56 protein-coding genes and 1 tRNA gene (2 of these 57 running past the window's edge) are annotated in these 56,410 nt (G+C 68.1%); 22 read left to right on the top strand and 35 right to left on the bottom strand.

The window, feature by feature from the left end; all coding sequences use genetic code 11:
- A protein-coding gene (locus ACH438_RS02120) for an NADP-dependent oxidoreductase (protein ID WP_397000170.1) crosses the window boundary here: on the bottom strand, positions 1-823 show its 5' portion. Its footprint begins 110 nt before the window's first position; the window shows 823 of its 933 coding nt (coding positions 1-823); its start codon is at positions 821-823; its stop codon lies beyond the left edge, outside the window.
- Positions 824-1,026: 203 nt separating this feature from the next.
- Between ACH438_RS02120 and ACH438_RS02115 the strand changes: the two genes are divergently transcribed.
- The 5 genes from ACH438_RS02115 to ACH438_RS02095 all read left to right on the top strand — a co-directional run bounded on the left by ACH438_RS02115 (position 1,027) and on the right by ACH438_RS02095 (position 9,116).
- Positions 1,027-2,634 carry an amidohydrolase gene (locus ACH438_RS02115; RefSeq protein WP_397000168.1) on the top strand — a complete coding sequence of 536 codons (1,608 nt, stop codon included), beginning with the start codon at positions 1,027-1,029 and terminating at the stop codon, positions 2,632-2,634.
- Between the two features lie 301 nt (positions 2,635-2,935).
- Positions 2,936-4,399: an MDR family MFS transporter gene (locus tag ACH438_RS02110; protein ID WP_397000166.1), complete on the top strand. Its 1,464-nt coding sequence runs from the start codon at positions 2,936-2,938 to the stop codon at positions 4,397-4,399.
- Positions 4,400-4,486: 87 nt separating this feature from the next.
- Positions 4,487-5,095, top strand: coding sequence for a TenA family protein (locus tag ACH438_RS02105; RefSeq protein WP_397000164.1), 609 nt, complete (start codon positions 4,487-4,489; stop codon positions 5,093-5,095).
- Between the two features lie 22 nt (positions 5,096-5,117).
- Positions 5,118-5,909, top strand: a complete 792-nt coding sequence (locus ACH438_RS02100) for an SDR family oxidoreductase (protein ID WP_397000162.1) — start codon at positions 5,118-5,120, stop codon at positions 5,907-5,909.
- Between the two features lie 78 nt (positions 5,910-5,987).
- Positions 5,988-9,116, top strand: a complete 3,129-nt coding sequence (locus ACH438_RS02095; protein ID WP_397000160.1) for a BTAD domain-containing putative transcriptional regulator — start codon at positions 5,988-5,990, stop codon at positions 9,114-9,116.
- On the opposite strand, the gene ACH438_RS02090 is transcribed toward ACH438_RS02095, so the two are convergent.
- From ACH438_RS02090 to ACH438_RS02060, 7 genes are all read right to left on the bottom strand, one after another.
- Positions 9,100-9,879 carry an ABC transporter permease gene (locus ACH438_RS02090; RefSeq protein ID WP_397000158.1) on the bottom strand — a complete coding sequence of 260 codons (780 nt, stop codon included), beginning with the start codon at positions 9,877-9,879 and terminating at the stop codon, positions 9,100-9,102. The two genes, ACH438_RS02095 and ACH438_RS02090, sit on opposite strands and share 17 nt — an antisense overlap.
- On the bottom strand, positions 9,876-10,823 hold the full coding sequence (locus tag ACH438_RS02085; RefSeq protein WP_397000156.1) for an ATP-binding cassette domain-containing protein: 948 nt from the start codon (positions 10,821-10,823) through the stop codon (positions 9,876-9,878). Before ACH438_RS02085 ends, ACH438_RS02090 begins: the two co-directional genes overlap by 4 nt.
- 117 nt (positions 10,824-10,940) lie before the next feature.
- Positions 10,941-11,276: a ferredoxin gene (gene fdxA, locus ACH438_RS02080; RefSeq protein WP_397000154.1), complete on the bottom strand. Its 336-nt coding sequence runs from the start codon at positions 11,274-11,276 to the stop codon at positions 10,941-10,943.
- A gap of 230 nt (positions 11,277-11,506) precedes the next feature.
- Positions 11,507-12,577: an alpha/beta hydrolase gene (locus ACH438_RS02075; protein WP_397000152.1), complete on the bottom strand. Its 1,071-nt coding sequence runs from the start codon at positions 12,575-12,577 to the stop codon at positions 11,507-11,509.
- 118 nt (positions 12,578-12,695) lie between these two features.
- On the bottom strand, positions 12,696-13,700 hold the full coding sequence (locus ACH438_RS02070; RefSeq protein ID WP_397000733.1) for an alpha/beta hydrolase: 1,005 nt from the start codon (positions 13,698-13,700) through the stop codon (positions 12,696-12,698).
- Between the two features lie 164 nt (positions 13,701-13,864).
- Positions 13,865-14,212 carry a VOC family protein gene (locus tag ACH438_RS02065; RefSeq protein WP_397000150.1) on the bottom strand — a complete coding sequence of 116 codons (348 nt, stop codon included), beginning with the start codon at positions 14,210-14,212 and terminating at the stop codon, positions 13,865-13,867.
- Positions 14,213-14,271: 59 nt separating this feature from the next.
- A complete protein-coding gene (locus tag ACH438_RS02060; RefSeq protein WP_397000148.1) occupies positions 14,272-14,952 on the bottom strand; it encodes a VC0807 family protein in 681 nt (226 codons plus the stop codon).
- Between the two features lie 182 nt (positions 14,953-15,134).
- On the opposite strand from ACH438_RS02060, the gene ACH438_RS02055 reads away from it, so the two are divergent.
- From ACH438_RS02055 to ACH438_RS02045, 3 genes are read left to right on the top strand one after another with little or no spacing between them, the layout of a single operon-like run.
- Positions 15,135-17,024 carry a sensor domain-containing protein gene (locus ACH438_RS02055; RefSeq protein ID WP_397000146.1) on the top strand — a complete coding sequence of 630 codons (1,890 nt, stop codon included), beginning with the start codon at positions 15,135-15,137 and terminating at the stop codon, positions 17,022-17,024.
- Between the two features lie 47 nt (positions 17,025-17,071).
- Positions 17,072-17,752, top strand: coding sequence for a LuxR C-terminal-related transcriptional regulator (locus tag ACH438_RS02050; RefSeq protein ID WP_397000144.1), 681 nt, complete (start codon positions 17,072-17,074; stop codon positions 17,750-17,752).
- Positions 17,753-17,786: 34 nt separating this feature from the next.
- Complete coding sequence (locus ACH438_RS02045) at positions 17,787-18,233, top strand: hypothetical protein (RefSeq protein WP_397000142.1); 447 nt, start codon at positions 17,787-17,789, stop codon at positions 18,231-18,233.
- Here the strand turns inward: ACH438_RS02045 and ACH438_RS02040 are convergent.
- The 5 genes from ACH438_RS02040 to ACH438_RS02020 all read right to left on the bottom strand — a co-directional run bounded on the left by ACH438_RS02040 (position 18,212) and on the right by ACH438_RS02020 (position 25,255).
- Positions 18,212-18,904 (bottom strand): hypothetical protein, encoded by a 693-nt coding sequence (locus tag ACH438_RS02040; RefSeq protein ID WP_397000140.1) that lies wholly within the window; start codon positions 18,902-18,904, stop codon positions 18,212-18,214. The genes ACH438_RS02045 and ACH438_RS02040 overlap by 22 nt on opposite strands.
- A 77-nt stretch (positions 18,905-18,981) precedes the next feature.
- Positions 18,982-22,554: a hypothetical protein gene (locus tag ACH438_RS02035; protein ID WP_397000138.1), complete on the bottom strand. Its 3,573-nt coding sequence runs from the start codon at positions 22,552-22,554 to the stop codon at positions 18,982-18,984.
- Between the two features lie 73 nt (positions 22,555-22,627).
- Complete coding sequence (locus ACH438_RS02030) at positions 22,628-23,416, bottom strand: BTAD domain-containing putative transcriptional regulator (protein WP_397000136.1); 789 nt, start codon at positions 23,414-23,416, stop codon at positions 22,628-22,630.
- A gap of 234 nt (positions 23,417-23,650) precedes the next feature.
- Positions 23,651-24,580 (bottom strand): LysR family transcriptional regulator, encoded by a 930-nt coding sequence (locus ACH438_RS02025; protein ID WP_397000731.1) that lies wholly within the window; start codon positions 24,578-24,580, stop codon positions 23,651-23,653.
- An 18-nt stretch (positions 24,581-24,598) separates the two neighbouring features.
- Positions 24,599-25,255: a TetR/AcrR family transcriptional regulator gene (locus ACH438_RS02020; protein WP_397000134.1), complete on the bottom strand. Its 657-nt coding sequence runs from the start codon at positions 25,253-25,255 to the stop codon at positions 24,599-24,601.
- Positions 25,256-25,374: 119 nt separating this feature from the next.
- Here ACH438_RS02020 and ACH438_RS02015 point away from each other — a divergent pair, with 119 nt between their 5' ends.
- Entirely contained in the window at positions 25,375-26,274 is a 900-nt protein-coding gene (locus ACH438_RS02015) for a hypothetical protein (RefSeq protein ID WP_397000132.1), read from the top strand.
- Between the two features lie 5 nt (positions 26,275-26,279).
- Here the strand turns inward: ACH438_RS02015 and ACH438_RS02010 are convergent, their stop codons facing one another.
- The gene (locus ACH438_RS02010) at positions 26,280-27,023 is read right to left on the bottom strand and encodes a hypothetical protein (protein WP_397000130.1); all 744 of its coding nucleotides are present in this window, start codon (positions 27,021-27,023) and stop codon (positions 26,280-26,282) included.
- Positions 27,024-27,025: 2 nt separating this feature from the next.
- Positions 27,026-27,952, bottom strand: a complete 927-nt coding sequence (locus ACH438_RS02005; RefSeq protein ID WP_397000128.1) for an ATP-binding cassette domain-containing protein — start codon at positions 27,950-27,952, stop codon at positions 27,026-27,028.
- 17 nt (positions 27,953-27,969) lie between these two features.
- Between ACH438_RS02005 and ACH438_RS02000 the strand changes: the two genes are divergently transcribed.
- Positions 27,970-29,232: a sensor histidine kinase gene (locus tag ACH438_RS02000; protein ID WP_397000126.1), complete on the top strand. Its 1,263-nt coding sequence runs from the start codon at positions 27,970-27,972 to the stop codon at positions 29,230-29,232.
- Positions 29,233-29,236: 4 nt separating this feature from the next.
- The gene (locus ACH438_RS01995; RefSeq protein ID WP_397000124.1) at positions 29,237-29,884 is read left to right on the top strand and encodes a response regulator; all 648 of its coding nucleotides are present in this window, start codon (positions 29,237-29,239) and stop codon (positions 29,882-29,884) included.
- Between the two features lie 3 nt (positions 29,885-29,887).
- On the opposite strand, the gene ACH438_RS01990 is transcribed toward ACH438_RS01995, so the two are convergent.
- From ACH438_RS01990 to ACH438_RS01955, 8 genes are all read right to left on the bottom strand, one after another.
- Positions 29,888-30,967, bottom strand: coding sequence for an alpha/beta fold hydrolase (locus tag ACH438_RS01990; RefSeq protein WP_397000122.1), 1,080 nt, complete (start codon positions 30,965-30,967; stop codon positions 29,888-29,890).
- Positions 30,968-31,033: 66 nt separating this feature from the next.
- Positions 31,034-32,350: a DUF1003 domain-containing protein gene (locus tag ACH438_RS01985; protein ID WP_397000120.1), complete on the bottom strand. Its 1,317-nt coding sequence runs from the start codon at positions 32,348-32,350 to the stop codon at positions 31,034-31,036.
- 54 nt (positions 32,351-32,404) lie between these two features.
- On the bottom strand, positions 32,405-33,208 hold the full coding sequence (locus ACH438_RS01980; RefSeq protein WP_397000118.1) for a transglutaminase family protein: 804 nt from the start codon (positions 33,206-33,208) through the stop codon (positions 32,405-32,407).
- Positions 33,209-33,212: 4 nt separating this feature from the next.
- Positions 33,213-34,772, bottom strand: coding sequence for an ANTAR domain-containing protein (locus ACH438_RS01975; RefSeq protein WP_397000116.1), 1,560 nt, complete (start codon positions 34,770-34,772; stop codon positions 33,213-33,215).
- Between the two features lie 36 nt (positions 34,773-34,808).
- Positions 34,809-36,647, bottom strand: coding sequence for a CheR family methyltransferase (locus ACH438_RS01970; protein ID WP_397000114.1), 1,839 nt, complete (start codon positions 36,645-36,647; stop codon positions 34,809-34,811).
- A gap of 20 nt (positions 36,648-36,667) precedes the next feature.
- Positions 36,668-37,327 (bottom strand): chemotaxis protein CheB, encoded by a 660-nt coding sequence (locus tag ACH438_RS01965; protein ID WP_397000112.1) that lies wholly within the window; start codon positions 37,325-37,327, stop codon positions 36,668-36,670.
- 111 nt (positions 37,328-37,438) lie between these two features.
- Positions 37,439-37,771 (bottom strand): hypothetical protein, encoded by a 333-nt coding sequence (locus ACH438_RS01960; protein WP_397000110.1) that lies wholly within the window; start codon positions 37,769-37,771, stop codon positions 37,439-37,441.
- Between the two features lie 383 nt (positions 37,772-38,154).
- Complete coding sequence (locus ACH438_RS01955) at positions 38,155-39,558, bottom strand: MFS transporter (protein WP_397000108.1); 1,404 nt, start codon at positions 39,556-39,558, stop codon at positions 38,155-38,157.
- Positions 39,559-39,676: 118 nt separating this feature from the next.
- On the opposite strand from ACH438_RS01955, the gene ACH438_RS01950 reads away from it, so the two are divergent.
- Positions 39,677-40,270, top strand: coding sequence for a TetR/AcrR family transcriptional regulator (locus ACH438_RS01950; RefSeq protein ID WP_397000105.1), 594 nt, complete (start codon positions 39,677-39,679; stop codon positions 40,268-40,270).
- Positions 40,271-40,277: 7 nt separating this feature from the next.
- Here ACH438_RS01950 and ACH438_RS01945 read toward each other — a convergent pair whose 3' ends face one another.
- Complete coding sequence (locus ACH438_RS01945; protein WP_397000103.1) at positions 40,278-41,174, bottom strand: alpha/beta hydrolase; 897 nt, start codon at positions 41,172-41,174, stop codon at positions 40,278-40,280.
- A gap of 41 nt (positions 41,175-41,215) precedes the next feature.
- Between ACH438_RS01945 and ACH438_RS01940 the strand changes: the two genes are divergently transcribed.
- Positions 41,216-41,686 (top strand): MarR family winged helix-turn-helix transcriptional regulator, encoded by a 471-nt coding sequence (locus ACH438_RS01940; protein WP_397000101.1) that lies wholly within the window; start codon positions 41,216-41,218, stop codon positions 41,684-41,686.
- 67 nt (positions 41,687-41,753) lie between these two features.
- On the top strand, positions 41,754-42,254 hold the full coding sequence (locus tag ACH438_RS01935; RefSeq protein WP_397000099.1) for a nucleoside deaminase: 501 nt from the start codon (positions 41,754-41,756) through the stop codon (positions 42,252-42,254).
- Between the two features lie 21 nt (positions 42,255-42,275).
- On the opposite strand, the gene ACH438_RS01930 is transcribed toward ACH438_RS01935, so the two are convergent.
- Positions 42,276-44,189 (bottom strand): M3 family metallopeptidase, encoded by a 1,914-nt coding sequence (locus ACH438_RS01930; protein ID WP_397000097.1) that lies wholly within the window; start codon positions 44,187-44,189, stop codon positions 42,276-42,278.
- 18 nt (positions 44,190-44,207) lie between these two features.
- A complete protein-coding gene (locus ACH438_RS01925) occupies positions 44,208-44,387 on the bottom strand; it encodes a hypothetical protein (RefSeq protein ID WP_397000095.1) in 180 nt (59 codons plus the stop codon).
- Between the two features lie 138 nt (positions 44,388-44,525).
- On the opposite strand from ACH438_RS01925, the gene ACH438_RS01920 reads away from it, so the two are divergent.
- Positions 44,526-45,122 (top strand): QsdR family transcriptional regulator, encoded by a 597-nt coding sequence (locus ACH438_RS01920; protein ID WP_397000093.1) that lies wholly within the window; start codon positions 44,526-44,528, stop codon positions 45,120-45,122.
- A gap of 1 nt (position 45,123) precedes the next feature.
- On the opposite strand, the gene ACH438_RS01915 is transcribed toward ACH438_RS01920, so the two are convergent.
- On the bottom strand, positions 45,124-45,687 hold the full coding sequence (locus ACH438_RS01915) for a QsdR family transcriptional regulator (RefSeq protein WP_397000091.1): 564 nt from the start codon (positions 45,685-45,687) through the stop codon (positions 45,124-45,126).
- Between the two features lie 100 nt (positions 45,688-45,787).
- Between ACH438_RS01915 and ACH438_RS01910 the strand changes: the two genes are divergently transcribed.
- Both ACH438_RS01910 and ACH438_RS01905 read left to right on the top strand, forming a co-directional pair.
- Positions 45,788-46,249, top strand: coding sequence for a phage tail protein (locus ACH438_RS01910; protein ID WP_397000089.1), 462 nt, complete (start codon positions 45,788-45,790; stop codon positions 46,247-46,249).
- Positions 46,250-46,564: 315 nt separating this feature from the next.
- Entirely contained in the window at positions 46,565-46,786 is a 222-nt protein-coding gene (locus ACH438_RS01905; RefSeq protein WP_397000087.1) for a DUF397 domain-containing protein, read from the top strand.
- Between the two features lie 84 nt (positions 46,787-46,870).
- On the opposite strand, the gene ACH438_RS01900 is transcribed toward ACH438_RS01905, so the two are convergent.
- Positions 46,871-47,782: a helix-turn-helix domain-containing protein gene (locus ACH438_RS01900; protein ID WP_397000085.1), complete on the bottom strand. Its 912-nt coding sequence runs from the start codon at positions 47,780-47,782 to the stop codon at positions 46,871-46,873.
- 179 nt (positions 47,783-47,961) lie between these two features.
- Between ACH438_RS01900 and ACH438_RS01895 the strand changes: the two genes are divergently transcribed.
- From ACH438_RS01895 to ACH438_RS01880, 4 genes are all read left to right on the top strand, one after another.
- Positions 47,962-48,759 (top strand): helix-turn-helix domain-containing protein, encoded by a 798-nt coding sequence (locus ACH438_RS01895; RefSeq protein WP_397000083.1) that lies wholly within the window; start codon positions 47,962-47,964, stop codon positions 48,757-48,759.
- A 217-nt stretch (positions 48,760-48,976) separates the two neighbouring features.
- Positions 48,977-49,501, top strand: a complete 525-nt coding sequence (locus ACH438_RS01890; protein ID WP_397000081.1) for a DUF4232 domain-containing protein — start codon at positions 48,977-48,979, stop codon at positions 49,499-49,501.
- A gap of 90 nt (positions 49,502-49,591) precedes the next feature.
- Positions 49,592-50,440: a 3-hydroxybutyryl-CoA dehydrogenase gene (locus ACH438_RS01885; protein WP_397000079.1), complete on the top strand. Its 849-nt coding sequence runs from the start codon at positions 49,592-49,594 to the stop codon at positions 50,438-50,440.
- 15 nt (positions 50,441-50,455) lie between these two features.
- On the top strand, positions 50,456-51,343 hold the full coding sequence (locus tag ACH438_RS01880; RefSeq protein WP_397000077.1) for a LysR family transcriptional regulator: 888 nt from the start codon (positions 50,456-50,458) through the stop codon (positions 51,341-51,343).
- A gap of 23 nt (positions 51,344-51,366) precedes the next feature.
- Here ACH438_RS01880 and ACH438_RS01875 read toward each other — a convergent pair whose 3' ends face one another.
- The 5 genes from ACH438_RS01875 to ACH438_RS01855 all read right to left on the bottom strand — a co-directional run bounded on the left by ACH438_RS01875 (position 51,367) and on the right by ACH438_RS01855 (position 55,019).
- Positions 51,367-51,846 carry a YybH family protein gene (locus ACH438_RS01875; protein ID WP_397000075.1) on the bottom strand — a complete coding sequence of 160 codons (480 nt, stop codon included), beginning with the start codon at positions 51,844-51,846 and terminating at the stop codon, positions 51,367-51,369.
- Positions 51,847-51,883: 37 nt separating this feature from the next.
- Positions 51,884-53,050 carry an NAD(P)/FAD-dependent oxidoreductase gene (locus ACH438_RS01870; RefSeq protein ID WP_397000073.1) on the bottom strand — a complete coding sequence of 389 codons (1,167 nt, stop codon included), beginning with the start codon at positions 53,048-53,050 and terminating at the stop codon, positions 51,884-51,886.
- A gap of 210 nt (positions 53,051-53,260) precedes the next feature.
- Positions 53,261-53,337, bottom strand: a tRNA-Leu gene (locus tag ACH438_RS01865).
- A 57-nt stretch (positions 53,338-53,394) separates the two neighbouring features.
- Complete coding sequence (locus ACH438_RS01860; RefSeq protein WP_397000071.1) at positions 53,395-54,249, bottom strand: universal stress protein; 855 nt, start codon at positions 54,247-54,249, stop codon at positions 53,395-53,397.
- 182 nt (positions 54,250-54,431) lie between these two features.
- Entirely contained in the window at positions 54,432-55,019 is a 588-nt protein-coding gene (locus ACH438_RS01855; RefSeq protein WP_397000069.1) for a TetR/AcrR family transcriptional regulator, read from the bottom strand.
- A gap of 42 nt (positions 55,020-55,061) precedes the next feature.
- Between ACH438_RS01855 and ACH438_RS01850 the strand changes: the two genes are divergently transcribed.
- The gene (locus tag ACH438_RS01850; protein ID WP_397000067.1) at positions 55,062-55,214 is read left to right on the top strand and encodes a hypothetical protein; all 153 of its coding nucleotides are present in this window, start codon (positions 55,062-55,064) and stop codon (positions 55,212-55,214) included.
- Positions 55,215-55,321: 107 nt separating this feature from the next.
- Here the strand turns inward: ACH438_RS01850 and ACH438_RS01845 are convergent, their stop codons facing one another.
- Both ACH438_RS01845 and ACH438_RS01840 read right to left on the bottom strand, forming a co-directional pair.
- Positions 55,322-55,816 (bottom strand): hypothetical protein, encoded by a 495-nt coding sequence (locus ACH438_RS01845; RefSeq protein WP_397000065.1) that lies wholly within the window; start codon positions 55,814-55,816, stop codon positions 55,322-55,324.
- Positions 55,813-56,410, bottom strand: the 3' portion of a protein-coding gene (locus ACH438_RS01840) for a hypothetical protein (RefSeq protein WP_397000063.1). Its footprint extends 650 nt past the window's final position; 598 of the gene's 1,248 nt are visible here — the last part of the coding sequence; its start codon lies off the right edge, out of view — the gene reads right to left on this strand; it ends in the stop codon at positions 55,813-55,815. Before ACH438_RS01840 ends, ACH438_RS01845 begins: the two co-directional genes overlap by 4 nt.

Raw genomic sequence — 56,410 nt, 5'->3', positions numbered from 1 at the left:
CCGCCTCGGCCAGCTCGGTCATCGCCTCCAAGCCGACGCGATCGGGTTCCACCGTGAGACCGGCGAACCGGCGCCCGGCGGCGACGGTCCGGTCGCGCAGCGCGAAGTCATTGCGGCCCACCGTGGATACCAGCATGCCGCCCGGCCGCAGCACCTCGATCGAGCGCGGGCCGTTGTCGCCGCCGACGGTGTCGAACACGACGTCCAGATCGTGCAGGACCTCGGTGAAATCCGTGGCGTGATAGTCGATGATCTCGTCGGCGCCGAGTCCGGCGACGAACTCCCGTTTCCCGGCGCTGGCCGTCGTGATGACCTGTGCGCCCAGCGCTTTCGCGATCTGCACCGCGAGATGCCCGACGCCGCCGCCACCGCCGTGGATCAGCACCCGCTGGCCGGGTTCGAGTCGCGCGGTGTCGGCCAGGCCCTGCCAGGCCGTCAAGCCCGCCAATGGCAGTGCGGCGGACTGGATGTGGCTGAGATTGCGGGGCTTGCGGGCCAGCTGCCGGGACGGCGCGGTCACGTATTCGGCGTACGCGCTCGCCGCGTGCGGGAAGGCCGGCATGCCGTAGACCTCGTCGCCGATCTCGAACCGGGTCACGCCCGGCACCAGCTCCTCGACCACGCCGGAGAGATCCCAGCCGACGGTGAACGGTGGCTCGCCCAGGAACCGCGCCTGCCCGGAGCGCACCCCGACGTCGATGGGATTGACCCCGGCGGCGTGCACCCGCACCAGTACTTCGGTCGGAATCGGCGTGGGTCGCTCGACCTCGGCGAGTTCGAGGACCTCGGGTCCGCCCACGGTGTGCTGGATGATCGCTTTCACGGCTGCTCCTCTACGCGTATCGCTGTCCATCCTCGCACCGGAATGCGCTGGGCATCAGGCCATTCGGGGCGGCCGCCCGGGCCTGCCGGGCGGCGGGCCGATCCGGGGCCGGCGGGGCAGGAAAAAGGGGCCGTCCGGATGCTGGCGGGCGCCTGCCGCCGTCCGTAACGTCGGGTCGGTATCCGACAGCGAAGGAGTGGTCCATGACGAGCGGGGCAGCCGATCTGGTGGTGCGCGCGGGCGCGATTCACACGCTGGTGCCCGGGCAGCCGGCGCAGCGGGCGCTGGCCGTGCGCGGCGACCGGATCGTGGCGGTGGCGGACACGCCGAACGGCCTCGACGAGCTGATCGGGGACGGCACCGAGGTGATCGACCGCCCGGCCGCCGCGGTGCTGCCGACCTTCGACGACACGCATACGCACCTGATCATCGCCGGCAACAGCGCGCACGATGTGCCGGTGCACCTGGCCCGCGATATTCCGGAACTGCTCGCCATGATCCGGGAGCGTGCCGGGCGCACGCCGCCGGGGGAGTGGATCCGCACCACCGCCAACTGGCAGGAGATCAACCTGCCGGAACGGCGTTTCCCGACCGCCGCCGAACTCGATACCGCCACGGTCGATCACCCGGTGTATCTGATGCGCGGCGGCCACAATGTCGTTGTCAACCACCGGGCGCTCGAGTCGGCCGGGCTCACGGCCGATACCCCCGATCCGGCGGGCGGGCACCTTGGCCGGGACGCCGACGGTCTCACCGGGCTGTTGCAGGACAATGCGATTCCGCTGGTGGCCCGGCTGCTGCCCGCCGCCACCCCGGAGCAGCGCATCGACGGATTGCGCGCCGCCACCGCGGATTACGCCGCCAAGGGCATCGGCCTGGTACGGGACGCCATGGTGCCGGTCGACGATCTCGGCATCCTGTATCGGGCGCAGCAGCAGGGCGCGCTCGGAGTGCGGGTGCGGGCCATGGCTTCCGCCCTCGGCCTCGCCGACGCGGACAGCGTGGATGCCCTGCTGGACCGGCTCGAGCAGTGGCGGTACCTGCCCGGTCCGTGGCTGTCGGTGTGGGGTGTGAAGTTCGGGCTGGACGGCGGGATCGAGGCGGGCGCGACCCGTGATCCCTACGCCTGCGATCACAGTTTCTTCGGCTATCTGACCTGGAAGCCGGACGAGCTCACCGAGGCCATGGATCGGGTGCTGCGGCGCGGCTGGCGGGTCGGCACCCACGCCTACGGCGATCGTGCGGTGGAGACGCTGCTCGATATCTATGCCGAACTCCGGCAACGTCATCCGGCCCTGCCCGCCGGGGCGCTGGTGATGGAGCACGGCGGCCTCACCGATGCCGCGCTGCGGGAACGCGCTGTGCGCCTGGGTATTCCGGTCACCATTCAGCAGCCGCTGCTGCACGATGTCGCGCGGATCGAGGACACGTACTGGGGTCCGGAGCGGGTGAGCTCGCTGTTCCCGGCGCGGCAGTGGATCGACGAGGGTGCGCTGGTCACGGGCGGATCGGATTATCCGGTGGGGTCGTACGGGGCGATGCGCTCGGTGTGGGGCATGGTCACCCGGCAGACCGTGACCGGCGTGCGCGGGCCCGAGCACGCGATCACGGTGCCCGAGGCGATCGCGCTGCACACCACCAATTCCGTTGCTCTGCTGGGCGAATCGGAGCTGCGTGGCGCGCTCACGCCGGGGCGCCTGGCGGACCTCACCGTGTGGGACGTCGATCCGACTGTCGCGACGCCGGAGGAGTTGGCCGATCTGCAGCCCGCGTGCACCGTCATCGGTGGCCGCATCGTGCATCGCGCCTGACCGTAGAGGGCGTCTGTACACGTAGATGGCGCCTGTATATAAGGAGTGAATTCTTTCCATCCGGAAGTCTGTGACCAGGCTCACCGCCTGCGCTCGCGGCCGGTGAGACCGGCTGGTGACCAGGCGGTTTCGCCCGGATAACGGCCCGTCCGGGGCGGAATATCGGATGGCCCTCGGGCTGTGGGACAGGGAATACTGTCGCGCGACCGATGAGTTGACCGCGGCATCCCCGTCTCATGTGATGTGGCGCCTCGGTCATCGCGTCGCTCGTAGTCCGACTTTCTCGCCCCGGAGGTATCCGATGTCCGCCGAACTATCCGCCGCGCCTACCGGGCGGCGGACTCCGACAGTCATCCGGCTGCTGGTGCTAGCAACCTTCGTGGTGATCCTCAACGAGACCATCATGATCAATGCGATCCCGCGCCTGATGGTAGATCTGAACGTCACCGACCGCACGGCGCAATGGGTTTCGACCGCGTTCATGCTGACCATGGCGTCCGTCATTCCGATTACCGGCTGGTTCCTGCAGCGGGTCACCACCCGCCGCGCCTACGCGCTGGCCATGTGCGTGTTCCTGGCCGGCACCGCGCTGGCCGCCGTCGCGCCCTCGTTCGAGGTGCTGCTGGCGGGCCGGGTGGTGCAGGCCTGCGGTACCGCGGTGATGATGCCGCTGCTGATGACCACCCTCATGACGGTGGTGCCCGAGCACGATCGCGGTCGGGTCATGGGCAATGTCACGCTCGCCATCTCGGTCGCGCCGGCCATGGGACCGGTCATTTCCGGGCTGGTGCTGCAACTGGGTTCGTGGCGTTGGCTGTTCGTGTTCGTACTGCCCATCGCCGCCGGCGTCACCTGGTTCGGCCTGCGCAATCTGGAGAACATCGGGGAGCCGCAGACCGGTTCGGTCGACTGGCTGAGTGTGGTGCTCTCGGCGCTCGGCTTCGGTGGCCTGGTGTTCGGCCTGAGCCGGTTCGGCGACGGCAGCATCACCACGCCGGTGGTGATCGTGGTCGCGGGTGTCGTCCTGATCGCGGCCTTCGCGCTGCGGCAGCTCCGCCTGCAGCGCACCGGTTCGCCGCTGCTGGATCTGCGGGTGCTGCTGTCCTCCACCTACGCCAAGGCGCTGGTGCTGATGGCCGTGGCCTTCCTGGCCATGCTCGGCTCGATGATCCTGCTGCCGCTGTACCTGCAGAATCTGCGCGGCCTCTCGCCGTTGCAGACCGGTCTGCTGGTCATGCCGGGCGGGCTGGCCATGGGTCTGCTGGGCCCGACCGTCGGCCGGCTGTTCGACCGCTTCGGCGGGCGCGTGCTGGTGATTCCCGGTTCGATCGGCATTGCCGCCGCCCTGGCCGGATTCACCCAGATCACGCTGAGCATGCCGTACTGGCAGCTGGTGGCGCTGCACGTGCTGCTGATGATCTCGCTGGCCGCCGCCTTCACCCCGGTGTTCACGCTGGGCCTGGGGGCGCTGCCGATGCATCTGTACTCCCACGGCAGTTCGATGCTGGCCACGCTGCAACAGGTGGCCGCGGCGCTCGGCACCGCGCTGGTGGTGACGATCATGTCCTCGCGCGCCAATACGCTGGAGCGGCACGGGGTGGATCCGCTGCACGCGAACCTGACCGGCATGCGGCTCGCCTTCGCGGTCTCGGCGGTGCTGGCGCTGCTGGTGATCGCCATGGCGATCCTGCTGCCCAACCGGGCCGAGTCGCCCGTGGAGGCGGTGGTCGTGGAGGACGAGCTTCCAGAGCTCGTGAAGGACTGAGATTCCGGATCCCGTTGCGGGATCAGGGATTCCGGTGGTGACGCAGGCCCCCGGCAATTGCCGGGGGCCTGCTGCTTGACTGTAGGCATGAGCCTTTCGTCGCAGCTGGAGCAGTCCGGCCGACCACTGATCGAGCAGCAGCTGGCCCATCCCACGGTGGCCGGGATCGCGCGCGGTGACCTGCCCGATCCGGTCTTCCAGTCCTGGCTGGAACAGGATTATCTGTTCCTGCTCGACTATGTCCGGGTGTTCTCCCGACTGGCTTGGCAGGCGCCCGATGCGCATCTGGCCGATCTGGTGGATCTCGCGCACGCCACCTACCACGATGAACTCTCGCTGCATCGTTCGCTCGCCGCGGAATTCGGGGCCGACCTCGACGGCGCGGTGAAAGGCGGGCCGTGCCAGGCGTATACGGCCTTCCTGCTGGATTCGGCCGCTTCCTATGCCGACGGACTGGCCGCTCTCTATCCCTGTATGTGGGGTTATTCGACTCTCGGCGCGATTCTCGCCGAGAACATGCCGCCGGATCCTCGGTATCGGCGGTGGATCGAAACCTATTCCGACCCGGCCTTCGCGGCGCTCACCCGGCGCTGCGCACATATGCTCGACGAGGCGGCTCCCGACCCGGTTCGCGCGGAAACCCTTTTCCTGCAAGGCATGCGCCACGAACTGGACTTCTGGAACGTCCCCGACTAGCGACAGCAAGAGAGAGGATGCGATGGAATCGCACGCAGGGTACGCCGGTCGGACATATGTGGTCACCGGGTCGGCCTCCGGCATCGGCGCGGCGACCGCCGCGCTGCTGCGCGAGCGTGGCGCCGAGGTGATCGGTTGCGATCTCGACAATGCCGATATCCGGGCCGATCTGTCCACGCCGGAGGGCCGGCGGTCGCTGGTGGACGAGGTGACCGCGTACGGGCCGATCGACGCGGTGCTGGCCATCGCCGGCGGCGGCAAAACCGCTCCGCTGCAGACGAACTACTTCGGCGCCGTCGCCACCTTGGCGGGGTTGCGGCCGCTGCTGGCGCAGAGTTCCGCGCCTCGCGCGGTGGCAGTCTCCTCGACGGCTTCGCTGGAGCCGGTGGGCGAACCCATCGTGCAGGCCTGCCTCGACGGTGACGAGGCCGTCGCGGTCGGTCTGCTGGAGGCGAATCCGGCGGCGGGCGGCCCGACCGGCGGTTACGGCATCGCGAAGCGCGCCTTGAACCGCTGGGTGCGCAGGCAGGCTTCGACTCCCGAATGGGGTGGTTCCGGTATCGCCCTGAATATCGTGGCCCCGGGTGTCGTCGATACGCCTGCCGCGGCCGCGCTGCTTGCCGACGACAACATCCGCAGGCAGGTGGAAGCGGCTGCCCCGCAACCGTTCGGCGGCTTCCCCGGCCGCCCGGAATGGGTGGCCGAACTCATCTGCTGGCTGGGCAGCGTCGAGAACCGTTTTGTGACGGGTCAGGTCATCTTCGCGGACGGCGGTTCGGAAGCCGCCGTCGTCGGTGATCTGTTCTGGCGGTAATACGCAGACCGGTCGGTCTGACGAGCGGTGCTCGGGCACGGCAGAATGGTCCTGGTGCAGATCGGGATGCTTGGGCCGTTGGAAATTCGCTCGGACGACGGCGGTTCGGTGGAGGTGCCGGGCACCCGGTTACGCGCGCTGGTGATTGCCCTCGGGCTGGAACCCGGCCGCGCGGTGTCGAAAGCGAAGCTGGTCGACTGGATTTGGGGCGAGCAGCCGCCCGCCGACGCGGCGAACGCCTTGCAGGCCTTGGTCTCCCGGCTGCGGCGGGCGCTGCCCGCGGGATCGATCGAGGTGCAGGCGGGCGGCTATCGGCTGACCGTGGCGCCCGAGGCGGTCGACGCCGTGCGGTTCGAACAGCTCGTCGACCAGGCCCGCGACAGCGAGGACCTGCAACGGGCGCGGTTGCTGCGCGCGGCCCTGGAACTGTGGCGCGGCACCGCCATGCAGGACATCGAGCTGCCGGAGAACGCCGCCTTCGAGGCGGTGGTCACCCGGTTCGAGGCCCTGCACCTGAGCGCGCTCGAGGATCGCTACGAGGTGGAGATCCGCCTCGGCCGCGGCCCGCAGGTGGTCACCGAGCTGACCGAACTGGTGGCCCGGCACCCGGTCCGGGAACGACTCGTCGCCGCGCTGATCCGGGCGCTCGCCGCCGCGGGCCGGGGCACCGAGGCGCTGACCGTGTACCAGCGCGCCCGCGAGGCGCTCGCCGACGAACTGGGCGTGGACCCGTCGCCGGAGCTGTCGGCCCTGCATGTTTCGCTGTTGCGCGGCGAATTGGGCGTGCAGCAGCAGGAAGACCGCAAGACCAATCTGCGGGCCGAGCTGACCACCTTCGTCGGCAAGCAGGACGATGTCGCCGCGGTGCGGAAACTCGTGGGCGAGCATCGGCTCACCACGGTGAGCGGGCCCGGCGGTTCGGGGAAGACCCGGCTGGCGCTGGAAACCGCGCGCACCCTGCTGGGTGAGCTGCCGGACGGGGCGTGGCTGGTGGAACTGTCGTCCGTGGGCGTGAGCGCGGATATCGCGCAGTCGGCGCTCGCCGCGCTCGGGCTGCGGGATGCGCTGCTCGGCGGCACGGCGGATGCGGAACCGATCGACCGCCTCGTAGCCGCCATCCGCGAGCGCGAAATGCTGCTGATCCTGGACAACTGCGAGCATGTGATCGAATCCGCGGCGGCGTTCGCGCACCGGGTGCTCGGGGAATGCCGGCAGCTGCGCATCCTCGCGACGAGCCGGGAACCGCTCGGCATCACCGGTGAGGCGCTGTGGCAGGTCGAGCCGCTGGCGCTGCCGGCCGCGGCCGCGGATGCGGGCGCGATCGAGTCCTCCCCGGCGGTGCAGTTGCTGCGGGATCGGGCCGGCGCCGTGCGCAAGGATCTGGTGGCCGACGCGCAGACGCTGTCGAGCATGGCGCGGATCTGCCGGGCGCTGGACGGGATTCCGCTGGCCATCGAACTCGCCGCGGCCCGCTTGCGGACCATGTCGCTCGAGCAACTGGCCAATCGCCTCGACGACCGGTTCCGATTGCTCACCGGCGGCAGCCGGACCGCGCTGCCGCAGCACCGGACCCTGCGCGCGGTGGTGGACTGGAGCTGGGAGCTGCTCACCGAGCCGGAAAAGATTGTGCTGCGCAGGCTTTCGGTATTCGCCGGCGGTGCGGGCCTGGACGCGGCCGAACAGGTCTGCGCGGGAGCGGGTTACGGCGACGACGGGTCGGTCGAGCAGTGGGAGGTGCTCGAATTGCTGACCTCGCTGACCGAGAAATCGCTGCTGTCCATCGTGGGGGACGGCGGCCCGCGCTTCCGGATGCTGGAGACCATCAAGGAGTACTCCCGGGATCGGCTGGCGGAGGCGGGCGAATCCGAGGCCGCGCGCGCCGCGCATCTCGCCTACTTCACCGGATTCGCGGCGACCGCGGAACCGCATCTGCGGCGCGCGGAACAGCTGGAATGGCTCGCCGCGCTCGAAGTCGAGCACGACAATATCGCCGCGGCCATGCGTGGTGCGGTCGCCGCGGGTGACGGCGCCGGGGCCATGGGGCTCGCGGCGCAGGCCGGCTGGTACTGGTGGCTCGGCGGGCGCAAGGCCGAGGGCATGGAACTGATCACCGCCGCCACCGGGACGCCCGGCGAAGCCGACGCCGACGCGCTGGCCACGGTCTACGGGATGGTCGTGCACTTCCTGTCCACCGGGCCGAGTGACGAGCATCAGGTGGGGGAGTGGATCGCGAAGGCCTACGAGTTCAGCCTGCACAGCCGGTCCGCGCATCCGGCGCAGCAGTTCGTGGTCGCGCTGAAGAACATGATGAACGGGCCGGACGCGGTGCTGCCCGCGTTCGAACCCTTGCTCACCGATCCGGATCCGTGGGTGCAGGCGCTGGCCCGGTTGCTGCTCGGCAAGATGCGGATCGTGCTCGGTCAGCAAGGGCGGGACGCGGACGAGTACCTCGAGACGGCGCTCGCCGAATTCCGGGGACTGGGCGAACGGTGGGGAATCTCGTTCGCGCTGACCGAGACCGCGGACCGGATCGCCGTGCGCGGCGAGTTCGCCGCTGCCATCGAGCTTTTCGAGCAGGCGATCGCGGTGGTCACCGAGGTCGGCGCGGTCGAGGACCTGATCCGCATGCGGTCGCGGCAGGCGCAGCTGCACTGGCTGCTGGGTGATGCGGAGGCGAGCGCCGCCGCCATGGCCGAGGCGCAACACGGTGCGGAGCGGGTCGCGTGGCCGAATACGCTGGCCGAGTTGGCGCTTGCGAAGGCGGAGCTGGCGCGCTGGCAGGGCGACAATGCGGAGGCGCATCGGCAGCTCGGCATCGCGACCGGGCTGCTGGATCTGAAGTGGCCGAATATCCGTGCGATGAACCATGATCTGCTCGGGTATCTCGCCGACAGCGTCGAAGCGGCTCGCGAGCATCGTGTCGTGGCCTTCGAGGCGGCGTCCGAGGCGGGGCATGCGCCCTTGATCGCGCGGGTGATCGTCGGCATCGCGGATCTGGCCTTGCGGGAGGAACAGTACGAGCGGGCCGCGCAACTGCTCGCGGCCGCGGATGTGGCGCGCGGCCTGCCGGATCGGTCGCAGCCGGATATCGCGCGCATCGAGCAGGAAACGCGAAATCGCCTCGGGGAACCGGAGTTCACCGAGGCGATGCGGGCGGGTGCGCAGTCGAGCTGGCATGAGTTGGTCTCGATCACGCTCGCTTGTTGAACGTGGCCCGCGACCACAGGTAGCCGACCAGGGCGATGCCGGCGCACCAGGCCAGCGCGGCGGCGGTGTAGCCGCCGGACGGGTGCCCGGTCAGCAGTCCGCGCAGGGACTCGATGATCGGGGTGAAGGGCTGGTATTCGGCGAACTGCCGGATGCCCTGGCCCATCTGGTGTGCCGGGACCACCGCGCTGCTGACGAAGGGCAGCATGATCAGCGGCACCGTGGTCAGGCCCGCGGACTCCGGGGTCTTGGCGAACAGGCCCATGGCCACGGTCAGCCAGGAGGTGGCGAAGGCGGTGGCGGCGATGATGCCGATCGCGCCGGCCCAGTCCAGCAGCGTTGCGGGGGAACGGAATCCGAGGGCGAAGCCGACGCCGATGACGGTCGCCGAGGAGATGGCGATCGTCACCATGGTGGCGATGACGTGCCCGGTCAGGACGGCGCCCCGGGAGACGTCCATGACCTTGAAACGGTTGATGATGCCCCGGGTCATATCGGAGTTGACCGCGACGGCCGTGGACGAGAGTCCGTAGCTGACGGCCAACAGGATCATGCCGGGCAGCGCGTAGTCGATGTACTTCTCGCCGACATTGAAGGCGCTGCCGAAGACGTAGACGAAGATCAGCATCATCACGACCGGCATCAGCGCGGCATTGAAGATGGTGACGGGTGTGCGGGCGGTGTGCTTGAAGTTGCGCCGCAACATGATCGACGAATCGGCCAGCGACGTGGACAGGGCGTTGGGGGCGGTGACGGTGCTCATTGTGCGACTTCCTCGGAGGTGGTGGCGTGGCCGGTCAGGGCGAAGAAAACATCATCGAGATCAGGGGTGTGGATGGAGACGTCCGCGGCGTCGATGCCGTGGTCGTCCAGTCGATTCAGCAAGTCCCGCAGGGACTTCGTGCCGCCGTTGCCGGGAACCTGCAGGGTCAGCGGGTCCTCGTCGCGGCTGGATCCGGGCAGAATCCGTTCCGCCGCTTCCAGTTCGGCGCCGGCGGTGAAGCGCAGCCGGATGTGGCTGCCGGGAATGCGCCGCTTGAGCTCGTCCGGGGTGCCCTCGGCGACCAGATGTCCCTGGTCCAGGACGGCGATCCGATCGGCCAGCTGATCGGCCTCCTCCAGATACTGGGTGGTGAGGAAGATGGTGACGCCGTCGGCGGTCAGGTCGCGGACGATGTCCCACATGGTGCGGCGGCTGCGCGGGTCCAGTCCGGTGGTCGGCTCGTCCAGGAACACGATCTCCGGCCGCGTGACCAGCGTCATCGCCAGATCCAGCTTGCGGCGCATGCCGCCGGAGTACGTCGAAGCCATCTTCCCCGCGGCTTCGACCAGATCGAACCGCTCCAGCAGATTGCCGACAACCCGCTTGCTCTCCGCACCCCGCAACCGGTGCAGATCCGCCATCAACCGCAGGTTCTCCGCACCGGTCAGCAGGTCGTCGACCGCCGCGAACTGCCCGGTCACCCCGATCGCCTTCCGAACGGCCTTCGTCTCGCTGGCGATATCGTGCCCGCCGACAAAGGCAGTGCCACCATCCGCCTTCAACAGCGTGGTCAGCACATTGACCGCAGTAGTCTTACCGGCCCCATTCGGACCGAGCAGGGAAAAGATCGTCCCGGCCTCGACATTCAAATCGATCCCGTCGAGAACGACTTTGTCCCCATAGGCTTTCCGCAACCCCGAGGCTGCGATTGCTGTGTTGTTCATGTCCAGTACTTTCGCCAGCCGCCCTGATACCGACCTGACACCCACCTGACACGGCACCTGATACGACAGAACCGCAGCTCAGGGCTTGGAAAGCAATCCGTGCCACTCGATCATGAGTCAGGGCTGGTAGTCGCGTACGTATGGCGTATCGACGCCTAGCGGACCGAGTCCGGTTCCGCTGCCGGGATGTCCGAGTGGGAGCGGCTGTCCCGGGAGGGGGTCGGTGAAGAAGCGGCCGTTTTCGGTGAGGAATTGTTGCTGGTTCGGGGGGAGGTCGTCTTCGTAGTGGATTGCGTCCACTGGGCAGACCGGTTCGCAGGCGCCGCAGTCGATGCATACGTCGGGGTGGATGTAGGCCATGCGGTTGCCGATGAAGATGCAGTCGAGGGGGCATTCCTCGATGCAGGCTTTGTCCAGGACGTCTACGCAGGCGGCGCCTATCACGAAGGTCACGGTGTGCTCCTCTGCTGTTTCGGGCCGCTACCGGCGGCTGTTGATGAGCTTGGTCGTCGCTCGGGTGGGCGGGTAGCGGTCTGATGGCGAGCACGTCATAAGGTGGGCTTATGCTCTTGCCGCCGGGGCGCCATCTGGCATCGCCGCACACCCCCGAACGGCCCCGCCGCCGACTTGGTGGAGCTCGCCGCCCGCATCGAGGCGGCGCGCATGCACCGGCATTAGGGGACTTACAGGCCGAGGTCGCGGGAGAGCATGGGCCAGGAGTCGTAGAAGGCGTCTTGCCAGTAGCCCCAGGAGTGGGTGCCGGTGGGGGCGAAGTTGAAGGTGGCGGGGATGCCCAGTTGGGTGAGGCGGGTTTGCATGTTGTGGGTGCAGATGTTGGCGCCGGCTTCGATGAAGCCGCCGACCAGGTCTTCGTTGGCTACGCCTGCGGGGCCGGGCTTTTGGAGGAAGGGGCTGTCGACGGTGTCCCAGCGGCCGGGGAGGCCGCTGCCGGAGTAGAGGTAGAGGTCTATGCCGCGCAGGCGGTCTGCGTGCAGGACGGCGTCGTTGTCGGTCCAGGCGGGGTTGTCGTCGGTGCCCCACATGTTGACGGGGTCACCGCCGCCGCCGTAGCTGAGCACGGTTTTGACGGCCTGGCGGCCGAGGGGGTCGCTGGTTTCGTCGCAGCCGCTGTAGGAGGCGACGCCGCGGTACAGCTCGGGGTGGGCGACGGCCAGTGCGAGGACCGAGTTGGCGCTCATGGACATGCCGACTATGGAATGAATTCCGTTGGTGCCCAGTGCGGCATCGATGAGCGGGGGCAGTTCTTCACCCAGGAAGGTCTTCCACTTCGGGGCGCGGCCCTGCACCGGGTCGTCGGCGACCCAGTCGGTGTAATAGCTCCATGCGCCGCCGACCGGCTGCACCACATTGACGTTCTTGCCGGCCAGGAACGGCAGCACATTGCTGGACGAATCCCAGTTCGCCGTTCCCACATTGCCGTCCGCACCGCTCAGCAGATAGAGCACGGGCCGCGGCGCCGAGGTATCGGCGGGCCGCTGCACTTCGACCGGTATGTCGCGGCCCATCGCCGCCGAATACACCTGCAATGTGAGGTGCTGGTCGTCGTGCACCAGCACCCGGTCGATCTTCGAGCCGTCCGCGGAGACGGGATCCGCGAGCGCTTTCTTCTCGGCGATGACCGGATCGGCGGTGTCGGCAGCGCCGATTCCCGCGCCGAACGCCGCGGCGGAGGCGGCGAATACCGCTCCGGTCACCGCGAATGTCAGTGCACGCCGGATCGATTGACGTCTCAAGACAGAACCCCTAAGTCCTACATCGGCCGAATGCGGCAGTCGGCAACGGCCCCACTGAAACCTGGACATTTGATCGACATTTCGGCCCGTCGCATTACAAGTGCGATGCGGGAGCGGGTTATTCGGGGAGACCGAGGCCTTGGGCGAGGAGGGGCCAGGAGTGGTAGAAGGCGTCGCGCCAGTAGCCCCAGGAGTGGGTGCCGGTGGGTTCGAGGTCGTAGGTGGCGGGGATTTGGAGGTCGTTGAGGCGGTTTTGGAGGTTGTGGGTGCAGTAGTTGACCGCTGCTTCGATTACGCCGCCGACTATGAGCTGGTTGGCCAGGCCGGATTGGGTGGGGACCATCATGTAGGCGTCGTCGGTGCGGTCGTGGGGGCCGGGGAGGCCGCTGCTGTCGGAGATGAAGAGGCGGGTGCCGCGGAGCTTTTCGGCATTGATGACGGGGTCGTTGGCGGCCCAGGCGGGGTCGTTGTCGTCGCCGTACATATTGCGGACGTCGCCGCCGCCGTAGGTTTCGACCACCAGTTTGGTGAATTGCCGGCCGACGGGGTCGGCGATCTGGGCGCAGCCGCTGTAGCCCGCGACCGTTTGGTAGAAGCCGGGTTTGGTTTCGGCGAGTTGCAGGACCGCGGTGGCGGTCATCGAGTTCGCGGCAATGGCGTTGACGCCGTTGGTATCCAGGGACGCGTCGACCAGCGGCGGCAACTCATCGAGGAGGAAGGTGCGCCATTTGTTGCGGCCGAGCGTCGGATCGTCCTGCCGCCAATCGGTGTAATAGGCGAACGCCCCACCGATCGGCATCACCACATTGACGTCCTTGGTGGCGAGGAAGTCGCCGACATCGGTGTTGTGCCACCAGGTCGCCTTGTCCTCACCGCCGCCCGCACCATTGAGCAGGTACAGCACCGGCCGCGGCTGCGACGCGTCATGCGGCCGCGTCACCCGCACGGTGATGTTCTTGTCCATGGCGGCCGAATACACCTGCAACACCAGATTGCGGCCGTCGATGGTCCCGGAAACGAGTTTCGACCCGTCCGGTGCCACGGGATCGCCCAGCAGTTTCTTCGAGTCGATGATCGGATCACCGGTATCGGCGAAACCGTTCCCCGCCCCGAATGCCGCCATGCCGGTGGCCAATACGGTGCCGGCAACCACGAAAGATGCTGCACGCCTGAACAGATGGCGTTTCACGCCGACTCCTGAGATCCCGGTGCTGCCCGATAGGCCGCGCTCGGCCCCGACATTAACGCAGTCCGGTCGACCGATCGACCCCCCGTTTCCGCCGGCCGCTACCGATGCCCCAGCACATTCACGACTTTCCCATTGGGATCGCGCATGAAGAACCGCCGCACACCCCACTCCTCGTCCTGCAACGGGTGCACGATCTCCGCCCCGCTCTCACACATCACCAGGTAAGCCGCGTCCACGTCATCCACTTCGATACTCATATCGGGGATCACGGGCGCCGTCTCGTCGCGCGCCATGAAACTGATCTGCGCCTGCCCGTTGTCCCGGCCGGCGAGAGTCATGATCCACCCATGATTCATGACCTCCTCGAAACCCAGGAGCCCATAGAACTCCCGACTCTCGCCGACGGCGTGTGACTCCACATTCGGCACGACGCGACGTACTTCCATTGGCTCGACGCACCTTTCGATCGGTTACAGGAGATGGCCGAACGATATCGCGTGCGACGTCAGCGGATTTCGATGCCGGCTTCGGTGGCCGCTCTGGTGCTGGTCTTCCGGTTGCGGACTACCCAGGTGCTGCTGACCTGGAGGACTACGAACATCACGATGTATTGGAGGCCGCTGATCAGTGGGACGTCGTCTACGGGGAGGGTGTAGGCGAGGACTACTCGGATGATCGCGTCGATGATGAGGCCGACGCCCCAGATCGCCGAGGCGATGGCGATGGCGCGGCGGAAGGTGGCCGAGCGCTGCCAGAGGATTTCGATGCGCTCGTGGATTGCGCCGGTGGTCATGGTTTGCGCCATTTTGTAGTAGAAGGGGGTGCGCAGCAGGGTTCCGCACATCCAGAGTCCGACGATTCCGGTGATCCAGCCGTCCTTGGCGAGGACGAATCTCGGGCTGCCGGTGATGAAGGACGCGGCCACGCTCAGGGCGAGGATGCTGGCGGTGAATATGGCGAGCAGGTCGATGCGTCGCTGAGTGGTGATCGTCCAGACCATGCGGACCGCGGGCGGGACCGCGCCGAGGGTGACGGCCAGCCATTGGTCGATGCCGGCCGCGCGGAGGATGTAATACAGCGCGATCGGGGCGACCATGTTGATCGCGAGGTCGGCGATCTGCGACCGGCGTGGGTCGGGCGCCGCGGTTTCGGTCCGCGGTGTGGTGGCGGGTGTGGACACGTTCATCGGTTTCCCCTCGGTGATCAGCGAATATCGCTTGCACCACTGAAGTTACGAACCGCGCGCGTTCGCCGGTATGTGCTTGGCTCTCCACTCGGGTGGGGCTGGCCCCACCCCGGTCCGGGACCCAGAGGCACTGCGGGTGCGGGCGGAGGTGGGCCAGACTGGAGCCGGACGAGGAGGTAGGAGTGGGCTGGCTGCGTACGGGTGTGCGGGCGGCCGGGCGCGGAATGGCCCGGTTCGCGCTGGGCCCGGTCGAATTGCTGGCCTGTGCCGCCCAATTGCTGGCCATTGCCGCCACCTGTATCGGGCTGATCTTCCTGTTCCCGGTGGCGGTCGAGCGCAGTCGCGCGGTGGCGGGGCTGGCGCGGCGGCTGGCGTCGTCCTGGTCGGCGGTGCCGGTCGCCGCACCGTATCGGCTGCGCCCGCAGGCCGTCCGCGGCCCGGACGACCGGTTCCACGCACCCGACGGCTCCACGTATCCGACCGCGCGGACCGCCTCGATGGGCATGCACTCCCGCTGGATCTGGACGGACCCGGCCACCTGGCGTGACCTGCTGTGGTCGGTGATCGACCCGGTCGTGGGCGGGGCCCTGGCGGTCGCGCCGGCCGCGCTGATGGCCTCCGGAGTCGCGGCGATCGTCCTGCGGCCGTGGTCGTGGCTCCTGCCGCTGGGCGTCCTGGGCGTGCTGGCGGGCATCGCGATCGCCCCGAGAATGCTGCTGTTGCACGGTCATTGGACGCGCCTGCTGCTGGCTCCGGCCTCACCCGCCGCCGCCGAGCGCGGTGCGAACCGGCGGCGCTGGTTCGGGGCGGGCCTGCTGGCGGCGTTCCGCTGCATGACCCTCGGCGTGCTCTCCGCGCTCGCGATCCCGCAGTTCCTGACCTGTTTCGTGGCGGTGGTCGCGGCCGGTCCGGTGGTGGCCATGTGGGTGCTGGCGTGGGCGCGCTGGCTGCCGAACCTGTTCCGGCAGTTGGCGACCGTCTGGTCCGGCATCGAGTTGCCGGAACCGTACCTGTCCACGCCGCGCATGTCCGATATCAGCGGCGATCAGCAGGTGTCGTCGACGACCTGGTGGGCCGGGTTCGCCGCCCGCGCCCGCACCATGTGGTTCGATCCGTCGACCTGGCGGGATCTGCTGTGGCTGGCCTGCCAGCCGTTCGCGGGTGCGCCGCTGTTCCTGCCCGTGGCGATGATCGGCTACGGCATCTGGGGTCTCACCCTGCCGGTGCTGGAAGTGCCGCTGAGCGGCAAGATCTCGCCCTGGTACGGGGAGGCGTTCGGCTCCGGTTGGGCGGCACTGCTGGCCGGCCCGCTGCTGACGGTGGCGGGCCTGGCGCTGGCGCCGCCGCTGCTGCGCCTGCACGGCCGCTGGCTGACCCTGCTCCTGCGCCCGACCGCACGCGCGAGCCTGCTGGCCGAGCGGGAACAACTGACGGCCCGCGTCGAGCAGCTGACCGAAACCCGCACGGCCGCAACCGATACGCTCACCGCCGAACTACGTCGCATCGAACGCGATCTACACGACGGCGCGCAGGCCCGCATGGTCGCCGTCGGCATGACACTGGGCGCCGCCGAGGCACTGATCGACAGTGATCCCGCCGCCGCGAAAAACCTGGTGGCACAGGCCAAGAACGCCTCGGAGGCGGCACTGGCCGAACTCCGCGGCCTGGTGCGCGGCATTCACCCGCCGGTCCTGGCCGAACGCGGACTGGTCGACGCGGTCCGCGCCCTCGCACTGGACAGCCCGATCCCCGTACAGGTCGACGCCGATGTGGGCGGACCCGTGGCGGCCCCGGTCGAATCGGCCCTCTATTTCGCCGTCGCGGAGGCCCTCACCAATGCGGTACGCCATTCCGGCGCCGACCATATCCGGATCGGCCTGCGCCACACCGACACCCTGCTCCGCATCACCGTTCAGGACAATGGCGCCGGCGGCGCCGACGCCACCCGCGGCAGCGGCCTGTCCGGCATCGAACGCCGGCTCGGCAGTTTCGACGGCCGCGTCGGCGTCGACAGCCCGCCCGGCGGCCCCACCCTGGTGACCATGGAGTTGCCGACCGTGCAGGCCCGGTAACCTGAGGTGCGACAGGTCTGATCGGTGATGCGTACAGGGGAGCGGCCGTGCGAATCGTCCTCGCGGAGGACCTCTTCCTGCTGCGAGACGGCATGACGCACCTACTGACGGCGCACGGTTTCGAGGTGGTCGCGGCCGTGGCCACCGGCCCGGAACTGCAGCGCGCCCTCCGCGATACGGATCTCGAGGTGGCCATCGTGGATGTCCGCCTGCCCCCGACCTTCACGGACGAGGGCCTGCAGGCCGCCCTGCAGGCGCGCCGCGAGCGTCCGGGCCTGCCCGTCCTGGTGCTGTCCCAGCATGTCGAGCAGTTGTACGCGCGTGAGCTGCTGGCCGACGGTATGGGCGGGGTCGGCTACCTGCTCAAGGATCGGGTGTTCAATGCCGAGCAGTTCGTCGACGCCATCCGCCGGGTGGCGACCGGCGGCACCGCCATGGATCCCGAGGTGATCGCGAAACTGCTGGCCACCACCACCCGCAACGAACCCCTCGCCGCCCTGTCGCCGCGCGAACGGGAAGTGCTGGCCCTCATGGCCGAGGGCTGTTCCAATACGGCGATCGGCGCCCGCCTGTTCATCAGTGAGGGCGCCATCGGCAAGCACACCGCCAATATCTTCACCAAGCTCGGCCTCACCCAATCCGACGACACCAACCGCCGTGTATTGGCCGTGCTCGCCTATCTGCACGACCGCGGACCCGATGAGTCGTCCACTCCCAGACCGTCTTGAGTGGTACATCCTCCAACACTTCAAGGAGCCGACGATGACCACCAACCCCGCCCTGTCCGATCTGCAAGTCCTGATCGGCGATTGGGATATGGAACTGTCCCGCACCTCGTTCCTGCCCACCCCCGACGCCGTCGCGCACGGGAAACTCGCCGTCGAATGGGTGGATCCCGGTGCGGCCGTGGTGATGCGCATGGGTGATGCGTCGACCCCGACCGCCACCTGGATCATCGGCCGCGACGAAGCGCACCCGGACTACACCGTCCTGTACACCGACGACCGCGGTTACTCCCGCGTCTACGGCATGACCTTCGCCGACCGCCGCTGGCAGATCGCCCGCACCACACCGGAATTCACCCAGCGCTTCCGTGCCGAGGTCGCCGCCGACGGCAGCACCGTCGACGGCGAATGGCAGAAGTCCTACGACAGCGGCGTCACCTGGGAGCACGACTTCGACGTCCGCTACACCCGCGTCGATTCCTGAACCCGCCCGGCCACTCCCGTACCGGCCAGCGCGAGAACTATTGCGCACAAAGCGATCACCGCCGTCGAGGACCAGCCGAACCACCCGACGGCGGCCGCACCGAACGCGGTACCGAGACTGCCGCCCACGAAGTAGACGAGCATGTAAGCACTGTTGAATCGGGCGGGCGACCCCGGATCCAGCGCGAGCACCGTGCTCTGATTCGCCACCTGGGCCGTGAACAGGCCCGCATCGAACAGCCCGAGACATACGAAAGTGGCAGGCGCACTGGACAAACAGCTGGTCAGCACCGCCGTCGACACCACCGCGAGCGCGAGTCCCGCCAGGATCACCCGCCGCGCCCCGACCCGATCCGTCCACATTCCGGCGATCCGCGTGGCGAGGATGCCGAGCAATCCGGCGAAGGCGTACATGCCGATTCGCTCCGAGGAATACGAGAACGGCGGCTGCGACAAGGCCACCGCCAACCCGGCCCACACCGTGCAGAAGGCGAAGAACCACAGCGCACCCCGGCTCGCCGCCAGCCGCAGCACCGGATACCGCGCATACAGACCGGGCAGACCGCGCAGTGTCGCAAGATAACTCGTCGCGGATGTCCCCGCGGCGGCGGGCAGCACGAACCGAGCCGCGACGGCAATGACGAGACTTCCGGCCGCGAAGGTGAGCAGCATCGGCTTCCATAGCTACGACGCTAGGAACCACCCCATCCCGCGGGCTGGCGGCAAACGGACCTCACCGTCACGCCCGGTCAGACGCCCGGATTCACGTCCCAGGCGCGCTGTTCCACCTCGAGGTGGCCGGATCCGCGCAGCCGGTCGAGCACCCGCCGCCACGGCGGTGACCAGTCGGTCGTCGGGCCCCACCTTTCGACGAGGTGCATCGCGATCAGTTGTGCGGAGAGCAGGTGATCATCGGCGAGAGCGGTGGCGGACGGGAGGATCAGGCCGGCCTCGATCTGACGCCGGCCCTGGGTGAAATGGCTGGGCAGTCCGCTCCGCGCGAGATCCCCGATGTGGATCGGCCGGTCGGCGAGAACACCGGCAAGCGCTACCAGCCCGGCCGCCAGCTCCCGCGCCGAGGCCGTGTCGGTAGGCGCCGGCAGCAGCGCCAGCGTGACAGCTGCCGAATACGGGAGGTAGAGCGGATGCGCGGCCAGCCGCTGCCGCACCCCCTCGGCCAGTCGCCGGCGCGCCGCATCCGCTGCCTGCGGTTGGGGGCTGCCCGGCCGCTGATCTGCTACCTGCGGTTGCGGGCTGCCCGGCGGCTCCTGATCTGCCGGCTGCGGGCTGCCCGGCGGCTCCTGATCTGCCGGCTGCGGGCTGCCCGGCGGCTGCTGATCCGCTGCCTCCGTTTGCGGATTGCCCGGCCGCTGCTGATCGGCGATGAGCCGGGTGACGCGATCGACGATGGCCCGTACCCGGGAGCGCGCCCGATCGTCGCGCGGCACGGTCAGCAGCCGATCGAGTACGGGCAGGATCTCGTCGCCGATGACGCCGGAATCCAGCAGCGCCAGCATGATCGTCAGGCTGTCGTCGCCCTGCGGATCGGCCGGATCACCCACGGCGGCAATGAGATCGGTGAATCGGCCGTCGTACCACCGCGCCCAGATCGTGAACGAGCAGGTGGTGCGGAAGCGGACGCCCGGATCGGTGGAGACGGTGAGCAGCTTGCGCGAGAGCGCCGCGTAGCGTGGCCGATCGGCCGGAGCGTAATGCGACGGCCCCGTCTGGCACAGGGTCCGGATGAGCAGCTCGGGAGCGCCGGGAACAGCGGCCTCGAGCAGTGCGTCGAGGGTGCGGGGATCCTCCGGCCGGCGTTGCAGGGCGGCAGCTAGCGCGACTCGCACATCGCGGTGCAGATCCGGCTGATTCCATTGGTGCAGCAGGAAATCCACGGACGCCGCGCGATGCCGGTCGAGCAGCCGCACCGACTGCTTGCGCACCGTGATCTTGTGCCCGGGCTCGGCTGCCGCCATCAGCAATGGCCCGAGCCGGGACGGCGGCACGGATCGTGCGCAGCGGGACATGGCGGCGACGGCGGCTGCCGACGTCGAGCCACCGGCATGATCGAGCAGGGTCGCCATGACCTCCGCCTCGCCGATGCGAGCCATGGCATCCAATGCCGCCTCGGCGATCACGATGTCCTCGTGCGATGCCAACTCGCGCAGTGACGGCAGACTGCCCGGAATCCGGCCCAGCGACCGCACCGCCTGCAGACGCGTATTCACCGGCTGCGCAGCATCATTCGCCGCATCGGTCACGGCGTTGCGCACCGCGTCACGTTGCGACACGGTCCAGCGGACGGCTTGCGTCCCGGTGACCATGGGTACCCATCCTGGCTCGATTCCGCGCAAGGCCGCCAGTGCCGCGAGCAGGAGATCACTACGTTCCCGGGTGACCGATCGCCACAGGCTGTCCCGCGACAATGAGGCCTGCGGGTCCTCGATGAGCAGCTCGAACAAGCGCTCGTCGCACCGCGCAAGTTCCGCGAACCAAGCTCGATCCCAGAGACTTCGGCGGAATTCGTGATTACGTTCCTCGTGCGCGCGCAGATCCGCCTGCAGCTCGGTCAGCTCCGCGCCGCGCGCTCCCAGCGATTGGATCAACGCCCGCGCGAGCGAGGCATCTTGCCGTTCCCGCCGTGCCCGCAGCTGAGGTTCCAGTGCGGCCAGCAGCCGAGTCTCGGTCCCTCGCGGCAGTACGCGGTCGAGCCGGAACCGGGACCATGGGGTGGGCCGGGCCTGCGCGCGTCGTCGCCGTCGCCGAGTATTGCGCTCCGGGCCATCGGGATTGCGATCCAAGGCGGCGGTATCGAATCGGGCGATCAACTTCGCAAAGCAATCGAAGGCCCAATCCATAAGCAGCGGAACTGCATTCGGGTCCGCATGCTGCACAACCCGTGCGGCGAGCCGTCGCAACGCGAACATGCTGCGATCCGAAGTGTCGTGTGCCTGCACCACGGCCTCGGTCAGCACGCTGAACGCCGGCACCAGACCGTCTTCCAGCAGTCGAATGCGCAGCAGGCTCAGCGCTTCCAGCACTTCGGCCCGCAGCGGATCCTGATCCTGGCGCGTGCGCCGGGCGATCTCGGTGAGCACATTACGCAGCACCGCCGGATCATCAGTGCGAGAAGCGCATTCGATGAGCAGCACTCGCGCCCGCGCACGATGCCGGGCTTCACCCCCATAGGCTGCCTCGCTGAGCGCCCCCACCGCCTCGGCGAACGGCAGATACGACGTCAGCGTCAGCGGAATCGCCGGATCATCGAGTCGCCTGCGCGAGGAATGCCATACGGACCCATGCCATTCCAGCGCTCGCCGGGCCTCCGCGGCCGCCCTGTGCGGCGGCAGCCAGCCCAGCGCGGGCATGGTCGTGATATCGCCGGCCCGGCGGCTGTCCCGGGCGGCGACCGCGTCGAATACCTGCTCCCGCAGGCTCGGTGGCACCTTCGGCAGCGCCTGCGGCAGGTGCCACAGGGTGATGAACTCCGCGAGGGTAGCCGCGGGCAGTGCCGGTCGATGGGTCAGCAGCAGGGCGGGACCGTCGTCGGAGTAGTAGCGGGGGTTGATCGCGGCCAGCCGCGCGGTGCGTATCGCATCGCAGCGGAGCAGGGCCCGGAGCGCCACGGTGGGCAGCTCGCCGCACCACTGGAACTTCCGGTGCCGGTCCAGCGCATTCAGCACACGTTCCGGCTCGAGTGGAGCGGTTTCCGCGATACCGCGCCGATAGCGCCGCCACCATTGATAATCGACCGCGGCCTGCGGCCCGCCGTCGATCGCGTCCAGCAGTGCCCGCGGATGCCTGCGCCCGATCGCGCGCCAGGCCGAGACACAGTGCAGCAGTTCCGGCAGCAGTCGCGCCACGACGGCCGCCGAACAGGCCGGCAAGAGTGCCGCCGCCTCCCGATCGCCCCACTGTTCTCGCACTTCGGGGAGTATTTCGTCGGCCGCCCCGGTGCGTCCGGTGTGCCGCAGTGTCCGGTAGATCGCGCGCCTCAATTCGGTCGGCGCGTCCGTCAGCGCGGCCACGATGGCCGTATCGGAGATCGGTAGCGTCCGCGCCGCCCGCAGGGCTGCCCGCCGCAAGGTCATGTCCGGGCCGGTGAGCGCCCGTTCGACATACGCGACGTCATGCGCGGCCATCGCCATGTGCAGTGCGATCCGCGGACCGTCCCCGCCGGCGGCCTCGAATTGCGAGAGCACCGCTGCCAATTCGGATTTCCCGGCCGTCCGCCGGGCAGTGAGAGCCAATTCCCGCATGCGCTGGGAGTAGGTGAGAGTTTCATCGAAGGCCAGTGCCTGCACCGGCGCGAAGGGGCTCAACAGCCCGGGCGGAAACCGCCCTTCCAGGAGATGAACATGGAATCCAGGCTAGCGGACGGTGTCAAGTCGCGTGTCAGCCGACGCGGCCGATGCGCCAATCATTGTACAGTTCAACGACATTCGATCCGGTCTCCGGCGCGGACAGTTGCTCGATCGCGTTTCGCAGTACCGGGGACGGGGCGATGCCGAGCTCGTCGTGGAGCATGGCCTCGGCGCGGCGGTAGGCCTGGAGGGCCTCGGGTTTACGGCCCGCGGCGGTCAGTGCGGTGACCAGGTGGGCGTGCAGGATCTCGCGGAAGGGATGGGCCGCGGCCTCCACGGTGAGTTCGCGGACCACTTCGGCGCCGCGGCCGAGGGCCAGATAGGCCTCGGCCCGGAGTTCGATGGCGTCCAGGCGCTGGTCCGCGGCCGCGTCGGAGATGACGCGCAGATGCGCGGTCTCGCTCACATCGCAGAGGGCGGGTCCGCGCCAGAGACGCAGGGCCTCGTCCGCGTGCGCGGCGGCGGCGCGGGCGCGGCGGGCGCCGAGGTGGCGGCGGCCGTCGTCCAGTAGCCGCCCGAAGCGGTGCAGGTCGACGGCGTCCGGATCGATTGCCAGGCGGTATCCGCCGGGCGTGTATTCGACCAGATCGCCCGGCACGATGGCGCGCAGCCGCCGGACCAGGGTGTGCAGGGCATTGTCCGCGGCGCGGGGTGGGCGCTCGTCCCAGATGCGGTCGATCAGGCGCGGTGTCGACACCGCGCGCCCTGCGTCCAAGGCCAGCAAGACGAACAATGCCCGCACCTTGGGGCCCCTGACCAATACCGCCGAGGGCGCGCCGGGCATTGCCACGGTCGTCGGCCCCAATAGTCCTACCTGCATGAACTACTCATTCCGGTCATCGATCCTGCATATCCGCCGGGCGAGAAGCCCTGCCATCTAGCAGCCTCCGTTCTCGCGGGCGCGCGATCAAGGACCGGTTCGCACCGGATCCTGCAGTCTCATCGAACGATTCGCCCGAAATCGAGCCTTGTTCCCTGTGGCCCGGCGTACGACGATTTCGATCATGCACTCGCGACGGACGTTCCTCCCGGGGCCGGCCTCGACCGCCGCCGGTCAGCGCATGCTGCCGATTAGGTCGGGTTCGCCGATGCCGATCACGCGTGCGAATTCCGCTGCGGCGCGGGCGGATTCGGTGTCGGGCCAGAAGGCGCGCAGGGTGAAGGGTGGGAGTCCGGTCAGGGGTACCAGGGTGACGCGGTCGCGGATCGGCTCCCAGGCCGGGCTGGCGGAGAGCCAGCGTGCGGTGAGATGTGCTGCGGACCTGCTGATCACGGTTTCGAACAGGCGGTCCAGGTGACGCGTCGCGATGACGGTGCTGCTGATCGGCCGGCCTTGCGGGGTGCGTTCGGGCAGCCAGTCGGTGTAGAGGGAGGCCGCCACATCGGGATTCGCCATATCGTGGCCGGCCAGCTCCTCGACGTCGATGCTGGGCCGGCCGCTGAGCGGATGCCCGTTGGGGACCATTATCGCGGCCTCGCAGTACCGGATGACCGGACCGGTGATCAGGTAGGGGTTGTCGATGGAGGTGTGGCCAGGCGGCAGCAGGAGCAGTGCGAGGTCGAGGTCGTGCCCGGAATCCGCGTTCCACATGTACATGTCGTAGACGCGGTCGCGCACCCAGACGACGGGGCGGCCCGGCTTGATCATTCGATACTGCTCCGAGAGCGCGCTGCGCACATCCTCGGGCATGCTGACCGAGCAACCGATGCGCAGCGGCCGGGCGATCGGATCGATCGCGCGGCGCGCCTCCAGTAAACCCGCTGACAGGCTGCGCATGGCGGGCCGCCATTCGGCCAGCAACTGTTCGCCGATCGGGCTCAGGCGCACGGATCGGCTGGTGCGCTGGAACAATTCGGCGCCCACGCGCCGTTCCAGCGCACGCACCGCCTGACTGACGTTCGACGGTGATCGGTGCAGCCGATCCGCCGCCCGTCCGAAATGCAGTTCCTCCGCGACCGCGATGAACGCCTCGATCTCACGCATCTCGAGCACGGTTCTCTCCTATTGTCGAGCTTCTGGATTGAATGGTTCGCCGTTCCGCGGATCGTCGCGCCGGAGCATCGAGCGGCCGAAGAGTTCGACGAGCCGGTGGGTGTAGGCCGCTGGATCCGGTTCCAGGCCATTGGCATAACGGATTCCGGCGGTGTCTATGGCGGCCCGCAGGGTCACCGCCATGACGTGCACATCGAAATCGGCGAATTCACCGGCGGCTTGTCCCGCGCGCAGCACCTGCTCCAGGGTTTCCACCGCCGGGTCGGCGTATGCCGTGGTCAGCAGCGGTTCGCCGTCCGGCGTCTGGGCGTTGTAGTTGATCTCGAGCAGTGCCCGGAGTTGCACGGTGTGCTCGACGAGGTATTCCATATTGGAGCGGATATAGGTGGAAATCCGCGCCCAGTAATCGGATTCGGCCATGATCCGCGGATTCATGTATTCCTCTGCCGCGGTGATGATGTGGTCGATGACCGCCAGCATCAGATCGTTCTTGTTGTCGAAATGGTAGGAGATCAGTCGCGTACTACTGATTCCCGCCGTCTTGGCGATCTTGGCGAACGAGGACCCCATGTAGCCGTATTCGGCGATCGTGTCGATCGCCGCGGAGACGATCTGTGCTCGCCGGGCCGCGGCGGCCGGGCTGGGCACGTCGCTCGTTACTCGCATGAGTAAAAAGTTACCTACGTGAGTAACGATTGGCAAGTGCGAACTCCCGCACACCCGCACCCGGCCGTGCCAGCGGCGTGCAAGAGCGCAGCAAGCGAAGCCCGCCAGGATCGATGGTCATGAGCGGGAATTCAGGCATTCGAGTGGGCGTCGCCCGGGGCGTCCAGCTCCACCGGTCACAGCTCGAACCCGAACCGGGACGATACGACTGGTCGGCCGTGGACGCGGTCCTCGAGCAGACCGACGCGGACACCGAACTCTGGTTCACGATCACGACGACCTCGGCCCCGCCCGGCCCCGCCGGGTACGCCGCGATGGTGTGCGCGCTCGTCGCGCACTGCGACGGCCGGGTCCGCTACTGGCAGTGCGAGAACGAGCCCTCCAATGGATCGTTCGGGGCCGCCGAGGACTACGTCCGGCATCTGATCGGCTTCCATGCGGCCGTCCGGGCCGGTGATCCGCTAGCGGAGGTCGTCCTGGGTGCCTGCCCGCCTAGGATTTTCGCGAATCCGGACGAGCCCGATCCCGAGCGCGACTTCTTCCTGCACGTGATCCGCACCTGCGGCGCGCATTACGACCTGTTCGACCTCCATCTCTACGGTGACCCGTACCTGGTGCCCGTCATGGTCGAGAACGCCCGTGCCGCCCTGCGCGCCGCAGGTGACGAAAAGCCGTTCATCGCAGGCGAATACAACCACCTGCTGGATGCCGACGATATCGTGATGCGCAATATCCTCGCGCTGTCCTGCGGCATCGACCGCACGTTGTGCTGGCAGCTCCCGGTGCGCTCTCCGTGCACGAGCGCCTTCACCGAGCTGGCCTTCCGCCTCGAAGGCGCCAAGGCGGTCGAGCGAATCACGGTTCCGGAGCGGCCCGATGCCTATATCTACGACATCGCCGGCACCGAATGGCAGGTCGGCTGGCTGCGCCGCGAGCACTCCGTGGCAGAGCCGGAATCGCTGGTGTGGAACAACATCAAGGTGGGATCCCAGCCGATCTACCTGCGTGCGAACCGCTGACCGGGTCAGGCGTCGCGACGCCGCAGGGCGTACCCGCCGGCCCAGATCGCCGCGGCCGCCCAGAGCGCCGTGACGGCCAGGCCGCTCCACGGTCCGAGTGTGCCCGTGGGCGCGTGGACCAGGGCCTGCCGTCCCGCGCGGTCGGGCAGGAATTCGGTGAAACCACCGTGGTGGGACACATCCCCGAGCGTGAACGACAGCAACAGCACGATCGGCACCAGAATGCCCATGGCGGCGGTCGCATTTCGCGCGAGAGTCGCGAGTCCGGCGGCGAACAACGCCATGAGCGCCAGATAGATGGCGCAACCCGCCATTGCCCGCCAGGCCGATGAATCATCCAGTGGCACACGGTGTTCGCCCAGGAGCGGTTGCCCACCGAGGAAGCACGCCGCCGCGGCCACGAGACCGGCGATCAGGCTGATGCCGCCGATGACCACCAGGGTGCCGGCGTACACCAGGCCGCGCCGCGGCACCGCCGCGAACCAGACGCGAGTTCCATTGTGCCGGAACTGCGCCGCCGCGCAGACGGCCCCGAAACAGATGGCGGCGAGCTGCCCGAAGTTGATGCCGTAGAACGAGATGAGCAGCGGATCGAAGTCGGGTTTACCGGCGTTCTGCTTGCCGAGGGTGGCCGCGCCGATCAGGGAGAACCCGATCGTGGCCGCGAGCATGAGCAGCAGCAGGCCCGCGAGGACCGGCAGGGAGCGCGCCTTGATCCATTCGGATCGGAGTACCGCTGTGAAAGACATTGTCACACCACCATTTCGGAATCGAGTGCGGCGAATTCGGCGACACCGGCGGTCAGGGTGAGATAGGCCTGCTCCAAGGTGCCCTCCTCGTCGGCGAGTTCGAGAATCGGAACCCCGGCGCGCGCCAGCAGCGGGCCGATCACGTCGACCCGCGCATCGGGCACCAGCCAGCGCCCCTGCTCACCGGCGAGGACCTCGAATCCCGCGTCCGTCAGCACCGTGCGCAGCAGCCCGTTCTCGCTGGTCCGCAATCGCACCCGGGGCCGGGCATAGTGGTCGATGAAGGCGCCGATCCCGGTGTCGGCGAGGATCTTTCCGCGCCCGAGCACCACCAGATGGTCGGCGAAGGCCGCGGTCTCGGACATGAGATGGCTGGAGACGAACACCGTCCGCCCCTCGTCGGCCAGCCGCCGCAGCATGGTGCGCAGCCAGATGATGCCCTCCGGGTCGAGCCCGTTCGACGGCTCGTCCAGCAGCAGTACCGGCGGATCACCCAGCAAGGCGGCGGCGATACCCAGCCGCTGCCGCATCCCCAGCGAGAACGTCCGGATCCGCTTGCCGCCCACCGTGGCGAGACCGACCTCGGCCAGCACCTCGTCCACCCGTTGCGCCGGAATCCGATTCCCCGCGGCCAGCGCCAGCAGATGATCGCGGGCCGTCCGTCCCGGATGCGCGGCAAAGGGATCCAGCAATGCGCCGGCGACGCACAGCGGCCGGCGCGCGGCGACGAACGGCTCGCCGCCGATGGTCGCGTGCCCGGAGGTCGGCCGGTCCAGTCCGAGAACGAGCCGCATGGTCGTCGATTTGCCGGCGCCATTGGGCCCGAGGAAGCCGGTCACCCGGCCGGGCCGGATCGTGCAGGTGATCCCGTCCACCACGCGTTTCGCGCCGTAGTCCTTGGTCAGTTCGCGGAGCTCGATCGTGGTCATGGCCCCAGGCTGGCCGAATGCTCGCGCCCGGGCCTCCCGCTGCGGGGTGGATCGTCTCCCCCGAATGGGGGAGCCGGGCCCGCGGGCCCGGCTGGCACGATGAAGCCATGATCGGCTCCCTGACCCGTCGCCTGGCCAGTCCGGTGACGTATACCCGCGGGCTGCATCTGGTGCTGCCGCTCGCGATCGTCGCGGTGTGGCTGTTCATCGACCGGACCCATTGGTATGTGCCAGCGCTGCTGGCCGTTCCGGCCGGCCTGATCCCCGCCGTGCGGCTGGCCGAGGGCCTGCAGGCGCAACTGTTCCTGACGCCCGGTGAGCACGATGCGCCCGGCGGTTCGATCGCGGCCGCGCGGTCCGCGGACTGGTCGGACCGTTTGCGGACGGTCCTCTGGCTGGAGTTGCGGCTCGGGGCCAGCGCGCTCCTCCTGGGCACCTGTGTTCCGGCCTTGCTGATCACGCGGGATCTATTGCGCGCCGGGACCGGGAACCTGCCCGCCCATGACGCGATCATTCGAATCCAGCACCCGCACTGGTGGTTCGCCCTGCTCGTCCCGGCGGTCGTCGCGGTGATCCCCGCCATGCTCCTCGGCCTGGGCGACCTCGTCACCGCCGCGGCGCGCGCCCTGCTCGGACCGTCGGCGGCGCATCGGCTGCGGGCCCTCGAGGAACGCACCGAGCAACTGCTGGAACACAATCGGATCGCCCGCGAACTCCACGATTCCATCGGCCACGCGCTCACCGCCGCCGTCCTGCAGGCCGGAGCCGCGCGCGCGACCGGCGATCCGCAGTTCACCGAGCGCGCGCTGGCCGCCATCGAGGACACCGGCCGTGCGGCCTTGGAGGATCTGGATCGGGTGCTGCTGGTGCTGCGCGAACCGCATCGGCCGCTGCACGAAAGACCCACCCTGGCGCAGGCGCCGCGGCTCTTCGAGTCGGCCCGCTCGGCCGGTGCGGCGGTGGACGCGGCCATTTCCGGTCCGCTGGAACAACTTCCGGGCCCGGTCTCGCGGGAGGGCTACCGGATTCTGCAGGAGGCGCTCACCAATGCCATGCGGCATGCGGGCCGGGTGCCGATCCGGGTCCGGGTCCTGGTCGGTGCGGATCGGCTGGACCTCGACATCGTCAACCAGGTGACCGGGCCCGTATCCGCCGGCGCCGGAACAGGACTCCGCGGTATGCGCGAACGCGCCGAACTCCTCGGCGGCTCCGCGCACGCCGGCGCCCGCGACGACACCTGGCAGGTGCGGGTGGAACTGCCCTTCCGGGCCGCGAGGTGATCCGGTGCCCGTGACCGTCCTGCTCGTCGACGACGAGCCCCTCGCCCGCATGGGCCTGCGCGCGATCTTGGACGCGCAGCACGATATCGAGGTCGTCGGCGAGGCGGCCGACGGCGTCGCGGTCGTCCCGCTGATCCGGCAGCTCCGGCCCGACGTGATCGCCATGGACGTGCGCATGCCGCTGCTGGACGGCATCGAAACCACCCGCGCCATCCTGCATTCCATTCCCCGGCCGCCGAAGATCCTGATGATCACGACCTACGAGAACGACGACTACGTCTACGCCGCCCTGCGCGCCGGCGCCGACGGCTTCCTCCTCAAACGCGCCCGCCCCGCCGAGATCGCCAATGCCGTGCGCACGGTCGCGGCCGGCGACTCACTGCTCTACCCCGCCGCCGTCCGGGCCCTCGCCACCGGGCGCGGCAATCCGCGGGCCCGCGACACCCTGGAACGCGCCGGACTGACCGAGCGCGAGGAAACCGTGCTGCTCTTGATGACTCGAGGCCTCTCCAACACCGAGATCGCGGAGCAGTTGTTCATCGGCGCGCGGACGGTCAAGACCCATGTCAGCGGCGTGCTCACCAAACTCGGCACCCGCGACCGCACGCAGGCCGTGATCCTCGCCTACGAATCCGGTTTCGTGGACCGCTGAGCCTCAGAGGCAAGCGGTTTCGCCGATGGTCAACGGCCGCACCTTGCCGCGCAGCAGCCGCAGGAACTGCTCCGGCTGCCGGAAGACCGCGAAGTGACTGGCATTCTCGATCAGCACGAACTCCTTGTGCGGCGCGGTGACGACATTCAGGAAGGCGCGCGCCGGGGCGGGCGGGGTCATGGTGTCGCCGTCGCCCTGGAAGACGAAGACCGGCAGCTCGAAGCTGGTGCCCTCGGCCCATTCGTCGATGGCCACGGCCTGCGGGTGCAGCTGCTCGGAGAACGCGATGCCGCGCAGATTCTTGTGCAGGCCGCGCAGACCGAGTCGTGGGCAGAACCAGAGCGACCGGATCAGCACGGACCGCAGGGTGTCGTAGGACAGCGAGTCACTGGTGATGACGAGCTTGCTGAACAGGGACCAGTCGCGCGCGGTCCACACGGACCGATCCGATCCCATGGCGACGGCGGCCGCCAGCTCCTGCTTCCGGCCCGCCCGCCCCAGCCGCGTCAGCATGGCCCGGTAGGCCGTCCGCTCTCGCCCGCCCGCATTGATGTGCTGATCGGTGCCGACATAGGCGTGGAACAGTTCCGGATGATCGCGGGCCAGCCGCAGCCCGACATTGGTGCCGAAGGAGTTGGCCAGCAGGATCACTCGATCCACGCCCAGCCGATCGCGCACGTCCTCGACGACTTCCAGTGCGTCCCGGTAGATCTGGTTCAGGGTCATCTCGCCCTGGCGGAGCGGTGCGGCGGCGAAGGTCCGGCCGGAGCCGCGCACATCCCAGCGCACGATGGTGAAATGCCTTTCCCACGTGCGGGTCCGGGTCAGGAAGAGGTGGCTGGACGCGCCCGGCCCACCCGGGATCTCGACGATGACCGGATTGCTCCGATCGTCACCGCGTACCGAGATCCACTGGCTGAGCCCGCCGATGTGCACGAACCCGGACTCGTCGATCCCGGCCGGATCGGTGATGCGCAGCCCGCGGGCATCGACCGCCTGCCGGTACCACCGGTAGCCGAATACGCCCACGGCGGGCACGCCGACGACGAGCCCGAGGAAGACCACGAAGAGAAGGCCGAACATGGTGCGACTCCTGGGTAGTTCCGGTTCCGACCCACAAGTCTGTAATCCCGCTCTGGCAGTCGACTGTTACGTCGTGACAGCGCGGCCTCGCAACACCTGGAAACTCGCCCGCGAGACCACGATCGGTATGCGGCGCGCGGCCTGCAGATGGCGTACCCGCGCGGCCTCCGGTAGTTCGTCCCACGGCAGGGGCACGGCATCGTCGTGATGTTCGTGCGCATCCGCGAGTCGCGCGGCGATTCGATCGTCCATCCACCGGTTGTATTCGAGCCGGGCCAGCAGCCGCACCTCGTCGTCGTCGAAGTCGACATCCAGCCCCAGGGCCACCGCGGGAACCATGAAACAGCCGATCCCGGCAAGGTTTTCACCGATGCGGCGGGCCTGGACCCGGATGGTCTCTCGTGACTCGTGGGGGAGTTCCTCCCACGGACGCAGCACATCGGCATCGGGTGGTGCCGCACCACCGGTCATGGCGGCGTGCACGCGTGCCTGATGTGCCACCCGCTCGTTCGTCTCGTGCACCGCCCGCGCCAGCTGCTCGGTGACCTGGGCGGTGACGTATCCGGTGAGGCTGTCCAGCACCCGGTCCTGGGCGTTCAAACGCACCTTCATGCGCCGGCATTCGTGCAGCACCGCCTGCGCGTCCAGGAAGGTCTGCTCGGACCGGCGGTCACCGGTGCGGCCCAGCACATCCTGACCCACCATGATCACGATCATGAACACCAGCTGGGCCAGCGTGGACAGGAACGACATGAACAGGAACGGGTACGGATCGAACCGCTGGACTCCGGCCTCGGCCAACAGGATCCACACCACCTGGGTGCCCGCGGCCAGATAGAACGCCCACACACTGCCCAGCCGCGTGGTCAGCCAGGCCGCGATCCGGTCGTTGCGGGTGACCGCCTGGTCGGCCGCCAGGGGCGGATCCTGCACGTGATGCTGTTCGATCCACGGATGCGGGCTCGTCTCCAGCAGGCTCAGCCCGCGGCTCAGCACCCGGTCCTGCCGGTCCAGATGCGCCTGCAGATCGGCGACCTGCCGGAAGATGGCCTCGGTGTTCTCGTAGGTCTGCACGGCGCGGCGGTCGGCCGCGGCGCTGAGCACGCGCTGGCCGACCAGAATGATCAGGCACAGGACGAGTTGCGCGACATTGTTGAGGAACAGCAGAAACGGGAAGGGATAGGGATCCAGCCGGTGCAGCGGACCCCACCAGTTCGCCAGCGTCACATACACGCCGAATATCACCAGAATCGCGTACAGGGCTGGCATCGAACCCACCCCGCGGGTCACCGCGGCCGCGACGGCATCGTTCACGCCGACCTGCTCGTCGGCGAGCGCCACGGGCGATTTCCGCAACTCGATCACGCGATTACCGATGGTCAACTGTTCAGCCCCTCGTGCGCAGTTCCACGACGCCCCACTGTAATTCGAGAACGCTCAGTGGATCGAAGTCGGCAGCCGGAAGTCGTCGAACGGGAGGGGGCCGTCGATAAACGCGGTGACCGACAGGCCATTGACCGTGATATCGCTGCCGTGGTTCGCGAGAAAGGCGATGTCGGAAGCATCCCGGCCGGTAGCTATTCGTACATAGGCGGAACGCGGAGCCAGCCCCGTGGGGTCGAATGCCCGCCAGACGCCGTCCACGTAAACCTCCGGGACCGAGTGGAAATCCATCGGAAAACACCCGGGCGCGTAGACCGACGCCACCCGCGCCGGCACCCCGACCGCTCGCAACAGCGCCACCACCAGATGCGAGAAGTCCCGGCACACTCCGGTCCCGGACAACAGAGTCTCCACCGCGCCGTCCATCGGGCCGCTGCTGCCCGGCGCATAACGGATGCGACGGCCCACCCAAGCCGAGATCCGCGCGGGCATCTCCGGATCGCCTATACCGCAACCGAATTCGCTCCAGGCGAAACCGAGCAGTTTATCGGATTCGGCGAATCGGCTCGGGCGCAGATATGCCGCGAGATCGTAGGCGGCCACCGGTTCCGGTTCCGCCGCACCCAGTACCGTCGCCCGATACTGGACCCGCAAATTGCCTGCACCGGAATCGAATACATGAATCCGGCTCCCGTGCGGGCCGGGCACCTCGCGCGGCACCACCTCGGACCCGTCCAGCGTGAGCGCCAGCGATTCGTTCAGTTCCAGCCCCGGCTGCCGGGCGACCGCCAGCTGGAGCTGCAATGCGGCCGGGGCGTGCACCGCGATGTCGAGATGGGCGGAGACGTCACGCTTCACGCCCCTATTTTCCCCGGTTCACCTGGTGCAGGCGCAGTGTCGGTTCGGGTTCGTTGAAATGGGTGGCGGCCGACTGTGCGCCCGTGACCGTTTCGATGAGGCTCGCGGCCAGCTCGGCCACCTTCGTGTTGTGCCGCTGGGAGGCGAGGCGCAGCGTGTCGAATGCGGTGTCGCGGGAACAACGATTGCGCTCCATGAGGATGCCGAGCGCCTGATCGATGGTCGACCGCGAGGCCAGCGCGCCGCGCAACTGATCGGTGAGCCGTGCCTGCCGGAGATTGTCCACGGCGACCTGGATCAGCACACTCATATGATCGGCGGCCAGCGCGACGGCCTCGCGCAGGGCATCGCCGGTCGCCTCGATATCGTTCCGGTGCAGCTCGATCGCGCCGACGTGCTCGCCCGCGATCGTCAAGGGATGGGAATAGCCCGCCGCGGTGTGGACGGCCGATCGTGCGTGGCCCATGCCGGAGATTCCGGTGAGCCGCTCACCACCCACCCGGAGCGTGACGGACACGCGCGGCTGCGTCGGCAGCATCCGGCTGAGGATGTCCGACAGGAGTCCGAGGGAACCGGCGAGATCGGTGGTGGACAACAGCGCCGTCGTCAGCTCCGACATCCCGACGGCCAGCGCGTCCGTCACGAGCCTCGCCGCTCGGACGCCGCCGGCCGCTCGGTCAGCAGAGTGGGCATTCGTCCTCCAATACTTGCCGGGCGATCTCCTCGAGCGCGGTATCGGTCGCGAAGGCCGCGCCCGCATCAGCGCCAGCGCGGTATCGGCGTCACAGCGGCAGCGCACCGCCACCCGCCCGCACGCCTGATTGATCGCGGCGAGATAGTCGGCATCGTCGAACAATGCGCCCCAGGGCATTTCGTCGTCGGCCGAGGCGAGCGAATCCAGCAGCGTGCACACCAGCGCCGTCACGATGAGGCGGGCCGCGGGCACCACATCCCGGCACTGCTCGGCCCGCGCGGTGTACACGCACAGCGCACCCGGCTGATCCAGCTCCGGCATGAGCGGGACCGCGGCCACCGCGCGCACGCCGAGATCGGCGACCGCGGGGCCGTATCGGGGCCAGCGGCCGAGCAGCTCCGCACCCGCCGCGAAGACCGGTTCACGACTGTCGGCGGCATCCAGCGAAGGTCCCTCGCCGACCACGAATTCGAGATCGTGGGCGGCCCGCGCGACCGCGTCCGAGGCGGAGGCCAGCAGCGTCTCGCGCCGATGCCCGAACAGGGTCAGGGCGGCGCTGCGGATGCCGAGTTCCTCCGCGACGGTGGACATGAACACCGGGCGCAGGGTGGCATCGTCCGCGGCCTGCCAGCGCTGCATGCGCAGGGCGTGGCGGCGATGCAGGGCGGCGCAGGCCAGATGCCTGGTCTGAATTCTGCGGTGCAGCGCGGCCATGCGCTCGCGGAACGGGCGCATGGAGGCCGGCGGGTGCTGGGTGTCGGTTTCGTAGCGCGCCGCGACTTCCGCCGCCCGGGCGGCGCGTTCGGTCTCGGCGGCGAATTCCTGCCATTCGCGAGCGATCTCCGCGTGAACGTCTCGATGCGACGGCACCTTCTTCACCCTACCCGTCCGGTTGTGGTGCGGCGGTCAATTCCCCTGCGCAGCCGTGGAGTTCGGCTGGGACTCCTCCATCAGCAGCACCACGCCGTCCCTGGTGCCGTCCAGCGGTGAACAGACGACCGTGCAGATGATCGACCGGCCGATGCGATTGATGGCCGCAATCTCGACGGGACCGTCGCGGCGGCCGGTGGTGAGCGCCGTCGCGATGTTCTCCCGCAGCGAGGCGGTCGGCAGGCCGAAATCCAATGAGAAGAAACCCTGCCGGCGCACCTCCTCGGCGCGCAGTCCCCACAGCTCCTCGGCACCGCGGTTCCAGCTGCGCACCCGTAGTTCACCGTCGAGCACCACCACGCCCGCCGCGATACTGGACAGCACGCCCTCGAGAAACGTTCTGGTTTCGTCGAGTTCGTTGCTGCGGATCCGCATCTCCTCGTTCATGGTCTCCAGTTCCTCGTTCCCCGACTGGAGTTCCTCATTCGTGGTCTCCAGTTCCTCATTGGTGGACTGGAGTTCTTCGTTGGTGGTCTCGAGTTCCTCGTTGGTGGATTGCAGTTCCTCGTAAGCGGTTTCGAGTTCTTCGCGCTTCACCTTCAGCTCCGAGGACAGTCGCGTCGTCACCGTGGTGTCGATGAAATTGACGACCACGCCGAGATCGACGCCGTCGCTGCTGCGCAACGGCTGCACGGAGACGTCGAAGTACTGGGATTCGTCCGGGCCGAGCCGGCGCTCGACCCCGGCGACCCGGATGGTGCGATGCTCGGTGGTGGCCTGCTCGATCAGCGAGCGCAGTTCGAGCGGGCGATAGGAGATCTCCAGTTCGCTCAGCGGCCGGCCGACATCGTGCTGGGTCAGGCCGAACTGGCTGCGTATCTGCCCGTTCAGCACCGCGACCCGGCCGTCGTACTCGATGGCGACAATGCCGAACGGCGCGGTCTCCAAAGCCAATTCGTTCAGTTGCCGCTTCCGGACCACGCCCTGCACTTCCTGGCCGGCGCCGATATCGAGCCGGATCGGTGCGGGCTGATGCGGCAGCGGGGCCAGCCCGGCGCGGCGGCGGAATATGCGCTGCCGCATATTGGCGACCTCGAACCGGTCACTGTCCGAGAGCAGCATCTCGGCTTTGCCCAGGAACAGGTAGCCGGTGTCGCGCAAGGCGAAATGATAGCGATCCAGGATCTGTTGCTGCGCTTCGACATTGAAATACATGAGGGTATTGCGGCAGACCAGCAGATCCAGCCGGGAGATGGGCGCATCGCGGGTGATGTCGTGCCGGCCGAAGATCACCCGGCGGCGCAGATCGGAGCGGAAGGTGAACTTGTCGCCGCTGGGATCGAAATAGCGGTCCCGCAATTCGGTCGACAACGGCTCCAGAGCGCGGGCTGTATAGAGCCCGGAACGCGCCTCGCGCAGCGCTTCGTCGTCCACATCGGTGCCGTAGATCTTGACCCGCTTCATGCATTCGTCGATACCGAGCGCCTCGGCGAACACGATGGCGAGCGAATACGCCTCCTCGCCGCTGGAACAGCCGGCGCTCCAGATCCGGATCTCCTCCTCCGGCGGCACCTGCGCGATCAGTTCCGGCACCACCTCGCGCTGCAGGAACTGCCAGGCGTCGACATCGCGGACGAAGCTGGTGACATTGATCAGGATCGTATTGAACAGGTGGCGGAACTCTTCCGCGCTGGTCTCCAGCCGGTCCTGGTAATCCGCGAAGTCCAGGATGCCGACCTCGTGCATGCGCTTGGCAATGCGCCGGGCCAGCGATGAGCGCTTGTACCCGGTGAAATCGAAGCCGCGCGCGTCCCGGATGAAGACCAGCAGATCCTCCAGTCCGGCGTTCTCGGCATCCTCCTGCGGCTCGCTCATCGGCTCCTGATTCGCGTCGGTCATGCCGGATCGGCCTGCACCAGGCCGCATATGACATGAGCTATCTCATTCAGCGGAAGAATGAAATCCACCGCGCCGGTATGCACTGCCGTATCCGGCATGCTCCGGAACTCCGCGGTCTGCGGATCCTGGGCGATGACGGTACCGCCCCGCGCCTTCACCGCACTCACGCCCATCCCGCCGTCGCTGCCCGAACCGGTCAGCACACAGGCGATGGCCTGCGGACCGTAGGCGCCCGCGACCGACTCGAACAGCAGATCCGCGGAGGGGCGGACGAAATGCACCAGCTCGCTGCTGGACAGCGAGAGCACGTGATCGGGTCCGATGAGCAGGTGGAAGTTCGGCGGCGCGATATAGACGCGGCCCGGTTCGGCCCGGTCGCCCTCGTGGGCCAGCTGCACCGGCAGTTTCGTGCGGCGGGCCATGATCTCGGCGATGACAGTTTTGTGCCGGGGATCCAGGTGCTGGACGACCAGCACCGGCACCGGGAGCTCGGCGGGCAGACCGCCGAGCACCTCACTCAGCGCGGTGATCCCGCCGGCGGACGAGGCGATGGCCACGACGGCGAAGGCGTCCTGAGCGGGCGAGCCGGCCTCGGTCACGAGGGCGGCGGGACTCGGTGGCGTCGGTGTGTGACGCGCGGGTCGAGGGAGGGACATCCGGGCACCTACTCAGCCTATCGTGGTGGCACCCGTCCGCGAAGCGCACGCGCGTGCCGGCGGCCTCGAATGAGTCCGCGACCGGGCCGAATTCGGTTCCGGCGCCGCGATTCACGACCCCAGTCGATACGCGCCCCGGCGCTTTCGCACCAGCTCTTCGACGGGGGCGGTGGAGGTGATCGCCAGCATGGACACACCGGTCTCCCGGATGGCGTCATCGAGGTCGCCGAGCATTCTACCTGCGGCGATCCCGGCCGCGCGGAGTTCCTCGGGCGTCGCCGAGGCACGTTCGAAAACCGCGCGCAGGGTATCCAGCCGCGGTCCGGTGTCGAACATCAGGCGCACCAGCCGATCGCCGAGATCGGCGAAAGACAGTGTCCGGCAGAGAAGTTCATAGTCCTGGATGGCGGCGTCATCGCTGTCGTCGTAATCCTGTCGAGTCATATGCTTCGGCTACTCCGAGGTAGGTGGAGGGGACCGAGCCGCGCTTCGGGACTCCCTGAGGATTCTACGCTTGAACAGGTTGACCGTGTCGAACCGCCCGATTCGATTGCGACCGTGTGGCTTCCGAAGGCGTCCGGAACCGGGCGTTCGGCGGTTAGACTGGTTCCACCGATTCCGCAGAGTCCCGTAGCGTGGCTCGCCCCTGAAGTCCGCTATCGCGGAGGCCGATATGGCGCTGCTGCCACGAGTATCTCTGTCCGCTATTCACGTGTGGTGGTCGGATTCGGAAGCCGCCTACGTGGCGTGGTCGGAACAGTTTCCCACGGTAACCTGTTCCGATCGATGGTCGTCACTGGCGGCGGTCGACCGACTGATCGAACAATTCACGCCGAATTCATTGCCGATTCAACCACTTTGACGCCATCCGGTGACTGCCGCGGGCTGAGGGTGAGCGTGGCGGCGGCTCCGGCGATTCCGGCGGCGGCCGCGACCCAGAAGGTGATCGGCAAACCGGTGGTGATCGAGCCGAGGGTCAGGGCGGCGCCGAACTGGCTGCCGACCGCGCCGCCCACCGTGCGTGACACGGTGTTGATTCCATTGGCCGTCGCGGCGCGGGCCGGATCGACGACGCGATGCAATTCCGCTGGAAGAGCGGCCATTACGAGGCCGGTGCCGATACCGATCGGCAGTGCGCACACGGCCAGCTGCCACAAGGTCGAATGTGCCGTGGCCAGCAATCCGGCGCCCGCGGCTGTCGCCAGCAGCCCGGCCAAGAGCGGGAGCCGTGCGCCATGGCGTCTCGCGAGGCGGCCGGTGGCGGCGCTCGCCGGCAGTATCACCAGGGTGGACGGGAGCATCACCAATCCCGCCATGGTCACCGAGCGGCCGAAACCGCCTGCGGTGACGGGCAGTTCGACCAGCTTCGGGATCAATACGTAGTAGGCGAACTGGATCGCGCCCAAGGTGAATGCGGTCAGGTGGACGATGCCGGCGCGGCGGTCCAGCACCAGATCCATATCGATGAGCGGGAACCGCAAACGCCGCTCCACACAGGCGAATCCGATCAACAGCGCCACGCCGCCGGCGGCCAGCGCCACCACGGGCAGGGAAAGCCAGCCCGCGGTCGGGGCGACCGTGAGCGCCAGCAGGATTCCGCACAAGCCGCCGGTGAGCAGTGCGATGCCCGCCGGATCGAGCCGTCCCGGTGCGCGGGTCGCGCTCTCGGGCACGAACAGGTAGGTGAAAACCAGTGCGGCCGTGATCAATACGGCGCCGACCACGAACAGCCATCGCCACGACGTGTGATCCACCAGCAGGCCACCGCACACCAGCGCGATCCCGGCCGCGCCGCCGATCAGCCCGGACAGCATGCCCAGGCCGGCGTGCACCCGTTCCGGCGCAAGGACATCCGGCACCGAACCGAAGGCCAGCGGCAGGATCGCCATGCTGATCCCTTGCGCCGCACGGGCCGCGATCAGCACGCCGATGCCCGGTGCGGCGGCCGCCGCGAGAGTGGCGATCAGATAGATGACCAGCACCGGCAGCAGCACCCGGCGGCGGCCGAACCGGTCGCCCAGCCGCCCCACCAGCGGCGTAAGAATCGCGCTGGCCAGCAGTGGCGCGCTCATGACCGCCCAGGTGGCGCCGCTCGCGCCGGTGTGCAGTGCGTGCTGCAGCGCGCCGATGGCAGGCACCAGCATGGTCTGCATCAGCCCGTAGGACAGCACGCCGAGGGCGAGTGCGGTCATGGCGCCGACGCGGTTGATGGATGACGTTCGAGCCGTCACGGGGACCTCCTTGGATGCGAACAACGTTCGCGTTAGGTCACCCTAACTTCATGCGAACGCCGTTCGCAAGAGCTCCCGGACCGATTGGCTAGGCTCTTGGCGACAGAAAGGACGTCAGGTGCGCGATCAACCGCTGAGCCGCGCGGCGATAGTCACCGCCGCCCGCCGCATCGCGGACGCCGACGGCCTCGGCGCGATCACCCTGCGCCGAGTGGCGCAGGAACTGAACACCGGCCAAGCCTCGCTCTACCGGCACATCACCGACCGGCGCGAACTGCTCACCCTGCTGAACGACGATCTGGCCCAGGCCTTCCCGGTGCCGACCGGCGGCACGCCCCGCGAACGATTGCTCGCCCAATGGCTCGGCGCCCATCGGCTACTGCTCGAACACCCCTGGGCCGCAAAGGTGATCGTGGACGCGTCCTCGGCGACCGAGAGCGCCATACCCTTCGCGGAGGCGGCGATGGCCACTCTCGCCGAGGCTGGCCTGGCCCCCGAAACCGCCGCCCACGCCTACCGGGCCACCTGGCACCTGCTGATCGGCCACGTGGTCAACGACCACCCGCTCGGACATCCGGGCTTCGATCTCGATCCCGCCGAGCATCCGGCCCTCACCGCGGTCCGCCCCTACCTGATCTCGGCCGATCCGGCGACGGAGTTCGAATGGGCGCTACGCCGATTGCTCGACGGTCTGTTCGCCGACCACTCTTGAATCGGAGTCATGCCTCGATGTGCTGCGTGAGGAAGAGTGCCGCGCGGTCCAGGGCCTGATCGGCTTCGTCGAGAATGCCTGCGAAGGCCTGGAATACGTGCGGTACATCGGCGGTGACATCGAGAATCACGTCCACGCCGGCGTCCCTGGCGCGGGTGGCCATGCGGGTCGAGTCATCCAGGAGGATCTCGTTCGTGCCGACCTGGATCAGCATCGGCGGGAGTCCGGTCGGATCCGCGAATATCGCGGGGCTGAGCAGCTCCTGGTGTGGGTCCTGACCCGCCATGTACATCTCGCCGGTGCCCTGCACGGCGGTACGGGTGAAGAACGGGTCGATACCGTCCTTGGTCTCCATGCTCTCGCCCGACCGGGTGTGGTCGAGGCCGGGGGAGAAGGCCACGATCCCCGCGGGGAGCGGCAGGCCCGCGGCCCGTGCCGCCAGGCAGGTCGTGACGGTGAGCCCGCCGCCGGCGGAATCGCCCGCGAACGCAATGGATTCGGGGTTCTCGCCACTGTCCAGCAAGGCGCGGTAGGCGGCCACGGTGTCCTCGATCGCGGCCGGGAACGGGTGCTCGGGGGCGAGCCGGTAGTCGACCGAGAGGGCCCGGAATCCGGTCCTGGCCACCAGATTTCCCGTCAGCGACAAGGCGGTCTCGGGCGAGCCGAAGACGAAGCTGCCGCCGTGGAAGTAGAGGATGGTCCCGGGTCGTCGCGGGCCGACCGGCTCGACCAGCAGGGTCCGGCGCGTTCCGAGTGTCGTCTCCGTGGTCCGGATGTCCTCCGGGACGATCATGGTGGCCATCATGTCCGCGAATCCCGATCGGATGGATTCCACCGAGCGCGGCCCGTCGGCCGGCGTGCGCTGCAGCATCCCATTGATCTTCGCGCGCTGTTCTTTGCTCATAGCCGCTCCCTCCACAAGTAGATGCCGCTACAGTATATGCCGTGGCATCTAAGTCAAGCGTCCCCGACCCCGTGACCCTCTTCGCCGACCTCGTCCGCTGCGAAACCCGGCTCTACAACGCCCTCAACGACCGCCTCCGCGAACGCCACGGCATCGTCACCTCGCAATACGAGTTCCTGCACTACCTCCGCGAACACCCCGGCTCCCGGGTGGCCGACCTCGCCACCGAATTCGCCATCGGCATCGGCGCCACCAGCAAAGGCATGGACCGCCTCGAACGCCAGGGCTGGGTGGCCCGCCAGCCGAACCCCGCCGACCGCCGCTCCTCACTCCTGATCCTCACCGACGAGGGCCGCCGCCTCACCGACGCCGCCGAGCAGACCTTCACCGAACGCGTCACCGAACTGATCGAACCCACCCTCGACGCCACCCGGATATCCACCACCATGCAAACCTTCGCACTCCTGCGCGGCGCCCTCGAACGTGATCAGATCGGCATGCCCACCGGCTGACTCACCTTGTGGGAGAGCCGGACTCGCCGGCAACCATCACCACCGCACTCGACCAGGAGATTCCCGCATGACCGGCACCCCGATCGCAACCGTCTTGACCGACCGCGACACCGACCACCTGCACACCGCCATCGCCATCGCCGCCCGCTCGCGCCGGCACGGCAACCACCCCTTCGGCGCTCTCCTCGCCGGCCCCTCGGGTGAAGTCCTCCTCGAAGCCGAGAACACCGTCACCACCGCCCGCGACGCCACCGGCCACGCCGAGACCAACCTCGTCCGCCTCGCCACCGCCGCCCACGACGCCGGCTTCCTCCGCGACTGCACCCTCTACACCAGCACCGAACCCTGCGCGATGTGTGCCGGCGCCATCTACTGGAGCAATATCGGCCGAGTCGTCTACGCCCTCGGCGAAGACGAACTCCTCGCCCTCACCGGCGCCGACCCCGAAAACCCCACCATGTCTCTCCCGTGCCGCCGAGTCTTCGCCGCCGGACAGCGCCCCCTCCCCGTCCTGGGCCCGGTCGACCTGCCCGAAGCACGGACCGTCCACGATGGCTTCTGGAACTGAACGGGCTGCGGCAGAACGGCATTATCGAACGGCGTTCAACCAGGTTGCGAAGGCGTCGAAGGTGAAGGGGCGGCCGAGGAAATCGGTCACCGAATCGGCGGCATCGCGAGAGCCGCCCGGAACCAGGATGCGATCTCGATAGCGGTGCGCCACAGCGGAATCGAAGAGATCTTCGGGATCGAAGGCCGAGAAGAGATCCTTCGCGATGACGAGACTCCACATGTACGTGTAGTACGCGGAGGTGTAGCCCGCCAGATGGCCGAACGAGGACTGGAAATGGGTCTCCGGCAGATCGGCGATCAGGCCGTAGCGGGACATGGCGTCGGAAACCGCGGCGGTGTGGTCCGCTGGCCGATCGCGGTGCAGTAGATACGACACCGCGGTGTAAGCGATCTGGGTGAGGACGTTGATGCCCTTGCCGAAATCCTTCGCGGCCCGCATTCGCGCCACCAAATCGGCCGGAATCGGCGTCCCGGTCTCATCGACGGCGAACGTGCCCAGAATCTTTGCGTCCCAAGCCCATTCCTCGAGCAATTGGGAAGGGGCCTCGACGAAATCCCATTCGGTGGCCACACCCGAGAACCGCGCCCAATCCTGACGGCCGCCGAGCACGTGATGGATCAGATGGCCGAACTCGTGGAACAACGTGACCACGTGCTGATGCTCCATCAACCCGCGCGAGAAGTTGCACACCAGCACGCCCTCGGGCAGTAATCGGCCGGTGATGCCGCCGACCAGATCGAACTGCGCGGCATGCTTGTACTTGCCCTCGCGCGGATGCAGATCGAGGTAGATCCGGCCCCGGCGCTCACCCTCGGCGAAGACGTCGTACGCCGTGACGTCCGCATGCCAGCTCGGCACATCGACCTGCCGGTATTCGAGACCGAACAGCCGGCCCGTCACCTCGAGCAGGCCCGCTCGCACTCGGGGAAAGTCGAAGTAGCGACGCACTTCCCGCGCATCGACGTCGTACTGTTCGCGCCGGATCAGCTCGGTGTAGTAGCCGATCTCGGAGCGATCGACCGTGGTCGCGGCGGGCTCGTCCGTGCGGCGACGCTCGAGCAGCACGTCCAGATCCCGTCGGCCCGCGGTATCGGCGGCGGCCGAGATCCGGTCGATGAACTCGGCGATGGCCGGGCCCGAGCCGATCATCTTCACGGCCGCGTCGTAATCCGGCCAGCTGTCGAAGCCGAGCAGTCGGGCCTTCTCGTCCCGGAGGTCCAGCATCTCGTGCAGCACACCATCATTGGCGGGCCAGCCCCGGCTGTCGAACTCGACCGTGAGCCGCCGCCGGGCGTCCGCGTCCCGGGCAAAGGTGCGGAACGGCAGGTAATCCGGGTAATCGGTGGTGACGGTGACCAGTCCGTCCGCGGCGGGCGGATGGGCCGCGACGAAGTCGTCCGGCAGCCCGCCGAGCTCCGCGGGCATCAGCCGCACCGTGCGCACGTCGTCCCGAATGGTTCGCCCGAATTCCTGTTCCAGCACGGTGAGCCGTTCGGAGATCTCCCGCAGCCGGTCCCGGACGCGATCGTCGCGATCCACCCCGCTGCGCCGGAAATCGCGCAGTACCTGCTCGCGCATGCGCAGCGTAATCGCGTCCAGCCCAGCCGGATCGGTGGCCGCGACGATATCGAAGAGCGCGCGGTCGAGATTGCGATCGGTCCGGACCCGATCGATGTCCTGCAGCAGCTTCTCCGCCAGTTCGCGCACCTCCGGATCCGGGTGCACCTCGGCGAACAAGCCAGCGGCCGAATCCGCGCCGCGCAGCGCGATATCGGCGTCGTTCCACACGCTCAGCACCTCGAGGGTGTCGCGGGTCGCACCGTCCCGGAGTCGCCGCAGCGTCTCTCCCACGGTCTGCAACCTGCCGAGTACGTGAGCGGTAAGCCAATCCGGCCAAGCATCCGACGGCAGCACAAGCGGTTCAGGGCTCATGCCCCGACCCTAAACGCATCAGGCGGTCGGGCGGGATGCGCGCAGTTCATAGGCGCGCATCGCGCGCTGTGCGGCGAATACGCGGCCCGGGCCCGCCACCGATTGATCGCCCGCCACGATTGCGGCTGCTTCCATATCTTCGGCCATTTCCGACATGGTGCGGCTCTCGAATTTCCGATTCGGTTGGGTTGCCGGCATCGGCATACTCCTCAAATCAAGGGTGAGACACTATTCAGTCCGTGTCTCCCACACGGTGAGACACTAGCCCCACTGTGTCCTGGACGCAATAGCTCTCACCCCACCTGGCCTGCGATTTCATGAAACACTGTGGCCGTGATGTCTCATGTCCTCGACCCGACGATTCCCTTCGCATCGGACGATCCGGTGCTGCAGGTCGCGATCGCCATGTTCGAGCGAGACGGGTGGATCGACGTGCGCTCACTGGCCAAGGAAGCCGGAATCGGCCGCGCCACGCTGTATCGGCGATACGGCGATCGAGATCGAATTCTCGGCGAAGTCGTCTGGGCCCTGTTTCTGGCGGCAGCCGCGCGGCAACGGTCGGACTATCACGGCCGGGGCGCCGAAGGCATCGCGGAGGCGATCGGCAAGTCACAGCGTGCGGGCGCCGAAATGCCCGCGATGCGCAAGTTCGTCACCGAGCACACCGACGTCGCCCTGCGTGTCATGACCTCCAGCCACGGCGTCCTGCAACGCCGCGTGATCGCCTCGATCGTCAGGCTCATGCTCCTCGAAATCGGGGAACCGCCCGATATCGACGCCGCCACCCTCGCGTACGCGGTCGCGCGGGTCGGCGAATCGTTCTATCACCGTGAACTCATCACCGGCGAACCCCCGGATTACGATGCCGCGGCGGTCATCATCCGCCGGCTGCTCAACTATCAGCCGGTGCGGCCGCCGAATCGCGCGGACTGAACTACGGATTGTCGAGGAGTCGCCGAATGATGGTGACGGCCGCATCCAGATCCGGCGGGTCGCCGGTGATCAGCTCGCGATAGTAGAAGGATTCCGCCACCCTGGTCGCGGCGTATGCGAGCGTGCGAGCGTCGATATCGGGCGGTTCCCCGATCTCGAGCGTTATCAGTTCGGCGATCTTCGCGATATAGCGCTGCTGCACGACACCGTGGCGAGAAGTCATGACGCGCATGGCCGTATCGGTGTGCTCGGTAATGAAGGCGCGCATCCCGGAATGGGCGGCACTGATACGCATGAATGCCCCGATCGCCTCCGCGACGCCGTCGGCGCCCCGGCCGCGGAACTCCGACCGAACGGCTGCCAGGGTGCCGGCGGACAGGGTCCACAGGACCTCACCGAGAATCCGGTCGCGATCGCCGTATCGGCGGTACAGGGTGGCCCGCCCCAGCCCGGCCTCCCTGGCCAGCGACCGCACGTCGATCCAGCCGTCACGCTCGAACATCGCGATCGCGACCCGCAACACCGGATCGTCCGGAGACAGCGCTGCCGATGCCGGTGAGGTCACCGGCCAAGTGTCACACAGTGCCGGAGTAGTCCGGCGCATACGCTGTTCCAGACCGAGTGGTATCCGCGTTTGCAACGGACACACACACCGAGGAGTCGATATGACTTATGCCGTGGACTTCAAGACCGTTTCGACCGTGGGACTGGAATCGTCACCGGTCGCCGATGCGCTCGCCGGATTGCGGGCGAACGAGGCGCGGTATTTCAAGAACAAATACGACCATGTGTTCACGGTGGAGCCGGCGAGCAAAGAGAAGTCGACCATCGAGTGGGTGAATCGGATTCTCGCGGAACGGGATATCGTCATCGCGTCGAAGCCGCTGGAGGCCACGGCCTTTCAGGTCGAGAACATCCGGATGGCATATGTGTTCTACGAGAACGGGTTGTCGATCAATGTGATGTACACGATCGACGGCGACATGAAGCGCGCGGTGGGCTTCAAACTCTCCGACGGGATGGAAGTGCCGTCGGAACTCGCCTCGAAGTTCAAGTTCGCGCGGCAGAAATCGAAACTGGCCGGAACCATCCGCGGCTCCTACTTCGTCATCAAGGGCGAGTACTGATCCGGTCGTCTCGGGCCGGACCGTGATCACGACCTCGCCGCGGCCACGCCGCCCGGGGCCGGATGCCGGACCCCGGGCCGCCGCGACCGGACCGCCGTCCACGGCTCCACGGACGGCTCCCGGACGGCTCTCGGACCACCCGGGTTTGTCGGTGGGTCACCGTAGGGTTTCGTATATGAGCATTTCGATGCACCGGCGAGCAGGACCGGATGAATTCAGTTGCGCAGCTGGTGGTTCGGATAGCACTGTGTTGGTCGTAAGCGATACACATGAAGGGTCATGGGGAGTGACCCTCGGGGGGAAGGAATGAATGTCATGAGCTGCAATATGATTCGCGGGGAGCGGCGCGGCCCGAGGTTCGCCAAGAGCACTTTCAGCTACGGCGGCGGCGATTGTGTCGAGGTCGCGTACTACGAAGGCCGGATCGCGGTCCGTGATTCCAAGGACCGGAACAGCCCGGAACTGTGGTTCACCAAATCCGAGTGGCGAGCGTTCACCTCGGGCGTGCGGGCCGGCGAATTCGATTTCGGCGAGTAATGTGCTGGTGGTGTCGCAGCGGCTTCGCTGCGACACCACCACCCCCACATGCGGCCGACCCCTCGTGCGGCCGCTGGAATCAAGTCAATCGGTTGTGATGCCGTGTATTTCGTCCCGGAGATCGGCGAGAAATGCGCGAGCATCGGTGTCGAACACGGCCATTCGCGTCAGCGCCGCCCAGCGGCGGCGATGAGCATCGACGAGTTCGGGGCCGCGCGTGACCATGTTTCCCGGAATCGGTTCCGCGGAGGCGATCGCGTGGTCCTCGTTCTCGTAGATGACGAAACCGTGCGGAATCGTGGTGCTCGCCTCGATATCCTGCGGAATCACTCCGATACCGACCGAATCGAGGGTCTCGATCGAAATGATCCGGTCCAGCTGGGCGAGCAGCACGCGATGCGGTCCGGGCCGAAATCGCAGGGCCGCTTCGGTAATCAGGAACTCGAAACGCTTGGCGGGGTCGTACAGCACCCGCTGGCGATCCAGCCGCGCGGCGAGCGCGGCGGCCAGCGCATCGGGCGCGTACGGCGGATCGAAGGTGGCGAACACCCGGCGCGCGTAGTCGGCGGTCTGCAGTAAACCCGGTACCAGCGAGGGCTGGAAGTTCCGCACCACTTGCGCGTCTTCCTCGAAAGCTCTTACGTCGTCCTGCAAATGCGGGCGATCCGCCAGCGAAGCCGCCCAGTCCTGCACCTCGGGGGAGTGTGCCGCCTCGGTGAGCGCGCGCAGCGATTGCCGGCAATCTTGTTCCGCCCCAACCGCTTCGGCCCAGTCGAGCACCTGCGGCAGCGGCGGCACCACATGGCCGGCCTCGATCCGCGACAACGTCGACTGACTGATCCCGACCCGCTTGGCCAGCTCCCGCCCGGAGATTCCCGCCAGGTCCCGCAACCGGCGCAGCTCCGCACCCAACTGCTGGCGCGGGCGCGACTGTTGCGCAACCGAATTCGCGGCGCTCATCGCCGCGCCGGTCGCGCCCTCAGCCGGTTGATTCACTGGAAACATGATGATTCAGATCGAATCATCTTGATTCAGCGGAGTCAAGATGCGCCCGGTCACACCGTGAATCAAGCCTGAATCAAACGCGGATCACAGCACCCACCGCCACCGCCCCGGCGACCCTGCGCTGGCCCGCGCAGCAAACCGGGATCAGCCCGGGATGGCAGGGTGATTCGGTGACGACAGCGTCGGCGCTCAGTGCCTTCTCCAGCGAACTACGCCGCTGGCGCGCCCTGCGGCGAGTGAGTCAGCTGGAACTCGCGATTCGCGCCAACACCACCCAGCGTTATCTGAGCTACCTGGAACAGGGCCGCTCCCGGCCCGGTCGAGAGCTGGTGGTGCGGCTCGCGGAATCACTCGATTTGTCGCTCCGCGAACGCAACGCACTGCTCCTGGCGGCCGGATACACTCCGGCCTTCACCGAATTGGCTCTGGACGCACCGGAATTGGCCCCATTGCGCGAGGCCCTGCGCCTCGTGCTGGACGGCCACCTGCCCTATCCGGCGCTGATAGTGGACGGCTACGGCACCCTGATCGAGCACAATGCCGCGTTCGACATCATCCTCGAGGGCTGCGCACCCGAACTCCTGATCCCGCCGGTGAACGTGCACCGCCTCGCCCTGCACCCCGACGGCGCCGCACAACGCGTCATGAACCTGCCCGAATGGGGCGGCCACATGATCAAGGCCATCCGTTCCCGCGCCCGCATCAGCCCCGACCCGGGCCTCGATGCCCTCATCGCGGAGCTCGAGACCTACCTCCCGCCCACCGAATTGGCCTCGGACCTGCACGACTTCGCGATCCCGCTCCGCCTGCGCACCGACGACGGCGAGCTGTGCCTCCTGACCACCCTCACCGCCTTCGCGTCGTCCACCGATGTCTCGCTCTCCGAACTGCGCTTGAAGGCCTTGCTCCCCGCCGACACGGCCACCGCCGACATCCTCCGCCGCCGGGACGAACGATCGCGCCGCTGATCCGGTCGGCCATTACTTTCAGGGGCAGGGGCGGTGTTAACACTTTGCTCGAAGGTGCCGCGAACTGGGCATTTCAGGCAGAGCTGTGCTGAATTGCCGTGGAATGCAGGCGATTACGTGGTTCTCGGCCGATGCTGACACGTAACGGGAGGTCGGAGGGGTCGATGTGCTGCTTGCATACGAAACGGTCGGCAGTACCGAACCCGAGGGGAATCTCATGCGCGTCAAGACAATGGTGGTCGCCGCATTCGCGGCCGGCGTGGCCATCACAGTTCCCGTGACCACCACGCCTGCCGTCGCCGATCCGGTGACTCCCGTCGATTCCACCCTGCCGGAATGTGTGAGCGCCCAGCTCATTCTGGACAAGGGGCACGGCGGATCGGTGGGTGGTGACTGGTTCCTGAAGTTCATCAACAACAGTTCCCGGGCCTGCGTCATGCAGGGCTTCCCGGGTGTCTCGCAGACCAATGATCCGATCGGCGACCCGGTCGGCGAGCCCGCCGATCGGGACCGGGGCCCCGGAGCTCCCGAACCGGCCCCCGTCACGCTCGCTCCGGGCGGGGCCGCGCAGTTCGAATTCATCACCTATCCCAAGCAGGTCAACGACTGCGCCGCGCTGCGTACCAGCACCCTCCGCGTCTACCCGCCCGACAACACCCAATCGTTCTGGCTGCCCTGGGACAGCCTGATCTGCCCGAGCCCTCAGCACATGCTTCTGGTCCGCGCGGTCACCCCGGCGTAGCCCCCGCGCCGGATTCCGTGGCGGCTGCGTCATGTCGAGGCGGTACGGTGCTGGACTGGGCTGACGGCTGTGCGACGTAGAGGAGAGATTGTGGAACGGATCGGCGTAATCGGTGGCGGCACGATGGGTGCGGGTATCGCGGAGGTCGCGGCCCGGGCCGGGGGTTCGGTGCTGGTGCTCGAGCGGGATCAGGGGGCTGCCGACGCCGCGACGCTGCGGATCGAGAAGTCGCTCGCCCGGGCCGTGAAGTCCGGGCGGCTGGAACAGGCGGCGGCCGATGCGGCGCGGGCGCGGGTCACGCTCACCACGTCCATCGACGACTTCGCCGATCGCGAGCTGGTGATCGAGGCGGCGCCGGAGATCGAGTCGCTCAAGACCGATTTCTTCACCAAGCTGGACGGTATCGTCGCGGCGGACGCCATCCTGGCCACGAACACCTCGTCGATCCCGGTCATTCGCCTGGCCAATGCCACCGCGAACCCGGGCCGGGTGGTCGGCGTGCACTTCTTCAACCCGGTGCCGGTGTTGCCCCTGGTCGAGGTCGTGGTGACCCTCAAGACCGACCGCGAGGTCGTCGACAAGGTCACCGCCTATGCCCGCGACGTGCTGGGCAAGCGCACGATCGAGTCCAAGGATCAGGCCGGGTTCATCGTCAACGCCCTGCTGATCCCCTACCTGTGCAGCGCGATCCGCATGTTCGAGACCGGTTTCGCGAGCGCCGAGGACATCGACGAGGGCATGGTCAGCGGCTGCGCCCACCCGATGGGCCCGCTGCGCCTGACCGACACCGTCGGCCTCGACGTCACCCTCGCCGTCGCCGAATCCCTCCACGCCGAATTCGGCGAACCCCAGTACGCGCCGCCGGTCCTGTTGCGCCGCATGGTCGATGCCGGCTACTTGGGCCGCAAGACCGGCCGCGGTTTCTACACCTATCAATAACGCCGGAGAAGTTCGGTGGAGCTGCGTGACATCGAGATCTTTCTGACCCTGGCCGAGGAACTGCATTTCGGCCGCACGGCCGAGCGGCTGCATGTGTCCCAGGCCAGGGTCAGTCAGGCTGTCGCCAAGCAGGAACGGCGAATCGGCACGGCCCTGTTCGAGCGCACCAGTCGCCGGGTGCGGCTGACCCCGGTGGGCCGCCGGCTCTGCGAGGACCTGAAGCAGGTCCGCGATCTGCTCGAGCAGGCCCTCGCGCGGGCGGAAGGGGCCGGGCTCGGGTCGGGAAAAACGTTGAAGGTGGGCGCTTTCGGCCACGCGGGCCACGAGTTACGGCCCCTGGTCGAAGCTTTCCGCACCCGATATCCGGGCAATGACGTCCGGTTCGGCGAGATCACGGGTGACGCCTTCACATCGCTGCGCTCGGGTGACTTCGATGTCAACGTGCTCTGGCTACCGGTCAACGAACCCGACTTCATCGTCGGTCCCACGGTGCTGACCGGGCGCCGGGTGCTGGCCGTGTCCGCGGAACATCCCTTGGTGGAGAAGGGATTCGCCGGCCTGGAGGATCTCGCCGACAACCAGGTGGTCGATCCCGGCCTGGACGCACCCGAATACTGGTTCTCCGCCATGATCCCGACCCGGACCCCGCTCGGGCGGCGGGTCCCGCGCGGACCGGCCGCGCGTACCTTCCATGAGCTGTTGGCTCTGGTGGCGTCCGGGCAGTGTGTCCATCCGCTCGGTGAGATCGCCGCCCGCTATCACAATCCGCCCGGCATCGTCTTCCTGCCCATGCCCGATGCGCCGGTGATGCATTGGGCCCTGGTGTGGCGCAGCACCGCGGACAGTCCGGCAATCCGGGCGCTGGCCCGCACGGCCGCCGACCTGGGCGCTATCCAGCTGTAGCGCCGGCCGGCGGTCCGCGGCGCCTAGATTTTCGCGGCGGGCTCGAGGTCGACCACTCCGGTGCCGGTGCGGATGTCGAGCGGCACCGATACCTGATCATGCGTGATCAGCCACGCGCCGTTGATCTTTCGCAGGCCGTAGGTGACCCGCACCCACATGCCGCCTGTCTCCGTTCCGTTCTTCTGCGTGCCACGCAACCGGCCGAAGCCGTACCCGAATGCCACGTCGGCACCGACGGTGAGCGTCAGGTCTCGAACCTCGTAGCTGACGGTCTCGAAGAACAGGAACACTCTGGCCCAGTTCTCGAGTTTCGCCGCGATTCCGATGTGCTGCAGCGGCGGATCGATATCGAAGGACACGACATCGCTCGCATACACCTGTCGCAGCGCCTCGAGGTCCTTGGCCCGCAATCCTTCGATGATCTTGTCGATCTGGCGGCGAATCTCGGCCTCGTCGGCGTCGATGCGGTCGGTGGGTGAGTGGAAATCGCTGGGTGTGAACATGATCGGCTCCTCGGGGATCGACGCGTCGACAGTGCCGCTACCGCGATGCACTGAGGGCCGGGGCCGCTTCGGGCTGCTGCCCGCGCTTCCAGCTGAACGATCCGGGTTTCGCTGCCTCACTGACGAGTTGGCCGATGGTGTGCACGCAGACGAATTCCTTGACCTTCGCGCCGATTCCACCGCGCAGGTGCAGCCGCTTGGCATCGTCGCCGGCACTTGCGAACTGGAACACTCCCGCGCGTCGTCCCAGGCTGAGGCACAGCCCGTTGAAGCCCAGGCTCATCTGCTCGGCCGGGCTCCCCGCGATCCGGTGCAGGACGGTATCGGCGGCGTGCGCACCGAGCGGACCGGCGGCCTGGCAACTCATGCGCAGCTCCAGGCCCATCGGCGCCGCCGCGTCACCGGCGGCGAGGATGCGGTCGTCGTCGAGGCTGGTCAACGTGGCATCGGTGATCAACCGGCCCGCGGCATCGGTGCGCAGCCCGCTGCGCGCGGCCAGCCCCGCGGCCTCGAAGCCCGCCGTCCACACGGTGACCGCACCGGCCAGGACACGACCGTCGCGCAGCCGCACGGCATCTCGCGTCACCTCGGTGACGGCGGCATCCGGCCCGGTGAGCATCGTGACACCCAGGCGGGCCAGCCGCCGTGCGACCGTGCGACGGCCACTCGGGTGCAGGTACGGCCCGAGAGTTCGCCCGCACACCAGCGTCACGCTATGGCCGACCTCCGCCAGTTCGGCGGCAGTCTCGATTCCGGTAGCGCCCCCGCCCACCACGGTCACCTCGGCCGCCGGTGTTGCGGCGAGCACGTCGTGCAGCCGCTGCGCCTCGGCCAAACTGGCCAGGGGATAAGCGAATTCGTCCGCGCCGGGCACATCCGGCGTACCGCTGACGCTGCCCACCGCGTAGATCAGATAGTCGTACTCGAGCCCACCACCACGCGCGGTCACCACCTTCCGGTCGCTCGCGTCTATCCGTACAACGTCATCGGTCACCAGCCGAACCCGCTCATTGAGCACTTCCCGATAGTCGCGCACCGCGTCGTGAGTGCCCGCGGCCCGCTGATGCAGCCGGATCCGCTCCACGAACTCGCCCTGGGAGTTCACGAGAGTGACCACCACATCGTCACTCCGGGTAAGCCGATTGGCCGCCATAACCCCCGCATAACCCCCACCGACAACAACAACCCGCGTGCGCTTATCCATGATGCTTTTTCCTTCGCTATCGCCTTGCATCCTGCTGACGAATTCAGCATCGCCGCAGCTCAACGCCCGAACAACGCGAAGTTCATGCAGTAATCGATAACTCAGGTGTTATCACTGGAGGTCCGCGGCGTCGCGGAGCGAAAAGTGTTGTCGCGCAGGGAGAATTGTTGCTAGGAGTGTGCCGTTGGATTCGGGGTGCGCTGACGTGGGTGGTGCCCCCGGTCGGGTTCGAACCGACACTTGGTGGATTTTAAGTCCACTGCCTCTGCCAGTTGGGCTACGGGGGCGTCTGGGTCAGCGTACCGATGGGTACGGTCCCTGCGGAATTCGGTTTTGGGGAGAGGCTATTTGGTGGGGGCGATCATGATGGGGGTGGAGACGGAGAGCAGTAAGGATTGGCTGGTGGAGCCGAAGACCTTGCCGGCGAAGCCGCCTCGGCCCCGGGTGCCGACCACCAGGAGCTGGGTGCCGGTGGACCAGTCGAGGAGGGAGCGCTCGGGGCGGTCGTGGACCACCTCGCGGTCGATGCGGACGTTGGGGTAGCGCTCCTGCCAGCCGGCGAGGCTCTCGGCCAGGACGTAGTCGTCGAGGGCGTCCATTTCGGGGTCCTGGTGATCGTCGGGGTCGGTCCAGGCGTGCAGGGCGATCAGGCTGACGCCGCGGGCGGATGCCTCGTCGAGGGCCGCGGCGATGGCGGGTTCGCTGACCTTGGTGCCGTCCACGCCTACCAGGATGGGCCGCGTGTGCATGTCGGGTGGCAGATCCACGCCGTCCCGCGCGATGACGAGCGGGCAGTGCGAGCGGCGGGCCAGCAGGGAACTGACCGACCCGAGGAGGGCTCGGCGCAGGCTGCCGCCGCCGCGGGAACCGGCCACCAGCATGCGGGCGCTGCGAGTGCGTTCGAGGAGGGTGGGTGCCACCGCGCCGTGGGCGAGTTCGGTGGTGATCTCTATGCCGGGGGCGGCCTTCGCGGCCTGCCGCTCGGCGTCGTCGAGGAGCCAGCCGCCGTGTTGTTCGAGGCGGGTGTAGTCGTCGGTGGTGAGGACGGTGCCGAGGCCGAGGCCGTCGTCGGGGGTGAGTTCCAGCACGCGCAGCAGATGCAGCGGCGCGTGGTGCAGGGCCGCGGCCTGCGCGGCCCAGTCGACCGCCGAACCGGCGGATTCATCGATGGCGGCGACAATGGGCGCACCGTTCGACATGCTTGTGTCCTCTCCTGCTTTCGACTCCGGAACCATCGGTCGCGCAGGGCGGTATTGCACGCCCGGATCGATAGCCAAGCGGTCGCTATCGACCTTACGTGGCGCCGGACCGGCTGCGACAGACCGGCGCCCGGACCCGCCGCGCTGTACTGGTCAAAGGCCTGAATGCGCCACATTCGGGATCATTGCGCCAGCAGCCCTTTCAGCAGCAGGTCGACGAGCCGTTCCAGATAGTCCTCGTCGATCGCCTGCCAGGTGAACAGGGTGCGGAAATGCACCGGCGCCGTGACGGTTTCGAGGATCAGCTGATGGTCGGCGGCCGCGGTCAACTCGCCGCGGGCGATGGCGCGGTCGATCATGACGGAGGCGGTCTGTAACCGGTCGCGCCAGAACCGATCGCGGGATTCGTCGAGTGCGGGGGCGTCGGGGCTGGCGGTCCAGGCCCGCGAGAGCGCCGCGCCGAGCGGGGTTTTCACCATTTCCATCATCGACCGGGCGAACGCGATGAGATCCGAGCGCAGCGCGCCGGTGTCGGGGACGGGTAACCGCTGCCAGCTGTGTTCCAGCAGCGCGTCGAACATGAGTTGCTCGCGGGTCTTCCAGCGGCGGTAGATGGTGGATCCGTGCACACCCGAGCGGGCGGCGACCTCGGCGATGTTCAGCCGGTCGAAACCGTTGTCGGCCAGGGCAGTCAGGGTCGCGTCGAGTACTGCCGCGCGGACGCGGGCGGAGCGGCCGCCGGTGCGTCGGCGGATCTCGGGCTCGGTCACGCCCACCATATTAACGCAAGTATCTTGCGTTAGCCGTTGCCGATGGCATTCGAATGGCCCGTCGACCCGCAAGACCTGTTCCTCGAGCGGTACCCGCAGATGGTGAACACCGGCCTGGCCTTCGACCTGCCGGGCACCGGGGAGACCGCCGCGCCGATGTCCCCCGACCGGGGTTACGACGTGTGCACGCCCTGATCGGCACGAGCGGGCCACAGTACCGACCCTGCTCGGCCTGGCCGGCCGTGCCGCCGTGGCGGTGGCGAGACGTCCGCCGGAAGGCATTTCGCGCTGCGGCCTGCGATTCAAGAACGCTCGGCGCCGGCGGGCCAGAGGACGGTGATCGGGAGCCGGCGCTCGCGGGCTGCGGCCACCACGTCGGCGGTGCCGCCGAAACCGCGCGCGGGCTGCCCGTCCCATACGGCGAGCAGCTCGTCCGCGTCGTCGAGCATGCGCAGGCTTCCCGCCTGGTGCGCTGCTGAATTCGATTCCTCGCGGTCGAGTTCGATGACGCGCGCGGCGGCGGCGAGGAGCCGGTCGTAGGTCGAATGATGGTCGGCGGGGAGGCTTTCGCGGTATCGGCGGGCGGGCACGACGGCGATCAGTTGCCCGCCGGCATCGAGGATGGCGCGGGCGAAGAGCGAATCCGGTCCGTCCGCAAGGCAGCTCACGCCGATCAGCGGGACGCCGGAGCCGTCGGGCAGCAGGCGCAGGGCGACCTCGATGCGGAGCGCGTGCTCCACCAGCGTGAGCGTCGGTGATGGCAGTCCCCGATGCCCGGTGATGGCGACACGAGTCATTGATCGTCTCGTCCGTAGAGGGTCGCGAGGGCGTCGTCCAGTGCCCTCGCCTCGACGGTACGCGCGGGCAGCCCGGCCCGGAAAGTCCTGGCCAGGCGGGTGATTCGCTCACTGCGATAGGTGAGTCCGACGGTCAGCGCCTCGGCGGCGAGCGCGCAGCCGCCCTCGATGTCGCCGCTGCGCGCCAGCACCTGCGCGTGCTCCACCTTGGCCAGTGCCCGCGGTTTCTCGGCGGTCAGCGCGGAGTCGGCGGCCGCGAAGGCCAAGGCCGCGGCGCGATGGTCGCCGAGCCGGGTGAGCGCGCTGGCCTGATAGCGCGCGGCCTTGGGCCCGTCGAAGGCGAAGACCCACGGCCACTGCGGTTCTCCGCGCTGCCGTGCCACCAGTCGTTCGGCCTTGCGCAGTGCGGCGAGCGCGTTCCCGCGGTCACCGGTGGCGGCATAAGCGACCGCCAGCAGCGAGGACAGCCAGGCCCCCGCACTGTCGGGTGTGCCGGGCCCGAGTTGCGCCGCGGCGGTGCGCAGCAATGTCAATCCGGCTCGCCCGTCACCCATTTCGACCGCGTAATGCCCGAGACTGGCCGTCATATAGGAC

The sequence above is a fragment of the Nocardia sp. NPDC020380 genome (assembly GCF_044386975.1).
Lineage (GTDB): Bacteria > Actinomycetota > Actinomycetes > Mycobacteriales > Mycobacteriaceae > Nocardia.
The sequence above is the reverse complement of the archived record's forward strand: the minus strand, read 5'-3'. Positions and strand labels throughout refer to the sequence as shown.

Bases quoted from the DNA above. Each gene is read 5' to 3' on its own strand.
- ACH438_RS02115 (WP_397000168.1), top strand. From the start codon at position 1,027: ATGACGAGCGGGGCAGCCGATCTGGTGGTGCGCGCGGGCGCGATTCAC.
- ACH438_RS02110 (WP_397000166.1), top strand. From the start codon at position 2,936: ATGTCCGCCGAACTATCCGCCGCGCCTACCGGGCGGCGGACTCCGACA.
- ACH438_RS02105 (WP_397000164.1), top strand. From the start codon at position 4,487: ATGAGCCTTTCGTCGCAGCTGGAGCAGTCCGGCCGACCACTGATCGAG.
- ACH438_RS02100 (WP_397000162.1), top strand. From the start codon at position 5,118: ATGGAATCGCACGCAGGGTACGCCGGTCGGACATATGTGGTCACCGGG.
- ACH438_RS02090 (WP_397000158.1), bottom strand. From the start codon at position 9,879: ATGAGCACCGTCACCGCCCCCAACGCCCTGTCCACGTCGCTGGCCGAT.
- ACH438_RS02085 (WP_397000156.1), bottom strand. From the start codon at position 10,823: ATGAACAACACAGCAATCGCAGCCTCGGGGTTGCGGAAAGCCTATGGG.
- ACH438_RS02070 (WP_397000733.1), bottom strand. From the start codon at position 13,700: ATGGCGGCATTCGGGGCGGGGAACGGTTTCGCCGATACCGGTGATCCG.
- ACH438_RS02065 (WP_397000150.1), bottom strand. From the start codon at position 14,212: ATGGAAGTACGTCGCGTCGTGCCGAATGTGGAGTCACACGCCGTCGGC.
- ACH438_RS02060 (WP_397000148.1), bottom strand. From the start codon at position 14,952: ATGAACGTGTCCACACCCGCCACCACACCGCGGACCGAAACCGCGGCG.
- ACH438_RS02045 (WP_397000142.1), top strand. From the start codon at position 17,787: ATGACCACCAACCCCGCCCTGTCCGATCTGCAAGTCCTGATCGGCGAT.
- ACH438_RS02040 (WP_397000140.1), bottom strand. From the start codon at position 18,904: ATGCTGCTCACCTTCGCGGCCGGAAGTCTCGTCATTGCCGTCGCGGCT.
- ACH438_RS02030 (WP_397000136.1), bottom strand. From the start codon at position 23,416: ATGCAGGTAGGACTATTGGGGCCGACGACCGTGGCAATGCCCGGCGCG.
- ACH438_RS02025 (WP_397000731.1), bottom strand. From the start codon at position 24,580: ATGCGTGAGATCGAGGCGTTCATCGCGGTCGCGGAGGAACTGCATTTC.
- ACH438_RS02020 (WP_397000134.1), bottom strand. From the start codon at position 25,255: ATGCGAGTAACGAGCGACGTGCCCAGCCCGGCCGCCGCGGCCCGGCGA.
- ACH438_RS02015 (WP_397000132.1), top strand. From the start codon at position 25,375: ATGAGCGGGAATTCAGGCATTCGAGTGGGCGTCGCCCGGGGCGTCCAG.
- ACH438_RS02010 (WP_397000130.1), bottom strand. From the start codon at position 27,023: ATGTCTTTCACAGCGGTACTCCGATCCGAATGGATCAAGGCGCGCTCC.
- ACH438_RS02005 (WP_397000128.1), bottom strand. From the start codon at position 27,952: ATGACCACGATCGAGCTCCGCGAACTGACCAAGGACTACGGCGCGAAA.
- ACH438_RS02000 (WP_397000126.1), top strand. From the start codon at position 27,970: ATGCTCGCGCCCGGGCCTCCCGCTGCGGGGTGGATCGTCTCCCCCGAA.
- ACH438_RS01990 (WP_397000122.1), bottom strand. From the start codon at position 30,967: ATGTTCGGCCTTCTCTTCGTGGTCTTCCTCGGGCTCGTCGTCGGCGTG.
- ACH438_RS01970 (WP_397000114.1), bottom strand. From the start codon at position 36,647: ATGAGCGAGCCGCAGGAGGATGCCGAGAACGCCGGACTGGAGGATCTG.
- ACH438_RS01965 (WP_397000112.1), bottom strand. From the start codon at position 37,327: ATGTCCCTCCCTCGACCCGCGCGTCACACACCGACGCCACCGAGTCCC.
- ACH438_RS01960 (WP_397000110.1), bottom strand. From the start codon at position 37,771: ATGACTCGACAGGATTACGACGACAGCGATGACGCCGCCATCCAGGAC.
- ACH438_RS01945 (WP_397000103.1), bottom strand. From the start codon at position 41,174: ATGAGCAAAGAACAGCGCGCGAAGATCAATGGGATGCTGCAGCGCACG.
- ACH438_RS01935 (WP_397000099.1), top strand. From the start codon at position 41,754: ATGACCGGCACCCCGATCGCAACCGTCTTGACCGACCGCGACACCGAC.
- ACH438_RS01930 (WP_397000097.1), bottom strand. From the start codon at position 44,189: ATGAGCCCTGAACCGCTTGTGCTGCCGTCGGATGCTTGGCCGGATTGG.
- ACH438_RS01925 (WP_397000095.1), bottom strand. From the start codon at position 44,387: ATGCCGGCAACCCAACCGAATCGGAAATTCGAGAGCCGCACCATGTCG.
- ACH438_RS01920 (WP_397000093.1), top strand. From the start codon at position 44,526: ATGTCTCATGTCCTCGACCCGACGATTCCCTTCGCATCGGACGATCCG.
- ACH438_RS01910 (WP_397000089.1), top strand. From the start codon at position 45,788: ATGACTTATGCCGTGGACTTCAAGACCGTTTCGACCGTGGGACTGGAA.
- ACH438_RS01905 (WP_397000087.1), top strand. From the start codon at position 46,565: ATGAGCTGCAATATGATTCGCGGGGAGCGGCGCGGCCCGAGGTTCGCC.
- ACH438_RS01890 (WP_397000081.1), top strand. From the start codon at position 48,977: ATGCGCGTCAAGACAATGGTGGTCGCCGCATTCGCGGCCGGCGTGGCC.
- ACH438_RS01875 (WP_397000075.1), bottom strand. From the start codon at position 51,846: ATGTTCACACCCAGCGATTTCCACTCACCCACCGACCGCATCGACGCC.
- ACH438_RS01870 (WP_397000073.1), bottom strand. From the start codon at position 53,050: ATGGATAAGCGCACGCGGGTTGTTGTTGTCGGTGGGGGTTATGCGGGG.
- ACH438_RS01860 (WP_397000071.1), bottom strand. From the start codon at position 54,249: ATGTCGAACGGTGCGCCCATTGTCGCCGCCATCGATGAATCCGCCGGT.
- ACH438_RS01850 (WP_397000067.1), top strand. From the start codon at position 55,062: ATGGCATTCGAATGGCCCGTCGACCCGCAAGACCTGTTCCTCGAGCGG.
- ACH438_RS01845 (WP_397000065.1), bottom strand. From the start codon at position 55,816: ATGACTCGTGTCGCCATCACCGGGCATCGGGGACTGCCATCACCGACG.